Source organism: Hyphomicrobium sp. (genome assembly GCF_009026145.1).
Classification (GTDB): domain Bacteria; phylum Pseudomonadota; class Alphaproteobacteria; order Rhizobiales; family Hyphomicrobiaceae; genus Hyphomicrobium_A.
The window spans coordinates 56,299-101,685 of the sequence record NZ_WBUE01000013.1; the positions used below are offsets into that span (position 1 = coordinate 56,299).

At 65.6% G+C, this 45,387-nt stretch carries 48 protein-coding genes, 1 tRNA gene and 2 pseudogenes (1 of these 51 only partly in view); 31 read left to right on the forward strand and 20 right to left on the reverse strand.

Going from position 1 to position 45,387, the window contains the following annotated elements; all coding sequences use genetic code 11:
* The 5 genes from F9K20_RS11680 to F9K20_RS11700 all read left to right on the forward strand — a co-directional run.
* Positions 1 to 99 carry the 3' portion of a phosphatidylglycerophosphatase gene (locus F9K20_RS11680; protein ID WP_291001595.1) on the forward strand. 192 nt of this gene lie to the left of the window's left edge, so 99 of the gene's 291 nt are visible here — the last part of the coding sequence; its start codon lies beyond the left edge, outside the window; its stop codon occupies positions 97 to 99.
* A gap of 123 nt (positions 100 to 222) precedes the next feature.
* Positions 223 to 1,068 (forward strand): L,D-transpeptidase, encoded by an 846-nt coding sequence (locus tag F9K20_RS11685; protein ID WP_291001598.1) that lies wholly within the window; start codon positions 223 to 225, stop codon positions 1,066 to 1,068.
* Positions 1,069 to 1,163: 95 nt separating this feature from the next.
* Complete coding sequence (locus F9K20_RS11690; protein ID WP_291001601.1) at positions 1,164 to 1,568, forward strand: polymer-forming cytoskeletal protein; 405 nt, start codon at positions 1,164 to 1,166, stop codon at positions 1,566 to 1,568.
* A 61-nt stretch (positions 1,569 to 1,629) separates the two neighbouring features.
* On the forward strand, positions 1,630 to 3,123 hold the full coding sequence (gene gatB, locus F9K20_RS11695) for an Asp-tRNA(Asn)/Glu-tRNA(Gln) amidotransferase subunit GatB (protein WP_291001604.1): 1,494 nt from the start codon (positions 1,630 to 1,632) through the stop codon (positions 3,121 to 3,123).
* 2 nt (positions 3,124 to 3,125) lie between these two features.
* Positions 3,126 to 4,217, forward strand: a complete 1,092-nt coding sequence (locus tag F9K20_RS11700; protein ID WP_291001606.1) for a hypothetical protein — start codon at positions 3,126 to 3,128, stop codon at positions 4,215 to 4,217.
* A 46-nt stretch (positions 4,218 to 4,263) separates the two neighbouring features.
* Here the strand turns inward: F9K20_RS11700 and amrB are convergent, their stop codons facing one another.
* Positions 4,264 to 5,067: an AmmeMemoRadiSam system protein B gene (gene amrB / locus F9K20_RS11705; RefSeq protein ID WP_291001608.1), complete on the reverse strand. Its 804-nt coding sequence runs from the start codon at positions 5,065 to 5,067 to the stop codon at positions 4,264 to 4,266.
* A gap of 40 nt (positions 5,068 to 5,107) precedes the next feature.
* On the opposite strand from amrB, the gene amrS reads away from it, so the two are divergent.
* From amrS to F9K20_RS11725, 4 genes are all read left to right on the forward strand, one after another.
* The gene (gene amrS / locus F9K20_RS11710; protein ID WP_291001611.1) at positions 5,108 to 6,220 is read left to right on the forward strand and encodes an AmmeMemoRadiSam system radical SAM enzyme; all 1,113 of its coding nucleotides are present in this window, start codon (positions 5,108 to 5,110) and stop codon (positions 6,218 to 6,220) included.
* Between the two features lie 85 nt (positions 6,221 to 6,305).
* Positions 6,306 to 6,917: a DUF938 domain-containing protein gene (locus tag F9K20_RS11715; protein WP_291001614.1), complete on the forward strand. Its 612-nt coding sequence runs from the start codon at positions 6,306 to 6,308 to the stop codon at positions 6,915 to 6,917.
* A gap of 154 nt (positions 6,918 to 7,071) precedes the next feature.
* Complete coding sequence (locus F9K20_RS11720) at positions 7,072 to 7,425, forward strand: SPW repeat protein (protein ID WP_291001617.1); 354 nt, start codon at positions 7,072 to 7,074, stop codon at positions 7,423 to 7,425.
* Positions 7,426 to 7,486: 61 nt separating this feature from the next.
* Positions 7,487 to 7,798 carry a hypothetical protein gene (locus tag F9K20_RS11725; RefSeq protein ID WP_291001620.1) on the forward strand — a complete coding sequence of 104 codons (312 nt, stop codon included), beginning with the start codon at positions 7,487 to 7,489 and terminating at the stop codon, positions 7,796 to 7,798.
* Here the strand turns inward: F9K20_RS11725 and F9K20_RS11730 are convergent.
* Positions 7,795 to 8,079, reverse strand: coding sequence for a SelT/SelW/SelH family protein (locus tag F9K20_RS11730; protein ID WP_291001623.1), 285 nt, complete (start codon positions 8,077 to 8,079; stop codon positions 7,795 to 7,797). The two genes, F9K20_RS11725 and F9K20_RS11730, sit on opposite strands and share 4 nt — an antisense overlap.
* Before the next feature lie 224 nt (positions 8,080 to 8,303).
* On the opposite strand from F9K20_RS11730, the gene F9K20_RS11735 reads away from it, so the two are divergent.
* The 7 genes from F9K20_RS11735 to F9K20_RS11765 all read left to right on the forward strand — a co-directional run bounded on the left by F9K20_RS11735 (position 8,304) and on the right by F9K20_RS11765 (position 16,176).
* Positions 8,304 to 8,444, forward strand: a complete 141-nt coding sequence (locus F9K20_RS11735; RefSeq protein WP_291001626.1) for a hypothetical protein — start codon at positions 8,304 to 8,306, stop codon at positions 8,442 to 8,444.
* Between the two features lie 28 nt (positions 8,445 to 8,472).
* Positions 8,473 to 9,021: a nuclear transport factor 2 family protein gene (locus F9K20_RS11740; protein WP_291001627.1), complete on the forward strand. Its 549-nt coding sequence runs from the start codon at positions 8,473 to 8,475 to the stop codon at positions 9,019 to 9,021.
* A gap of 97 nt (positions 9,022 to 9,118) precedes the next feature.
* Positions 9,119 to 9,886, forward strand: coding sequence for an alpha/beta hydrolase (locus F9K20_RS11745; RefSeq protein ID WP_291001630.1), 768 nt, complete (start codon positions 9,119 to 9,121; stop codon positions 9,884 to 9,886).
* Positions 9,887 to 9,969: 83 nt separating this feature from the next.
* Positions 9,970 to 12,153: an adenylate/guanylate cyclase domain-containing protein gene (locus F9K20_RS11750; RefSeq protein WP_291001632.1), complete on the forward strand. Its 2,184-nt coding sequence runs from the start codon at positions 9,970 to 9,972 to the stop codon at positions 12,151 to 12,153.
* 149 nt (positions 12,154 to 12,302) lie between these two features.
* Positions 12,303 to 12,857, forward strand: a complete 555-nt coding sequence (locus tag F9K20_RS11755; protein WP_291001634.1) for a cytochrome b — start codon at positions 12,303 to 12,305, stop codon at positions 12,855 to 12,857.
* Positions 12,858 to 12,880: 23 nt separating this feature from the next.
* Positions 12,881 to 13,453 (forward strand): YceI family protein, encoded by a 573-nt coding sequence (locus tag F9K20_RS11760; RefSeq protein ID WP_291001636.1) that lies wholly within the window; start codon positions 12,881 to 12,883, stop codon positions 13,451 to 13,453.
* Between the two features lie 245 nt (positions 13,454 to 13,698).
* A complete protein-coding gene (locus tag F9K20_RS11765) occupies positions 13,699 to 16,176 on the forward strand; it encodes an EAL domain-containing protein (protein ID WP_291001638.1) in 2,478 nt (825 codons plus the stop codon).
* A 2-nt stretch (positions 16,177 to 16,178) separates the two neighbouring features.
* On the opposite strand, the gene F9K20_RS11770 is transcribed toward F9K20_RS11765, so the two are convergent.
* Positions 16,179 to 16,403: a hypothetical protein gene (locus F9K20_RS11770; RefSeq protein WP_291001641.1), complete on the reverse strand. Its 225-nt coding sequence runs from the start codon at positions 16,401 to 16,403 to the stop codon at positions 16,179 to 16,181.
* A gap of 189 nt (positions 16,404 to 16,592) precedes the next feature.
* On the opposite strand from F9K20_RS11770, the gene F9K20_RS11775 reads away from it, so the two are divergent.
* Positions 16,593 to 17,324 carry a class I SAM-dependent methyltransferase gene (locus tag F9K20_RS11775; RefSeq protein ID WP_291001644.1) on the forward strand — a complete coding sequence of 244 codons (732 nt, stop codon included), beginning with the start codon at positions 16,593 to 16,595 and terminating at the stop codon, positions 17,322 to 17,324.
* Positions 17,325 to 17,519: 195 nt separating this feature from the next.
* On the forward strand, positions 17,520 to 17,735 hold the full coding sequence (locus F9K20_RS11780; protein WP_291001647.1) for a cold-shock protein: 216 nt from the start codon (positions 17,520 to 17,522) through the stop codon (positions 17,733 to 17,735).
* A 60-nt stretch (positions 17,736 to 17,795) separates the two neighbouring features.
* Here F9K20_RS11780 and F9K20_RS11785 read toward each other — a convergent pair whose 3' ends face one another.
* From F9K20_RS11785 to F9K20_RS11800, 4 genes are all read right to left on the reverse strand, one after another.
* Positions 17,796 to 18,599: a class I SAM-dependent methyltransferase gene (locus F9K20_RS11785; protein WP_291001649.1), complete on the reverse strand. Its 804-nt coding sequence runs from the start codon at positions 18,597 to 18,599 to the stop codon at positions 17,796 to 17,798.
* 80 nt (positions 18,600 to 18,679) lie between these two features.
* Positions 18,680 to 20,776 (reverse strand): EAL domain-containing protein, encoded by a 2,097-nt coding sequence (locus tag F9K20_RS11790; protein WP_291001652.1) that lies wholly within the window; start codon positions 20,774 to 20,776, stop codon positions 18,680 to 18,682.
* A 164-nt stretch (positions 20,777 to 20,940) separates the two neighbouring features.
* Positions 20,941 to 21,195, reverse strand: a complete 255-nt coding sequence (locus F9K20_RS11795; RefSeq protein ID WP_291001655.1) for a hypothetical protein — start codon at positions 21,193 to 21,195, stop codon at positions 20,941 to 20,943.
* Between the two features lie 105 nt (positions 21,196 to 21,300).
* Complete coding sequence (locus F9K20_RS11800; protein WP_291001658.1) at positions 21,301 to 21,465, reverse strand: hypothetical protein; 165 nt, start codon at positions 21,463 to 21,465, stop codon at positions 21,301 to 21,303.
* Positions 21,466 to 21,660: 195 nt separating this feature from the next.
* Here F9K20_RS11800 and F9K20_RS11805 point away from each other — a divergent pair, with 195 nt between their 5' ends.
* The gene (locus F9K20_RS11805; RefSeq protein WP_291001661.1) at positions 21,661 to 22,923 is read left to right on the forward strand and encodes a DUF3419 family protein; all 1,263 of its coding nucleotides are present in this window, start codon (positions 21,661 to 21,663) and stop codon (positions 22,921 to 22,923) included.
* Between the two features lie 10 nt (positions 22,924 to 22,933).
* Positions 22,934 to 23,599, forward strand: a complete 666-nt coding sequence (locus F9K20_RS11810; RefSeq protein ID WP_291001664.1) for a class I SAM-dependent methyltransferase — start codon at positions 22,934 to 22,936, stop codon at positions 23,597 to 23,599.
* Between the two features lie 8 nt (positions 23,600 to 23,607).
* Here the strand turns inward: F9K20_RS11810 and F9K20_RS11815 are convergent, their stop codons facing one another.
* Both F9K20_RS11815 and F9K20_RS11820 read right to left on the reverse strand, forming a co-directional pair.
* A complete protein-coding gene (locus F9K20_RS11815) occupies positions 23,608 to 24,624 on the reverse strand; it encodes a VTT domain-containing protein (protein ID WP_291001667.1) in 1,017 nt (338 codons plus the stop codon).
* A gap of 55 nt (positions 24,625 to 24,679) precedes the next feature.
* Positions 24,680 to 25,120 carry a hypothetical protein gene (locus F9K20_RS11820; protein ID WP_291001669.1) on the reverse strand — a complete coding sequence of 147 codons (441 nt, stop codon included), beginning with the start codon at positions 25,118 to 25,120 and terminating at the stop codon, positions 24,680 to 24,682.
* A gap of 97 nt (positions 25,121 to 25,217) precedes the next feature.
* On the opposite strand from F9K20_RS11820, the gene F9K20_RS11825 reads away from it, so the two are divergent.
* Together F9K20_RS11825 and F9K20_RS11830 are read left to right on the forward strand one after the other, a co-directional pair.
* The gene (locus tag F9K20_RS11825) at positions 25,218 to 26,192 is read left to right on the forward strand and encodes a quinone oxidoreductase (RefSeq protein ID WP_291001672.1); all 975 of its coding nucleotides are present in this window, start codon (positions 25,218 to 25,220) and stop codon (positions 26,190 to 26,192) included.
* 239 nt (positions 26,193 to 26,431) lie between these two features.
* The gene (locus tag F9K20_RS11830) at positions 26,432 to 26,701 is read left to right on the forward strand and encodes a hypothetical protein (RefSeq protein WP_291001675.1); all 270 of its coding nucleotides are present in this window, start codon (positions 26,432 to 26,434) and stop codon (positions 26,699 to 26,701) included.
* Between the two features lie 14 nt (positions 26,702 to 26,715).
* Here F9K20_RS11830 and F9K20_RS11835 read toward each other — a convergent pair whose 3' ends face one another.
* Positions 26,716 to 27,297 carry a hypothetical protein gene (locus F9K20_RS11835; protein WP_291001678.1) on the reverse strand — a complete coding sequence of 194 codons (582 nt, stop codon included), beginning with the start codon at positions 27,295 to 27,297 and terminating at the stop codon, positions 26,716 to 26,718.
* A gap of 170 nt (positions 27,298 to 27,467) precedes the next feature.
* Here F9K20_RS11835 and F9K20_RS11840 point away from each other — a divergent pair.
* Positions 27,468 to 27,561 (forward strand) — tRNA-Ser (locus F9K20_RS11840).
* A 39-nt stretch (positions 27,562 to 27,600) separates the two neighbouring features.
* On the opposite strand, the gene F9K20_RS11845 is transcribed toward F9K20_RS11840, so the two are convergent.
* The 3 genes from F9K20_RS11845 to F9K20_RS11855 form a co-directional block, all read right to left on the reverse strand.
* Complete coding sequence (locus tag F9K20_RS11845; RefSeq protein WP_291001681.1) at positions 27,601 to 28,149, reverse strand: DUF4405 domain-containing protein; 549 nt, start codon at positions 28,147 to 28,149, stop codon at positions 27,601 to 27,603.
* Positions 28,150 to 28,323: 174 nt separating this feature from the next.
* Entirely contained in the window at positions 28,324 to 29,244 is a 921-nt protein-coding gene (gene ppk2 / locus F9K20_RS11850) for a polyphosphate kinase 2 (RefSeq protein ID WP_291001683.1), read from the reverse strand.
* 19 nt (positions 29,245 to 29,263) lie between these two features.
* On the reverse strand, positions 29,264 to 29,692 hold the full coding sequence (locus F9K20_RS11855) for a hypothetical protein (RefSeq protein ID WP_291001685.1): 429 nt from the start codon (positions 29,690 to 29,692) through the stop codon (positions 29,264 to 29,266).
* A gap of 216 nt (positions 29,693 to 29,908) precedes the next feature.
* On the opposite strand from F9K20_RS11855, the gene F9K20_RS11860 reads away from it, so the two are divergent.
* A complete protein-coding gene (locus tag F9K20_RS11860) occupies positions 29,909 to 31,207 on the forward strand; it encodes an ABC transporter substrate-binding protein (protein WP_291001687.1) in 1,299 nt (432 codons plus the stop codon).
* A 17-nt stretch (positions 31,208 to 31,224) separates the two neighbouring features.
* On the opposite strand, the gene F9K20_RS11865 is transcribed toward F9K20_RS11860, so the two are convergent.
* Complete coding sequence (locus F9K20_RS11865) at positions 31,225 to 32,013, reverse strand: FadR/GntR family transcriptional regulator (RefSeq protein ID WP_291001690.1); 789 nt, start codon at positions 32,011 to 32,013, stop codon at positions 31,225 to 31,227.
* Positions 32,014 to 32,016: 3 nt separating this feature from the next.
* Positions 32,017 to 32,646 carry a hypothetical protein gene (locus tag F9K20_RS11870; protein ID WP_291001693.1) on the reverse strand — a complete coding sequence of 210 codons (630 nt, stop codon included), beginning with the start codon at positions 32,644 to 32,646 and terminating at the stop codon, positions 32,017 to 32,019.
* A 421-nt stretch (positions 32,647 to 33,067) separates the two neighbouring features.
* Here F9K20_RS11870 and F9K20_RS11875 point away from each other — a divergent pair, with 421 nt between their 5' ends.
* The 5 genes and pseudogenes from F9K20_RS11875 to F9K20_RS11895 all read left to right on the forward strand — a co-directional run bounded on the left by F9K20_RS11875 (position 33,068) and on the right by F9K20_RS11895 (position 38,762).
* Positions 33,068 to 34,855, forward strand: coding sequence for an APC family permease (locus F9K20_RS11875; protein WP_291001696.1), 1,788 nt, complete (start codon positions 33,068 to 33,070; stop codon positions 34,853 to 34,855).
* 87 nt (positions 34,856 to 34,942) lie between these two features.
* Complete coding sequence (locus tag F9K20_RS11880) at positions 34,943 to 35,551, forward strand: dimethylamine monooxygenase subunit DmmA family protein (RefSeq protein WP_291001698.1); 609 nt, start codon at positions 34,943 to 34,945, stop codon at positions 35,549 to 35,551.
* Positions 35,548 to 36,513, forward strand: a complete 966-nt coding sequence (locus tag F9K20_RS11885; RefSeq protein ID WP_291001701.1) for a PDR/VanB family oxidoreductase — start codon at positions 35,548 to 35,550, stop codon at positions 36,511 to 36,513. The genes F9K20_RS11880 and F9K20_RS11885 overlap by 4 nt, the downstream gene beginning before the upstream one ends.
* Positions 36,514 to 36,548: 35 nt before the next feature.
* Positions 36,549 to 37,586 (forward strand): annotated as a pseudogene (locus tag F9K20_RS11890) (DUF3445 domain-containing protein); the annotation flags it as partial.
* Between the two features lie 57 nt (positions 37,587 to 37,643).
* Positions 37,644 to 38,762, forward strand: coding sequence for an aminomethyltransferase family protein (locus F9K20_RS11895; protein WP_291001731.1), 1,119 nt, complete (start codon positions 37,644 to 37,646; stop codon positions 38,760 to 38,762).
* Positions 38,763 to 38,823: 61 nt separating this feature from the next.
* On the opposite strand, the gene arsC is transcribed toward F9K20_RS11895, so the two are convergent.
* The 4 genes from arsC to F9K20_RS11915 all read right to left on the reverse strand — a co-directional run bounded on the left by arsC (position 38,824) and on the right by F9K20_RS11915 (position 41,286).
* Positions 38,824 to 39,243 (reverse strand): arsenate reductase (glutaredoxin), encoded by a 420-nt coding sequence (arsC, locus tag F9K20_RS11900; protein WP_291001704.1) that lies wholly within the window; start codon positions 39,241 to 39,243, stop codon positions 38,824 to 38,826.
* A gap of 36 nt (positions 39,244 to 39,279) precedes the next feature.
* Positions 39,280 to 40,338, reverse strand: a complete 1,059-nt coding sequence (gene arsB, locus F9K20_RS11905) for an ACR3 family arsenite efflux transporter (RefSeq protein ID WP_291001707.1) — start codon at positions 40,336 to 40,338, stop codon at positions 39,280 to 39,282.
* Between the two features lie 73 nt (positions 40,339 to 40,411).
* Positions 40,412 to 40,936, reverse strand: a complete 525-nt coding sequence (locus tag F9K20_RS11910) for an arsenate reductase ArsC (protein WP_291001710.1) — start codon at positions 40,934 to 40,936, stop codon at positions 40,412 to 40,414.
* Positions 40,933 to 41,286, reverse strand: coding sequence for a helix-turn-helix transcriptional regulator (locus F9K20_RS11915; protein WP_291001713.1), 354 nt, complete (start codon positions 41,284 to 41,286; stop codon positions 40,933 to 40,935). The genes F9K20_RS11910 and F9K20_RS11915 overlap by 4 nt, the downstream gene beginning before the upstream one ends.
* A gap of 521 nt (positions 41,287 to 41,807) precedes the next feature.
* Here F9K20_RS11915 and F9K20_RS11920 point away from each other — a divergent pair.
* Together F9K20_RS11920 and F9K20_RS11925 are read left to right on the forward strand one after the other, a co-directional pair.
* Positions 41,808 to 43,094, forward strand: coding sequence for a cyclopropane-fatty-acyl-phospholipid synthase family protein (locus tag F9K20_RS11920; protein WP_291001716.1), 1,287 nt, complete (start codon positions 41,808 to 41,810; stop codon positions 43,092 to 43,094).
* A 247-nt stretch (positions 43,095 to 43,341) separates the two neighbouring features.
* Entirely contained in the window at positions 43,342 to 44,850 is a 1,509-nt protein-coding gene (locus tag F9K20_RS11925) for an OmpA family protein (protein ID WP_291001719.1), read from the forward strand.
* A 353-nt stretch (positions 44,851 to 45,203) separates the two neighbouring features.
* On the opposite strand, the pseudogene F9K20_RS11930 reads toward F9K20_RS11925, so the two are convergent.
* A pseudogene (locus F9K20_RS11930) lies at positions 45,204 to 45,377 on the reverse strand (alpha-ketoacid dehydrogenase subunit beta); the annotation flags it as partial.
* Between the last annotated feature and the right edge of the window lie 10 nt (positions 45,378 to 45,387).

Sequence of the window (45,387 nt, forward strand, 5' to 3'; positions counted from 1 at the left end):
CACGCGTTGGGCGGCGAGGCCGCCATTCTGCTGATGCAATTCATCTTCGGCCTCGTGTGGGCCGGCCTCGGCTATTGGCTGGTGCCGCTGCGCCGCTGAACCGGTTCTCTGCCTCCGATCTGATGCCAAGCTGCAACGCGACGCGACACTTCGCGCCGGCATGCTTGTTCGCGCGCGCAATTCACCACACTATCCGTTGCCGGATCGAAAATCGGGGGGACGATGCTTCCGCGCGTGCAGGCATTGGCGTTCATCGCCGTGCTCGTTCTTGGGCTCGCGTCGGGGGCGGCGCGCAGCGATCCGGCGCTCGACTATCTCGAAAGTCTCAAGGGCAGCAGCGAGCGCTACAAGGCGCCGAGCGAGCTCGATCATCGCTACACCGTCGCTCTTTACGTCAACGCGGCCGGGGCCGGTCCGTGGCGCCAGCGCATGTGGGTCTTGCAGCGCGATGGGATCGGCGCGCCGTGGCGGCTCGCCATGTGGGACGCGGCGCACTGGAAGAAGGCCAAGCTCGCCGAGGGCGAAACGCCGTCCTATAGCTGGCCGGTGTCCACCGGGCGCTACTACCGCGGCGACCCGTTCTCCGGGCCGACGCCCACGGGGGTGTTCGCGCTCGATGAGCGCAAGTGGCGCTACGGTCGCGGCTACACGGCGCCCGGCATGATCCACACCATGTACATCGACTTTCACTACGATAGCGGGCGCCGCTCCGGCGTCGCCTTTCACGGCACGCTCCCCGGCCGCTATCGCCGGCTCGGTAGCATTGACTCGCACGGCTGCATCCGCATGAAGCAGAATAATGCCGCCGCGCTCTTCGACCGCATCACCGGCCGCGACAAGGTGCTCCCTGCGGAGCTGCGCTGGGGGGAGGTGCCGCGCTTCTGGCAGTCCGAAAAGGGCCAGCGCCGCCTCGGCTATACGCGCGACGGCAGCATGCATCCCGCCGAGGCGCTGGTCGCCGACCTCGGTCTGATGCAGGCTTCGGCGAGGAGCATCTCCGACGCGGAGCGTCCCGCCGTCCTGACCAAAACCGGCTTTCGCGCCATCGCCGTCATCTTCGAAAACTGAAGCCGCCCCCCTGCCGCCTGAAAAGTGCCATTTCTTTTCGGCACTCACCTTTGCGCGGGGACGAGGTTCAAGACGTCGTCCGGGGGTAATGCGTAATGACGGAGTTGAACGCGGCACAGATGCGGCCTGCGAAGGGCGCGCTCGTGATCAACCGCGGCGTGACGATCATCGGGGCCCTGTCGCTCGATGGGCCAGTGACAATAGAGGGGACCATCGACGGGGAGGTGCGCTGCTCGAACCTGCAGATCACCGAGCGCGGCGAGGTCGAGGGCCTCATCGTCGCCGACAAGGTGGTGGTGCTCGGCGAGTTCTCGGGCGCCATCTATGCCCGCGAGCTTGTTCTCGGCGCCGGCTGCGCCGTCGAGGGGCAGATCTACCATAAGAAGCTGGTGCTCGAGGAGGGCTGCTATTTCGAGGGCCAGTCGCGCCGCCACGGCGATCCGTTGAAAATCGCCCCGTTGCCGTTGGAGGTGGAGGAGGCGGGCGAAAGCGCCGCCTAGCCGCGCGGCTTGCCCCGGAGGGCGCCCTGCGATAACGAGGGCGCGCGAAGGAGCATCCCCCATGCAGGACACGGCTACGGCCAGCAAAGCTAGGAACCTGATCGAGGGCGCTACCGGCCCCTGGGAGGTCATCGTCGGCCTCGAGGTGCACGCGCAGGTCGCTTCCGCCTCCAAGCTGTTTTCGGGCGCCTCTACCGAGTTCGGCGCCGAGCCCAACAGCCACGTGTCGCTGGTCGATGCGGCGATGCCGGGCATGCTGCCGGTGATCAACGCCGAGTGCATCGCGCAGGCGGTGCGCACCGGGCTCGGGCTCAGCGCCAAGATCAACTTGAAGAGCGTCTTCGACCGCAAGAACTACTTCTACCCCGATCTGCCGCAGGGCTATCAGATCAGCCAGTACAAGCAGCCGATCGTCGGCGAGGGCGAGGTCGAGATCGACGTCGACGGCGAGACGCTCAAAGTCGGCATCGAGCGTTTGCACCTGGAGCAGGACGCCGGCAAGTCGATCCACGACCAGCACCCGGACTATTCCTACGTCGACCTCAACCGCTCCGGCGTCGCCCTGATGGAGATCGTGTCGCGGCCCGACATGCGCTCCTCCAAACAGGCGCAGGCGTACGTGTCGAAGCTGCGCACCATCCTGCGCTACCTCGGCACCTCGGACGCCGACATGGAGAAGGGTAACCTGCGGGCCGACGTCAACGTCTCGGTCCGGAAGCCCGGCGCCAAGCTCGGCACGCGCTGCGAGATCAAGAACGTCAACTCTATCCGCTTCATCGGCCAGGCCATCGAGACCGAGGCGCGCCGCCAGATCGACATTCTCGAAGCGGGCGGTGCCATCGACCAGGAAACGCGGCTGTTCGACCCGGGCAAGGGCGAGACGCGCTCCATGCGGAGTAAGGAGGAGGCGCACGACTATCGCTACTTCCCCGACCCCGACCTGCTGCCGCTCGAGCTGACGATGGAATACGTCGGCGAGCTGGAGAAGAACCTGCCCGAGCTGCCCGACGCCAAGAAGCGGCGCTTCATAAAGGACTACGAAATCACGGACTACAACGCTGGCGTTCTAGTTTCGGACAAGGCGCTCGCTGAATACTTCGAGGCTGCTTGCCAGGAAGCAGAGAAACAGAACACGGATGCCGCCGATATCATTGCGAACTGGGTTATCAATGAGGTGCTCGGCCGCCTTAACAAGGACGGGTCGTCCATCGAAAAGTCGCCGGTCTCGCCTGCTCAACTTGGGTCAATTGTTGCTTTGATCGGAAGGGGTACCATCTCGGGCAAGATCGCCAAGGATCTGTTCGAGATCGTGTGGTCGGAGGGCGGTGACCCGGCCGAGATCGTCGAAAAGCGCGGGATGAAGCAGGTGACCGACACCGCCGCCATCGAGAAGGCGGTCGACGAGATCATCGCCGCCAACCCCGACAAGGTGGAGCAGGTGAAGGCTAAGCCGACCATGCTCGGCTGGTTCGTCGGTCAGGTGATGAAGGCCTCGGGGGGCAAGGCCAACCCGCAGGCGGTCAACGAGATCCTCAAAGCGAAGCTCGGCATCTAGTGATGGCGGCCCGCACAGCGCTGACGGCGATTCGTGCGGTGGCACTCGCCGTCGTGCTTCTCAACCTTGTTGGCGCAGCACGCGCAGAGCCGCCGGCGCTCACCAAAGAGCAGGCGGAAGCGCAGGCGGCGTATGACAAGGCGCTCGCCGACTTCAAGGCGATCCTCGCTCAGCGGCGGGCGCAGATCGACGCCAAGAAGAAGCTGCCGAACCTGCCGGGGCAGGCCGTCTACCTCGCCCGCATCAAGGTGATCTCAACCTACAAGGACCTCACCGACGCGCTGCCGGAGCGCATCGGCCGGCCCAACAAGTTCGGCGTTCCCCCGGCCTACTTCGACGCCGACATCGAGCCGCTGATCGAGGAGTACGCGGCACTGTTCAAGATCATGCAGGCGCCGCCCGCCAACGCGCAGGTCTCGCAGACGCCGTTCGAGGACGTCGCCCGCCTCGGCACGGCGATCGCGCGCGCCAAAGGCCTCGATGCCAAGACGGCGGAGGTGGCGGGCCGCATCAGTCTTGGCATCTTCTTCGCCGAGACCAACGGCAACCAGAACATCGGCAATGCCCGCTCCAACACCTACAAGGGCAGCCTGCAGACGGGCACCTCGGAGGATCGCAGCGGACGCAGGAAGTGGGCGGCGATCAAGCCGAAGGTCGCGGCGCTCGATCCCGAGCTGGCCGCCCGCGACGACAAGGAGGAAGCGCGCGTCGGCAAAGGCGACCAGCGCTACAATCACTGGACGGCGGTGCGCAACGGCCTGATGAACGCCCACGCCGACCTCTTCGCGCAGCTGCCCGAGATCATGCAGATGCTGCCCAACGAGATCGACCAGATGAAGGTGTTCCAGCTCATCCAGCTCATCCCGGGGCCGACGCGGGAAGCGCTCAGGTCCGGCAACTTCGAGGCCTATCGCATCACGAGCCCGAAGATCATGGGCTATCTGCGCAACAACTCGATCTTCACCTTCGGCAAGGTGGACCGGGCGAGGAAATCGGCGACCTTCCGCGAGATCCTCGACGCCATGTGGCTGTTCGATTCCAAGTTCGAGAAGGCGCGCGCCAAGTTCACCGAGATCAAGGCCGCTCAGCGATAGTAGCGGCAGCAGGTGCCAAGCAGGTCTTGGGCCTAGCGAGTATCGTTCAGGCGAAATCCCACGCGCCATAGCCGACGACGCTGTGCTTGTCGCCGGCAGTGTCGCCCGAATTGCACAAGGCGATCCGCTGGATCGCCAGGCCGCGCCGGCCGGCTTCGATCAAGGCGCCACGGATACCAAGATGCCCGCAGGCATCGGCTGGCCCGATGGCACGCTCGTCAAAGTCCTCGATCGCCTCGGCTGTGCGCCTATCACGGTGGCGGGCTGCCTCGTAGTCCTCGTAGTGCGAGAGGTCGGAGCTTACGACCAGCAGCGTCTTGTCGTTCCAAACCTCGGCGATCGCTGCGGCAACGGCACGGGCGGACGTCAAACCGAAGAGCAAGGGAACGATCGGCACCGTGCCGAAGATCGCCTGCAGAAACGGCAGTTCAACCTCGATCGCGTGGTCCTGCTCGTGCGCGGCGTCATTGATCACGACGCGGGCTTCGCTGACCAGCGCCTGCACGGCGTCGACGTCGACGGGCAACTCGCCAAGTGGCGTCGCGAAAGAGATGTGCGATGGCGCGGCGATCCCGTTGAACGCTACGAAATGCGACGGGCCGACGATCACGCAGCGGTGGAACCGGTTCTTCGCGTTCGGCACACGGGCGAAGGCCCGCGCAGCGACGGACCCAGAGTAGACATAGCCTGCGTGTGGGACGATGATAGCCGAGAGGCCGGGCCGTTCGCCGCTCCGCGCGGATGCGAGGAGGCCCGACACTGTGCGGCTCAGGTTTGCCACCGATCCCGGGTAAAACGATCCGGCAGCAACCGCGACTCGCGAGGCCTGAGCTGTGAGCTTGTGAGGCATGCCGCGGCGCCTCCTTCAGCGCTGCGCATGTTTGAACACTATGACCGATACCGAGCAATTGAAAGGCGTCGCTGGCCGTTACTGGCACCGTCTCGAGGACGGCCGCATACAGTGCGATGTCTGCCCACGCTTCTGCAAACTCAACGAGGGCCAGCGCGGTTTGTGCTTCGTGCGCGGCCGGCAAGGCGACCAGATCGTGCTCACTACCTACGGGCGCTCCTCGGGGTTCTGCGTCGATCCGATTGAGAAAAAGCCGTTAAACCATTTCCTCCCCGGAACGCCCGTACTTTCGTTCGGCACGGCCGGCTGCAACCTCACCTGCAAGTTCTGCCAGAACTGGGACATGTCGAAGGCCCGTGCGATGGACCGGCTGCAAGACGAGGCCTCACCCGAGGATATCGTGCGCGCCGCGGTTGCCAGCGGCTCGCGCTCCATCGCTTACACGTACAACGACCCCGTCATCTTCCTCGAATACGCGGTGGATGTCGCCAAGGTGGCTCGCCAGCACGGCATCAAGAACGTCGCCGTCACAGCGGGTTATGTCAGCCCGGGGGCACGCGAGGAGCTCTTCAGTTGGATGGACGCGGCCAACGTCGACCTGAAGGCCTTTACGGAGGAGTTCTATAGGCGGCTTTGCACCGGGCATCTTGGCGCCGTCCTCGAGACGCTCGAGTATCTAAAGCGCGAGACCACCGTTTGGTTTGAGATCACAACCCTCCTCATACCTGGACACAACGACGGCGCGCAGGAGGTCAGAGAGTTGAGCGAGTGGGTGCTGGCGAAGCTAGGGCCGGACGTGCCGCTACACTTCACCGCCTTCCACCCAGACTACAAGATGCTCGACGTGCCGCGCACGCCGGCTCGCACACTCATCCGCGCGCGTGACACAGCGCTTAAGGCGGGGCTCCTCTACGTCTACACCGGCAACGTGCACGACGAGCGAGGTGGAAGCACCTACTGCCCACGCTGCGGCACGCGCGTAATCGGCCGTGACTGGTACGAAATTACCGCGTGGCGGCTCACCGCAGACGGCTGCTGCAGCGCGTGCGGCACGCCGATTCCCGGCGTCTTCGAGGCAAGCCCGGGCGACTGGGGCCAGCGGCGCATGCCAATTCAGATTGGCGATGGGTACGGCGCCGTCGCTGGGCTTTGATCCCCTCTCGTGGGCCATTCACCCCACAGGTACGATCGGGTGAGCTCTATTGGCGAGGCAACAGAAGGGGCATAGGTACCGGCAGATGAACGACGACGCACGCCAATACGCGCCGTCCGCGGCACGCAATCGCGACCCGATCTGGAATGTGCTGGCCCCGCATATGCCGCCGCGCGGGCTGGTGCTGGAGGTAGCGAGCGGCTCGGGCGAGCACACCCTGCACTTTGCGCGCGCGAGCGGGCCGGAGCTCATCTTCCAGCCGAGCGACCCCGATGCTGCGGCGCGCGCCAGCATCGATGCCTGGGCGGCGGCATCGGGGCTGGGCAACATCCGTCCGGCGGTCGTGCTCGACGCCGCCGCCGATGCCTGGCCCGTCGATCGCGCCGACGTCGTCGTCTGCATCAACATGATCCATATCTCGCCGTGGTCGTCGGCAGTTGGCCTCGTGCGCGGCGCGGCGCGGGTGCTGCCGGCCGGGGGGCTCCTCTTCCTCTACGGCCCATATCGGCGCTCCGGCGCGCACACGGCGCCGAGCAACGCGGCTTTCGACCTGGATCTGCGCCGGCGCAACCCCGCGTGGGGCGTGCGCGATCTCGAAACCGTGGCCGATCTCGCTGTCGCGGCCGGCTTTGCTGCGCCGCACATTGCGCCGATGCCGGCCAACAATTTCTCTCTCCTCTTCCACCGCCGGCCCTGAACCGTTCCAATCCATCGGCAAACGCGCGTGTGGGGCGCTAGCGATAAGTGCCCCTTTGCCCCTGGCGCGGCTTGAAGTGTGCGGGCGCATGCTTACGTGAAAGGCGAGAAAGCATGCCCTTAGGGCATGGCTGTCGACCATAGGAGGTTGGCACATGAATCGCTTCTCGACCTTCTGGCAGGATACGTTGAACCTCGTGCTCGGAGCGGCGCTGCTCGTCTCGCCCTGGGTGCTGGGCTTTGCGTCGGAAACGACGCCGACGTGGAATGCATTCATCGTTGGAGCCATCATCGCCGTTCTGGCGCTCGCCGCGCTGTTCGCCTTCCAGGTTTGGGAGGAATGGGTCAGCGGGGCCCTTGGCGCTTGGCTGATCATTGCACCCTGGGTGTTGGGTTTTGGCACCCACGCCACGGCCCTCTACACCCACGTGCTGATCGGCATCGCCACGCTCGTCCTGGCGTACTGGTCCACCAGCGAGCACGGCCATCATATGGCCGCCGGAGGCTGACGACGCAGTCGGGCGGGCGCTCGTTGCCCGCCCGACGTCTTGGTTGGTGATGCGCGGCGCCATGGCTGAACGGCCGTGGCGCGCGCGCACTCCGTCGCGCCACTCTTTCGAGGGAGGCGAGGTCATGCGCTTCGAGGAGACCAAGGGCCATTTCGGCTTCCACCTCAAGGGCGGTCGGGACGAGCCGCATCCCTGCGATCTGGCGGTACAGTTCTACGTCAGGTCGAGCGCCTTGAGCCGGCAAGCGGATCTCGCCATATCGCCGGCCCTGTGGAGCGCGGCTGAGATCGACCGCTTTATCGATGAGGCGATCGCCGACCTGCAGGCGGTGCGCATGGATGCCAAGGGCATGCTTGGCGGTGCGCAGGGCTAGCCGCGGTCCACGTGTCCCAAGGAGCGCTGCGGGGCAACACGATCGCGCACCAGCCGCTTGAGCTCCTTGATATCGGGGATGTGGCCCATTTCCTTGCGCGACCAGACGAGGTCGCCATCGACGCGAACTTCGAAGACGCCGCCGGTCACATCCGGGGTGAGCATGACGGTGCCGAGCTCCTCGGCGAAGGTCGTCATCAGCTCCTGCGCCATCCAGCCGGCCCGGAGGCCCCAGCCGCACAGTCTGCAGTAGGTGATCTCGACGGTTGGGCTTCTTGGCATGAATGCTTTCGCGTGGGCAGGGACGGCTGCGAGCAAGCCCGCTAGCGGTGCTGCTTAGGACATGCGGGTCAGCCCAACATAGACCAGCCCGACAGCGGCGCAACACGCCAGTGCGCAGAGCATGACTTGCGCCGCCCGTTCCGAGGGCCCAGCGACTCGCTTAGACTGACGGGCCCATGGAGCAAGTCTCATCGACTTTCCCGACGCTTCGCAGGTGGCGCGGGATGAGCGAAAGCGAGCAGGACGCCCTGCTCGAAAAGATCGAGTCGCGGCGGCGCTGGCGCGTCATCAGATCCCGCGCCGTCGTCGCGCTGCTGTGCCTCGCCGCTGTGGCCATCGGCTCCGCGGTCCTCTTCGCCCATTAGTTGCCGCCAGCCACGGAGGAAGCCCGGCATGGCCGCCTCGCACCCCGATCTCGCCGCCGTATTCGACGCGCATGTCGCCGCCGAGTTCACCACGCGCGACCTTAACGCCACCATGGCGACCATGACCGACGCGCCGCACCTGACCCACGTTCCCGTGCTGACCGGTGGGCAGGGGCGCGAGGAGGTGCGCAACTTCTATGGCAACTATTTCATCGGCCACTGGCCGGCCGACCTCACGATCACGCCGGTCTCGCGCACCGTGGGCACCGACTGCGTGGTGGACGAGGTTGTGCTTCAATTCACGCACGACATTGAAATGCCGGCGATCCTGCCCGGCGTCGCGCCGACGGGGCGGCGGGTCGAGGCCGCCTTCTGCGTCCTGGTGGGCTTCAAGGATGGCAAGGTCTCGCACGAACACATCTACTGGGACCAGGCGTCGATCCTGGTGCAGATCGGCCTGCTCGACCCCGGCTTGCTGCCGGTGACGGGGGCCGAGCAGGCGCGCCGCATCCTGGCGCCCGACAGGGTGCCGGCGAACGGGCTGATCCGCGCCGCCGAGGCGCGCCGCGGCGCTTGATGGGCGGCCTTGCTGACCTGGCATGGCGACGGTGCCGCGCGGCGTGAAATTGTAACGGCCCCGTGGCATGCTGCGCACCTCGTCGAGGAAGCAGCGCATGGCCAATGACGTCGTCCTCATTCACGGCGCCTTCTGCGGCGGCTGGTGCTTCGCCGACCTGATGCCGATCTTTGGCACGCGCGGTTGGAGCTGTGAGGCGCCCGACCTGCCGTTCCACGTGCCGGGGCCGACGCGCCCGCCCGACCCGCAGCTCGCGCATCAGAGCATTGCCGATTACACGCGCGACATGGCCGCGTTCGTGCGGCGCTACCCGAAGCCGCCGATTATCGTCGGACACTCGATGGGCGCCCTCATCGCCCAGCAGCTCGCGGCCCAAGGGCTGGCGCGCGCCCTCGTGCTGCTCGCCCCCGGTGCGCCGTGGGGCATTCTGCCGTCGACGCAAGCCGAGATGGCCCTCGCCAAGGGGCTGATGCAGGCCGCCCCGTTTTGGGACAAGGCGCTCAACCCCTCCTTCGAGGTGGCCAAGGGAGACTCGCTCGCCAGCCTCGCCCCCGAGGCGCAGCGGCGCGTGTTCGACATGTTCAGCGCCGAATCCGGCCGCGCGCTGTTCGAGCTGTTCTTCTGGATGTTCGATCTCAACCGCACGACGGCCGTCGATGCGGCCAAGGTCACGTGCCCGGTGCTCGTCGTCTCCGGGTCGGACGACAAAGTGATCTCCCCGGTCACCGGCCGCAAGGTCGCCGGGCTCTATGCGCATGCAACCTTCGAGGAGGCGGCGGGGCGCGGGCACTTTCTGATCATGGAGGAAGGGGCCGGGCAGTTCGCCGGCCGCTGCGCCGATTGGATGGCGGCGGTCACCAAGTGATGCAGGGTCGAGTGACTCTGGCATACCCTTAAAGGCTATGATCGCGTGCGGCGCGAAGGCTGCCGCTCACTGAGGTGACAGCCGTGCGCTCTCCATCGGTCCATGCCCTGCTCGCTGCGGCGCTGCTGTTCGTGGCGGTGCTGCTGCGCGTCGCCGACCCGGAGCCGGTTTCGCGGCTACGGCTCTCCGTTTTCGACACCTACCTCGATCTTTCCCCGCGCGCGCTCGATGCCTCGCTCCCCGTCCGCATCGTCGACATCGACGACGCCTCTTTGGCGCGCATCGGTCAGTGGCCGTGGCCGCGCACGCGCCTCGCCGAGATCGTCGACCGCCTCAAGGCCGACGGAGCGCGCACCATCACCCTCGACCTCATCCTCGCCGAGCCCGATCGCTGGTCGGCGAGTGAGTTCGCCAAGCTGTTTGCGACCGAGCCCGACTTGGCGCCGCTCATCGACAAGGCCGCCGCGCTGCCGTCGAACGACGAGCGGCTGGCGGCGGCCATCCGATCGGCCCAGTCGATCATCGGTCTCGCCGGCGAGACCGCGGGGGACGATGCCCCGCCCAAGCCGCATGCTCATTTCGCCATTGCCGGCGACGATCCGCTGCAGTTCGTGCCCCGCTTCAGGGGGACGGTACAGAGCCTCACCCTGTTGACCGACGCCGCCAAGGGCATCGGCGCCGTCAACTGGCTGCCCGAGCGCGATCAGGTCGTGCGCCGCGTGCCGCTGCTGTTGTCGATCGCCGGCACGCTCTACCCGTCGCTGCCGCTCGAGACGCTGCGCGTGGCCATGAACGAGACGACGCTGTTCGTGCGCTCGTCCGGCGGCAGCGGCGTGACGGCCTTCGGCCAGCGCACCGGCATCGAACACGTGCGGGTCGGCTCGACCGTGCTGCCCACCGACGGCGACGGCGAGCTGTGGCTGCGCTTCACGCGCCCCGACCCGCGCCGCTATATCTCGGCACATCGCATTCTCGACGGCTCGCACGATGCCATGGAGATCGCCGGGCGCGACATCCTGATCGGCACCAGCGCCGTCGGGCTGCTCGACCTGCGCGCCACACCGCTCGATCCGGCGGTGCCGGGCGTCGAGGTGCACGCACAGGCGCTCGAGCAGATGCTCTCCGGCGAGCACCTGAGCCGCCCGCCGTTCGCCACCGGCCTGGAGCTGGTCTACCTCGTCGCCGCCGGTGCGGCCCTCGCCTGGTTGATCGGGCGGCTTGGCGCGGCTGGTGCTGCGGCGATCGGCATTGCCGCGATCATCGTCGTCTTCGCGGCCTCCTGGCTCGCCTACACCAATGCCGGCTACCTGCTCGATCCCGTCTACCCCTCGATCGCCGTGCTGCTCGTCTATCTGGCGACCTCGCTCACCGGCTACATCGCGACCGAGCGCGAGCGTGCCCGCGTGCGCTCGGCCTTCGGCCACTACCTCGCCGAGCCGTTGGTCGAGGAGCTGGCGCGCAGTCCCGACAAGCTGAAGCTCGGCGGCGAGACGCGCGAGGTGACGGTGCTGTTCGCCGACGTGCGCGGCTTCACCAACATTGCCGAAGGGCTGAGCGCAGAGGCGCTGATCGCCTTCCTCAACCGGCTGTTCACGCCGCTCTCCGACATCATCCTTCAGAACCGCGGAACGATCGACAAATTCATGGGCGACGCGGTGATGGCGTTCTGGAACGCGCCACTCATCGACGAAGAGCACGCCGCCAACGCCTGCCGGGCGGCGCTGCGCATGCAAGAGCAATTGCAGCGGCTCAATGCGCTGTGGGCTGCTGAGGCCGCGGCCGGCGGCATGCCCGAGAAGCGGGTGCGGCTCGGCATCGGCCTCAACACCGGCGACTGCTGCGTCGGCAATGTCGGCTCGCCGCAGCGCTTCGACTACTCCATCCTCGGCGATGTGGTGAACGTCGCCTCGAGGCTCGAAGAGGAGACGAAGAGCTACGGTGTGCCGATCATCGCCGGCGAGAAGACGATGCTCTCGGCGCCAGCGCTCGCCTTTCTGGAGCTCGGCTCGGCGACCGTGCGCGGGAAGGAGCGGCCCGAGCGCCTCTTCGCGCTCATCGGTGATGAGAGCGTGGCACGCTCGGAGGCTTTCGCGTCCTTGAGCGCGCTGCACGCCCGGCTGCTGGCGGCGCTGGCAACCGGTGACATTGCATCGGCGCGGGTGGCGCTGCACGAGTGCCGGGAGCGGGATGGCACGGCGCTTTCACAGCTCTACGCGCATTACGCGCATGAGCTCGAGGGGCGCCCCGCCCGGGCCGGCGGCGGCTGACGCATGTCAGCGCCGGCCGTGCGCAGGACGACGGAATTTCGCATCCGGAACGTTTTTGGCGCATGCGGCAGAGTCTAAGCCGCGGCGCCGGGTTGAAGTCGTCTCGCGGCTGACTACATCGCCGGCAGGGGAACGAGGGGTCACAGCGCATGCATATCCGCGATACCACGGCCGGCTATGGGCTGCCGACGCGGATCGTGCACTGGCTCATGGCGGTGGCCATCGTCGGCATGTACGTGCTCGGGTTGTGGATGGTCGAGCTCGACTACTACAGCCCCTACTACCGCACCGCCCCCGACATCCATCGCAGTGTCGGCATGCTGCTCCTTTTCCTGCTCGTCCCCCGCTTCATCTGGCGGCTCGCCAACGTCATGCCGAGCGACGATGAGCTGTCACCAATCGAGCGGCGCGCGGCCCAGATCGTGCACTGGGGCTTCTACCCGCTGCTGCTCGCGTTGATGGTAAGCGGCTATCTCATGTCGACGGCCGACGGCCGCCCGATCGAGGTTTTCGACTGGTTCAGCGTGCCGGCACTGGTGCACGACAAGGCGATGGAAAAGGCCGCCGGTGAGGTGCACGAGGTTCTCGCCAACATCACGATGATCGTCGTGCTGCTGCACGCTGCCGCATCGCTCAAGCATCACTTCCTCGACCGCAGCCGCATCCTTGCGCGCATGTGGTCGGGTCCCGCCAACAACCAATAATACATCTTCGAGGAGTTCTCCGCATGAAGCTAATGCCTGCCTCGCTCGCTCTCATCGCTGCGCTGCTTTCGACTGGCCCTGCAGCCGCAGCCGACTATGTCATCGATACCGACAAGGCGCATGCCTCGATCAACTTCCGCATCAAGCACCTCGGCTTCAGCTGGCTCACCGGCCGCTTCGACACCTTCAAGGGCACGTTCGCGTTCGACGAGGCCAAGCCGGAAACCTCCAAGGTGAAGGTCGAGATCGACGCCAACAGCGTCAACTCCAACCACGCGGAGCGCGACAAGCACCTGCGCGGCAAGGACTTCCTCGATACGGGGAGCTTCCCCACCGCGACCTTCGAGAGCACGGCGGTGAAGCTCGACGGCGACAACGCGAAAATCACCGGCAACCTGACCCTGCACGGCGTGACCAAGGAAATCACCATCAACGCCAAGCGCGTCGGCGGCGGCGAGGACCCATGGGGCGGCTACCGCCAGGGCTTCACCGGCACGACGACGCTGCCGCTCAAGGATTTCGGCATCAACTACAACCTCGGCCCCTCGGCGCAGGCGGTGGAGCTGGCGCTCGAAATCGAGGGTGTCCGGCAATAGGACAGCCGAGCCGCGAACGTCACTCGGCGTTAACCGAGCTTGCGTTCGCGGCTCGTCGAGCCGCTAAATTGGCGAGCGAGCCAAAGGGATATGTAACGCGGCCGTGGCAAGGTCCCCGGCCGTGCGATTGCGGTAGCACTGGGGATTGAACGGTCTCTAGCGCCGGGCTGCGAGCGCACGATCGTACGACGGGCGGGCAGCAGCCCCAGGAGCGACCGTTGTCAGCCACGCCGACGCCGCCAGCAATGAAATGGCGCCCTGCGCGCGAGAAGATCCGCGGCCGCAGCACGCCGTCGCGGCGCTTGGCACAGAGCCTCCGAGAACAGGAGGTTCGCGGCGAAAAGGCGATCGCGCTGGCGCAGGCAGGCATCGCGGTATTCGTGCTAGCGCTGCATGCCTTCGGCTTTCGCCAAGGCATCCCGGGTTTTGACAGTTGGCTGTTCCTCGCCCTTGCGGCGCTGATCGGCAGCTCGGCCGTGCGCTGGTGGCTGGCGAGCGAGGAGCCGCTTCCGGAGCGCCGGCTCGACGCATTGAGCGTCATCGACGTCGGCATCGTCATATCGCTGATCTGGAGCTACCAGTTTGCCTTCAACCATCCGGCCGGCGGTGTGCTGAAGGCGCCCGCCTTCCTCATGCTGTTGCTGATCGTCGGCGTGCGTGCGCTGCGCTTTCATCCGCGTCCGATCGTCGTGGCAGGCATCGCGGCCGTGGCCGGCTGGTGCACGCTCGTCTGCGGTGCGGTGATCACGGACGGGGTTGCGGCAATTACCGATGACTATCGTCAGTATCTTACCTCGTTTCACATTCTGCCGGCGGCCGAAGCGGAACGGCTCGTCGCCTTGGGCGCGTTGGTCCTAGTGCTGGCCGTCGGCACGTATAGCGCCCGCCGGTTGCTGGGGCGCACGGCTCACCTATCTGATTACGGGGAAGCACTGGAGGCGGCGCGCCAGCACCTGCAAGAGTCGGTGCATGCGCGCTGGCGGGCAGAAGCGGCTCTGGCGGCACTCGACCGGCGCGAGGCGGAGCTGAGCGAGCAGAACCGATTGTTCAATGCGGCGCTGGCGAAGATGTCGCAAGGCCTGTGCATGTTCGACCAGGACCAGAATCTGCTCGTCTGCAACGATCGCTATATCGAGATGTACGGTCTCTCCAAGGACCTTGCAAAGCGAGGCACGCCGTTTCGCAAGATCATAGAAAGCCGCATCGAAAAGGGCCTCTATGGCGTCGGCGATGCCGCTGCCTACCTCGAGGAGCGCCTCGCCTCCGCGCGTGAGGCGGTGCACAACACCAAGCTGCACGAGCTTGGTGACGGCCGTATCATCGCCATCACTCACGAGCCCATGGAAGGCGGGGGATGGGTGGCCACCCACGACGACGTTACGCGACTGCGCCGTATCGAGGCGAAGCTGTCGCACATGGCGCGCCACGATGCGCTGACCGATCTTCCTAATCGCATCCAGTTGCGCGAGCGCATGCAGCAGGTGCTCTCCGGCGATGCCATGGAGGGGCGGCACCTGGTGGTGTTGGTGTTCGAGATCGATCGCTTCAAAGAAATCAACGAGACCTTCGGGCCATCGATCGGCGACGCGCTGTTGCAGGGTGTTGCGCAGCATCTCCGCCGGCGTCTCGACGGCGTCGACATGATGGCGCGCGTCGGCGGCGACGAGTTCGTCGTGCTTCAGGTCGCGGACGAAGCAGCCGTGGCGGCGGCTGCGCTCGTCAAACGCGTGCACGCGGTGCTCGGCACCTCCTTCGACATCGACGATCAATCGCTGTCCATCACCGTCAGCGTCGGCGTGGCCATGGGGCCCGCCGATGGCGACGACGGTGACGAGCTGTTGAAGAACGCCGACCTAGCGCTGGGCCGCGCCAAGAAGGACGGTCCGGGCAACTCGCGCTTCTTCGAGCGCGGGTTGGACGAACGCATGCGGGCTCGCCATAAGCTCGAGCACGATATGCGGGTGGCGTTGCGTGAGGGTCAGTTCGAGCTCTACTACCAGCCGCAGTTGAACCTGGCGCGCAACGAGATTGCCGCCTTCGAGGCGCTGCTGCGCTGGAATCATCCCGAGCGTGGCGTCATCTCGCCCTCCGAGTTCGTGGCGCTCGCAGAGGACACGGGCTTCATCGTGCAACTCGGCGATTGGGCGCTGCGACAGGCGTGCGAGGAGGCTTCTCACTGGCCGAGGGGGCTGCGCGTCGCCGTCAACCTTTCGGTGGCGCAATTCCGCTCTGGGCATGTGCGCCAGTCGGTAATCTCCGCGCTGGGGGCCTCGGCGCTATCGCCCGACCGGCTCGAGCTCGAGATCACCGAGTCGGTCTTGATGCAGGAAGGAACCGAGGTTGCAGAGGTGCTCGGCAAGCTGCAGGAGCTGGGTATCGGCATTGCGCTCGACGATTTCGGCACCGGCTTCTCCTCGCTCAGCTACTTGACGCGCATCCGCTTCGACAAGATCAAGATCGACAAGCACTTCATCCGCGAGTTGCGCGACGAGCCCAACAGCGCGCTCGCCGTGTTGCGGTCTGTGGTCGCGCTCTCCAAGAGCCTCGGGATCACGACGGTAGCGGAGGGCATCGAGAGCAAGGAGCAGCTGCAGCGCGTGCGCGCCGAGGGGTGCACGGAGGCCCAGGGCTTCTATGTGGGCAGGCCGATGGCCGCCAGCGGAGTCCCGGCGCTTCTGGCGCGCCGGAAGCGAAAGCCGCAGCGCGAATCACGCGCTTCTTGAGGTCAGTTGTCCGTGGAGGCCGGCGGCCACGGCCAGGCTTCCTCAAGGCTGCTTTCGGGCTCGAACAGATCGAGGCCGATCGGCGCTACATCCGGGTCGCCGACCGGTCGTGGTGGAGGACCGTCCGGCTGCTGGGAGGGCAGTGCGAGCTGGATGGTGGTGGCTGCTTTTGCGTGTGAGACGAGCGCCGACATGATTAGCAACGTGATTAGGCTCGAGCGCCCCATGCCACTTCCTCCGCCAAATAAGCTCTGGCTAGGTACAATGGGCCCGTTTAATGAAGCATCGCGCGCATGCTCGACAGTTGAGCTAATTGCCGATGGTGCAGCAGAGCCGGCGGGAGGACTGTTTGCGCATGCTATGATCAGCGGCGCCCGGCAAGCGGAGACTCGACGCCGAGCCATAATGAGGAAGTGATGGCCGAAGCTGCCCAATCGACCCTGACGGCCCCCGATGCGACGGCGCTGGAGATCTTTCAGAACCAATGGGAGATCTACCGCAAGTTCCTACAGCACGACTACCTGTCGAACGGTGAGGCCTGCGTCGCCCTGCATCGCTTTCTCACCGACGGGGTGGGGCGTCCGTACCGCTTTCTCGACCTTGCTTGTGGCGACGCCAGCGGCATCGTGACTGCACTGCGTGCGACGCCCATCGAGCACTACCGCGGCGTCGATCTTTCGGCGCCGGCGCTGGCGCTGGCAAAACGCAATCTCGCCGCTCTGCCTTGCAGGGTGGACCTCGAGGAAGCCGACTTCTCGACGGCGCTGCGTAACCTGCCGGCACTCGAGGACATCGTCTGGATCAGCCTCTCGCTGCATCATCTGGACAGCGCGGCCAAGCGCACTTTCATGCGCGAGGTGCGCGCGGCGATCGCCGCCAACGGCGCCTTCCTCATCTACGAGCCGACGCGCCGCGACGGCGAGGATCGCCCCGCCTATCTCGACCGCTTCGAGGATATCGGCCGGCGCGATTGGTGCGAGCTCACCGCTGCCGAGTTCGCCGAGGCCATCAAGCATGTGCGCACGTGCGACCTGCCGGAGACGGTGTCAGGCTGGGAGGAGCTCGGCCGCGACGCCGGCTTCGCGTCAATGAGCGAGCTGTACAGGTCGCCGACGGATCTCTTCCGTCTTTTCCTCTATCGCCCCTAGCGGCCTTGCTTTTGGCACAGACAACAGCCATATAGCCGGTGCCGGTGCGATCCGAGGTGGACCGCGCCCTCACGTTTTGGATTGAGATTAAGCGCGCCACCGGCCGTTTTCCCTTACCCAATGACTGAGACCCCGCGCGATGGCGTACCGCGCGGTGATTGGCTTTATGAGTGCGCCGGTTGGAAGCTACATCGTATGAATCGTATCACTGGCACTGTGAAGTTCTTCAATTTCTCGAAGGGCTTTGGCTTCGTGCAGCCGGCCGACGGCTCCAAGGACGTGTTCATTCACGTCAGCGCGCTCGAGCGCGCGGGCATCAATGGCCTCAACGAGGGCGACAAGATCACCTTCGTCGTCGAGGACGACCGCCGCGGGCGCGGCAAGCAGGCGGCTCAGATCGAGCTGGCCTGACGTCTTTCCCGACCCGATCTCACGAGCGATGCCGCCGGGTCTTCCTGGCGGCATCGTCGTTCAGGGCGCGGGTCGCCGGGCGATGATGGCAACGCTTTCGACGATCTCCGGGAACGAGCCCGACGGCGAGATGGCGAGCATGCGCTGGCGCACGTCCGCCTCGTAGGCGGCACAGCCGTCCTCGCCGAGCGCCGCCGGTGAGTTGGCCGAGAACGACAGTGCCCGGGCCACCACCTCCTCGAGGCTCGTCGTCCGCGGCTCGAAGACGGAGATACTCTCGACGTCGCTGAACGGGCTGCGCAGCAAAACGCTGGTGTGCTCCTCCCACGCTTCGCTTTTGCGCCAGCGGTAGAAGTCATCGAAGCGGCCGTGTCCCTTGCGCAGCTCTTCAAATGCCGCATGCCAGCCCGTGGGGCCTAAGTCGTGCAGCTCGGTGTTGACGAGCGCCACCGCGCCCCCTGGGGAGATCAATTCGTCGAGGCGGCTGAGCGTTGCTTCGCGGTCCATCCAGTGGAAGGCGCGTGCAATGGTCACGAGGTGCAGCGGCGCGAGCGCGGCATCGAGGTCGAACGAGGACCCGATATGCCAATCGATGTCTACGCCGGCGATCTCGGCTGCTCGGCGCGCGGCGGCGATCATCTCCGCATCGGCATCGATACCGATCATGGTTCCGCAGTAGCGGGACAGCGGCAGCGTCAATGTCCCGGGTCCACAGCCGAGGTCGAGCGCCCGCGATTGCGCATCGAGCCTCGTCTCGGCGGCCAGCTTGGCGACGAGGCGACCGGCGTACGGCGGCCGCCCGTTGATGTAATGGGGGATGACCGACCGGAAGCGGTTGGGATCGAGCGGTGCTACGCGGACCATGCGGTGCCGAGCCAATTGGGATGCGACGCCAACGATACGTATGGCACAGCCGCGCATTGGGCAACGCCGCCGGAAGACCCTCAAGCCGCCGACGAGCTGCGGGGGCCATCGGTCGCGGGCCGCTCGATGACGGCATTGCGCAACAGGAGGGTAGCTTCCATCGCCGACAGGAGAGGCCCGAAGAACGGACCCTGCGCCTGCTCGCAGCCGGCGGCGAGCAGAAATACCGCCTGCGCCTGCGTTTCGACGCCATCGGCGATGGTGTCGGCACCGAGTTCGCGCGCGATTTGCACGGTGGCACGTACCGCGCGTGCGCAGGCTGGGCTGCGCAAGGCGTCGGCGACAAGCGACCGCGGGATTCTCAAGCGCTGCACCGGCGCGCTCGCCAGATAGCCGATCGACGAGTAGCCACTGCCGAAGTCCGCGATCGACATGCGGAAGCCCTGATCGCGCAGCGCCTGCAGCGTTGATGCACCGCGCTGGGCGGCCTGCATCAGCACCGGCTCGGCAAATTCGAGCTCAATTCTGTCCGCTTCGACCCGGTGCCGCTCCAGGCATGCCTTGAAGTCGGCGGCGAGCTGCGCGGCCGCCTTCAACTGGCCGCTGCACAGTTGGACGGCGAGGACGGGCGGCGCCAGATCATGGTCCTGCCACTGGCGCATCTGCCGGCAAGCCTCCTCCATCACCCAATCTCCGACGGCGAGGATCGTGCCCGCCCGCTCGGCAATGGGTATGAAGACTGAAGGCTTGATGATGCCGCGCGATGGGTGGTTCCATCGCACGCAAGTTTCGAGGCCCACGATGCGCCCGGTGGCGATCTGCACCTGCGGCTGGTAGAGCAGCTCCAGCTCGCCGCGCGCGATGGCCGTTTGCAGCTCGCGCGCGAGCAGCACGCGGGTATGGACCTTGTGGTCGAGATCGGATTCGTGAAAGCGGTAGCAATTGCGCCCATCGCCCTTGGCACGATAGAGCGCGAGGTCAGCTTGCACCAGGATATCGGGCGGCGCGCCGGTCGCATCCGTCACCTGCGCGACGCCGATGCTACAAGTGACGGCGACGTCGTCGTGGCCGATGGTGTAGCGCCGTGCGAGTGCCGCACCGATTTTCTCGGCCAGCGTGCCGGCATCCGAGGGGCTCGAGATGTTTCGCTGCAGGATGGCGAACTCGTCGCCGCCAAAGCGGGCGACGAGATCATCCTGGCGTACCGTATTCCGCAGGCGGTCGGCGACCTCGACGATCAATGCGTCTCCAGCCGCGTGCCCGAGCGTGTCGTTGACATCCTTGAACCCGTCGAGGTCGAGGAACAACACGGCAAAATCCGACTTGTTCCGGGTGCGCTCGCGAAAGGCCGCATTGAGATGCTCCATGAAGGTACGGCGGTTGGCGAGGCCGGTCAGCGGATCCTCGCGCGCCAGCGCGGCGATGCGGGCGTTGGCCGCGTCGAGCTGGTGGGCGAGGCGCACGTCTATGGTCAGGATCAGCATGGTGGCGCCGAGGAACATGAAGGTCGAGGTGGCGACGGCAACTGCCAGCCAGTACTGGTCGATCTCCATGCGCGGCGCGGTGCATATCGTCCCGGGCGCGAACTGAGCGGCGGCCATGCCGGTGTAGTGCATGGCGCAAATGCCGACGCCCATGGCCAGCGCGCCGAGCAGCCGCTTGCCGATGACGTCTGCCGTAGTGCTGCGGCGCAGCCTGAAGGCGAGGGACAGGGCCAGCGCCGAGGCGGCGATGGCCAGCACGACCGATCCGATGGCGATTGTCGTGTCGTAGGTGACCGGCGGGGCGATATTCATCGCCGCCATGCCCGTGTAGTGCATCGAGGCTATGCCGATGCCCATCGTCACCGCGCCAACGGCGAGATTGGTCAGGTCGAGTGCGCGGCTGCTGACGATGTAGAGGGCAAACCCCGAAACGACGATGGCGATGAGCAGTGAGACGACGGTGCCCTCGAGGTCGTAAGACATGGGGATCGGCAACTTGAAGGCCAGCATGCCGACGAAGTGCATGGACCAGATACCCGTACCCATGGCGATAGCGCCGCCGGCGAGCCAATAGGCGGCGGCCCAGCCCCTGGTCGTCGAGATGTGAGCCGCGAGCGCAAATGCAACATAGGAGGCGGCAACGGCGACGAGGAGTGAGAGCCCGACAAGCTCAAGCGAATAGGTTCCAGTCATCTCTTCTTGGGCTACGCGAAGGAGAAAAGCTTAATAGTCTTTAACGAAGCCGCGCTGACGTCGGCCAAACGCGGCACACGGACTATCAGTCTCACGTAACGATTTACGTTGGCTTATGCTCGCGGCCGAAAGCGCTGCGCAAGGTCAGCGCCCCGACCTCCCGGCTACCTATGGACGGGGCGCACCGCGGCCATGATGTTGGTCTGCACGACACCCTCGACCGGGGATATCTTCTCTAATATGGCCGTGCTCGCCTCGCTGCTCGTCCTGCAGTCGAGCTGGGCGACGAGCTTATCGTCGGCGAGAACTACAACGTTGGCGAACTTGCAGTCACCAAGTTCGAGAGACTTGAGCTTATCGGCGACATCCGCGGCGTTGGCCGCGCGCAAGAGCTCGATGAAGAGGTAGACGTTGACCATGGGGCGGCTCCCGGTAGCCCTGCAATAGCTTTGCACGGCAAACGTGTACGGAGCCGGAACCGATCCGTGTGATTGAACGCAAAAGTCGACGTTTAGGGAGAGGGCTCAGGCCTTGGCCTTGGCGCCGCGGCGCAGGCCGGCCAGCTTCTTCAGCCGCTTGCGACCAGCGGCCGTGTTGCCCTGGTTGCGCGAGATCTTGGCGCGCGGAATGGCGCGCCGTGCCTTCTTCTTGCGGGTTTCGACGTTGCGGAGGCTGCGTGTGCTGCTCATGGCCTTCACCAAAATAAGTTGACGCTTGCAGCCGCGACGGCCTTCGAAGCGCGAGCGGCTCCTCTAGGTCATCTTCGCCTGCGGCGCAAGTGCCGGCGCCTGCGGCTGACATAAAACCGTAACAAGACTCCCTTAGCCGAGCCTGTCGGACTGCCAAAAGTGACGGAACGGTCACGAAAACACGGACAGGGATGCATGGCCTCAACTCAGGATGCCATTGCCGCCGAGGAAGCTCCTCTGCGGCGGGAACGCAACAGGCGCTTACGTCAGGCCGTGCATCGCCACAGGGCAACGACGCGCCAGGGCATTCAAGAGCGGCTGTTCACGCTCGCTTTCAGCGGTCTCGTCTATCCCCAGATCTGGGAGGATCCGCTCGTCGATCTCGAGGCGCTGAGCGTCAAGGAGGGCGAGCGTCTCGTTGCCATCGCTTCTGGCGGGTGCAACGTGCTGAGCTACCTCGCGGCGGCGCCAATCAACGTAACCGCCGTGGACCTCAATCCGGCGCACGTGGCGCTCAACAAGCTGAAGCTCGCCGCGCTGGCGCACCTGCCTGACTATGAGTCCTTCCGCACCTTTTTCGCCGACGCTAACCGGCGTCAGAACATCGACGCCTATTTCGACTATCTGCGCCCGCATCTCGATGCGGCGACGTGCAAATACTGGGAATCGCGCGACCGCCTGGGCCGGCGGCGCATTGGCTATTTCGCCTCCAATTTCTATCGCCACGGGCTGCTCGGCAATTTCATCACCGCGGGGCATCTCTTGGCCCGCGCGCATGGAAAGAACCCGCGCCGCCTGCTCGATGCCAGAACGCTTGACGAGCAGCGCCATATCTTCACGAGCGAGTTGGCGCCCCTGTTCACCAAGCGCCACATTCGTTGGCTCCTGGACAAGCCATCGGCGCTGTTCGGGCTCGGCATTCCGCCCTCGCAGTTCACCGCCCTCAAGGGCGACGAAGCCAGCATGGCGGACGTGCTGCTCGGACGTCTTCATCGCCTCGCCTGCGATTTCGACCTCAAGGACAACTACTTCGCCTGGCAGGCCTTTGGTCGCCGCTACGCGACCAATGCCCGCGCGCCGCTGCCCCCCTATCTGCAGCGCGAGAGCTTCGAGCGGCTGCGCAAGCGCGTCGGCGACATGTCGGTCGTGCACGCCTCGTTCACCGAGCATCTCGCGGCACAGCCGGCGGGCTCGCTCGACGCCTACGTGCTGCTCGACGCGCAAGACTGGATGACGGATGTGCAGCTCGGGGCACTGTGGAGCGAGATCGTGCGCACGGCGAAGCCCGGCGCTCGCGTCATCTTCCGCACTGCCGGAGAGGCGACGATCCTGCCTGGGCGCGTGCCGGACGCGATCCTGTCACGCTTCAGCTACGATCGGCAGCGCTGCCGCGAGCTCACCGCCAAGGACCGCTCGTCGATCTACGGCGGCTTCCACCTCTACACGTTCATGGCCTGAGGTCGGCGCAGTGGCCCATTCCGAGGTTTCGGCCGCGCAGCATATGGACGCCATCTACCGCTATCAGCGGTACGTCTACGATGCGACGCGCAAGTTCTACCTGCTCGGCCGCGACCGGCTGATCGGCGAGCTGGCGCCGGCTCCAGGCGATCGTGTGCTCGAGGTCGCCTGCGGAACGGGACGCAACCTCATCGCCGCCGCACGGCGCTATCCCGAGGCGCGCTTCTATGGCTTCGACATCTCGACGGCGATGCTCGACACGGCCCGCGGCTCGATCCGCCACGCCGACCTTGAAGATCGCATTCGCATCGCTGCCGGCGACGCCACTGAATTCTCCGGCGAGCGGCTGTTCGGCGTTTCCGCCTTCGACCGCATCTTCATCTCGTACGCGCTGTCGATGATACCGCCTTGGCGTTCGGCCCTGCAGCAGGCGCTCGCCGCGCTCGCTCCGGGCGGCCGCTTGCTGATCGTTGACTTCGGCGGGCAAGGGCAGCTGCCAGGCTGGTTCAAGCGCGGCTTGCGCAGCTGGCTGGCTCGGTTCTCGGTTACCCCGCGCGATGAGCTGGCGGTCGAGCTTGACCGCATCGCTAACATGCCCGGCTTGAGGGTGAGCCACACTCAGCTCTATCGCGGGTACGCCGTCTATGCGGTGGTGACGAAGCTCGCCGGCAACTGACCGGCACCTCACGCCGCGAAGGCGCGTACCGCCAAGCCCGGCAAGAGGAGCGCCGCCGACCATAGCAGTGCCGACACGGCGCTGGCGGCGGCGAAAGGCCCAATGGGAAATTCCTCGGCGCCGGCAGCTATGGGCACCACGGCCCGGCGCATGCCGAGGAACTTGCTGGTGATGACGCTGAGCGCGCCGTTCTCCCGCACGAGCTTGCGCGCTCCGGGCACGGCGCGGCCCTTGTCGTTTATGAACCACACGTCCGAAAAGCTCTGCTTCGCGCGCCGGCCCGCCCCATAGAAGAACAGATCGCCAAAGAAGGCGCCCGCGGCGCCGGCGAGAAAGATGATCCAGAAATCTCCGCCGGCGTACAGGTGCACGCCGCTGACAAAGGCGAACAGCACCATCACCGGCACGAACAAGAGCGGCAGCGCAATGGCGTTGGCAAACGCCAAAGCGAACATGATGAGCGCCACGATCAGCTCGTGGCCGCGCATGAACGCGAAGATCGGCTCCTGATAGGTGACGAACAGCACCGGCCACAGGATCACCCAAACCGCCCAAACGAAGGCGCTCGCGACGTTGGCGATCTGGAAGGGAACCTGGGGCATCGAGAACATGCCGGCGACGACGGGGATGACCGCCCGCACCGGCCCGACGAAGTGACCGAGAAACACGCTCCACAGGCCGTGCTCGTCGAAGAATTCCTCGCCCCTCGGTATGAGGTTGGGATGCGTCGTGAACGGCCAAATGTTGCCAATGCTGTCCTTGAAGTAGTGCCCGACCCAGTACGAGATCGAGTAGCCGACCACGCCGCCGAGGCCGGCCGCCAATATGGTGGCGATAAGGATCGGCATGCCGACGCCGCTGGCTGCCAGCAGGAAGGCGAGCCCGGTGAGGATGGCCCAGCCCGGCCATACGATGGACAGGAAGCAGAGTGATTCCCCGAAGGCCACGAGGAAGGCGATGGGGATCGCCCAACTCTCTCTCTGCCGCACCAAGGAGAGGACCGTCTCGACGAGGCTGTCGGTCATGAACGGGCTCTCAACAATGGGGGCCGAGGACAATGAAAGTGTGCGGCATCGAGCCTCAACCTCGCTGGCACCGGCGCTTCATCTCGGCGGCCAGCTCGCGCGATACCTCGCTCGCCAGCATGATGCCGCGCGAGACTTGCGCCGGCGTCAGATTGCCGGCCGAACGCAGCACGGCGGGCGCGCGGTCGGCCTCGTTGCGGCCGTGTGCGAGCTCATCGCACGTGAGTTCTTTCTTCTTGCTCTTCAAGGCGAACAGGCGGACGCCGGAGGCATAGGCCTCGGGCGGGGCGTGCGCCTTCACCCAGGCGCGATCGCTGTCGTCGACGAGATAGCGCAAGGTGCGCTGGCGCTTGGCGACGCAGTCGCTCGAATCATCGACACAGGTGAGCCCCGAACTGGCTCCGGTGGTGACGTTGGGACCGGTACAACCGACAGGGGCGACGGGGGCAAAAAGCAAAAGCAGGACCGGAAGGTTCCGGCGGCGGTAGAGAATCATTCTCGCTCCCTTGTCGGCGCGCCGCTTAAGCCCGTAGAAGGCCTCAATGGCGCCGTCAAGGCGAAACGGCCAAGCTGCCGCGAGGAAGGGTCGGGATATGGCGCACGCAATCCGCATCCACGCCAACGGTGGCCCCGAAGTGCTGCAATGGGAGACGGTGGAGGTCGGTGCCCCGGGGCCCGGCGAGGTGCGCCTGCGCCAGAGCGCCGTGGGCCTCAACTACATCGACGTCTATCACCGCAGCGGGCTCTACAAGCTCGCCGCTTTTCCGGCCGTCATCGGCATGGAGGGTGCCGGCACGGTGGAGGCGGTCGGGCCGGGCGTATCGGAGCTCGAGGTCGGGGACCGGGTCGCCTATCCCGCCGTCCTCGGCGCCTATGCCGATGAGCGGCTGATTGCAGCCGACCGCGTCGTGAAGCTTCCCGGCGGCATCGATGACGTGACCGCCGCGTCGATGATGATGCAGGGCATGACCGCCCGCTACCTGCTGCGTGAGACGTACCGTGTGACGCGCGACACCGTGCTGTTGTGGCATGCGGCCGCGGGCGGCGTTGGGCTCATCGCGTGCCAATGGGCCAAGGCGCTCGGCGCCACCATGATAGGCACCGTCGGGTCGGAGGAGAAGGCGCAGCTCGCCAAAGCCGCCGGCTGCACGCATGTCATCAACTACCGCACGGGGGACTACGTTGAGCGCGTGCGCGAGATCACCTGCGGCGCAGGCTGTGATGTCGTCTACGACGGCGTCGGCAAGGACACCTTTCCTTCTTCGCTCGATTGTCTCAGGCCGAAGGGGCTGTGGGTGAGCTTCGGTAACGCTTCGGGTCCCGTGCCGCCGTTCGATCTGCAGATCCTTTCCGCCAAAGGCTCGCTCTATGCGACGCGTCCGACCATCATGGCCTACACGGCGCGGCGCGAGGACCTTCTCGCCAACGCGCACGAGCTGTTCGACATGGTCGGCAAGGGCGCCATCAGGATCGCCGCTTCCCGCACGTACCCGTTGCGCGACGCCGCGCAGGCGCACCGCGCTTTGGAAGCGCGCAAGACGACGGGATCGATCGTGCTCATCCCCTGATACTTCACCGGCGCGTGGCTTCTGCCGGTATGGTTAGCCGCCGGTAACCATGAGCGTGAAGAGCTGATTTCGGCTTGCGCAGAAGCGAGCCGAATGCGCCGATTTGAGGCGCCCTTTGCGCGGCGCGTTCATACCTCGAGCCCGGCGTGATTTACCAGTTTTCATCGCCTCGCTGACATCCTTGATGCAGAGCTCGAGCGGCAACAGTCCGCGGCGTATCGGGTACGGGCGGGACGTAGATGGCACGGCTGGAACTGGCTTCACACGGAATCGAGGAGAGCACCGATTACGGCTCGACGCCGGACGCTCTCTTCCAACTCGGCCTTATGTATTGCGTAGGCCGGGATGTGGAGATCGATCTCGTCGAGGCGCACAAGTGGTTCAATCTGGCAGCCATGCGCGGCAATGACGACGCCAAGCACTACCGGTTCGAGATTTCCCGCGAGATGTCGAAGCTGCAGATCTCGCGTGCCCAGCGTCTCGCCCGCGAGTGGATGGCCAAGCACTAGATCGGTGCTCGCCCTCAGCAGTTGCCGAACAGCGACGTGACGCAATCCCAAGACTTCTTGACGGCCTTGCCGACCGCCTTGCCGGTATCGCTGACCGCTTTGCCCGTCTTGTCGGCAAACTCCTCCACCGCGTTTGGCTTCGCCTGCTGGGGCGGCATGGCTCCAGTATCTCCGGTATCGGGAGGTGGCGCGGGCTGCGCCTGTTGCTGTTCGGGTGGCGGCGCGACAGGCGGCAGATGATTGCTGGACGGCACGGGGACGAACAGCGGTGTTCCGGCAGGCGGTGGCGTGCCATCGGGCGGCGCAGCCCCCGGATCGGCGAGTGAGAACATCACCGTGCGCGTTTCCCCGGGACACGGCGTCGCCTGGCCACGCGCGGCGCTGCAGCTCGCATGGCCGCCCGCCTTGGCCAGCTCGGTGATGCACAGGAACTGCCCGCGTGACGAGCGGGCCGAAGGCGATGCCTCTCCGCCGATGAGACAGCGGTAGGTCGCATCGGGGCCGGTGCAGGTCACGCAGTATTCCTGCGCCAACGCGTCTGGAGAGACCGCCCAGAGCAGCAGTGCCGCCGCGATGGGAGGAAGCCGCCGGTGCATGTTTGGTCCGCCCTAAGGGTCCGGCCGCTTTTTCGGCCTTGTTTTTCCACTCGATACGCGAACGATGCGGCGCCCAGCGGAATGCGTCAAGGCCTGGTAGAGGTAGCGGGTATTGCGGGCTCGCGCGACTTGCAATCGGGCGACCCCGCCTCTATTAGGGCTCCTCCGGAGGAGACGTGGCCGAGAGGCTGAAGGCGGCGGTTTGCTAAACCGTTATACGCTTGTAAAGGCGTATCGAGGGTTCGAATCCCTCCGTCTCCGCCACCCTTCCCAACCGTCTCGCCTTTTCCCGGCGAAGCCGCGTTATCCCCCGTTCTTGCGGAAGAGGACGGCCATCGCTCTGCCGAGCTTTGCGCGGTCGCCGCCCGCGACGCTGTCGATGCTCGCGTAGGCACTTGCGAGCGTAATGCCCGCCTTCGCCAGATCCTCCATGACCTGCGTGACCGGTTTGCCCGTGAGCGGCGCGACAGTAGCAATCGGCGCCTTGGTGATGGCGTCCATCGCCAGCACGGGCGGTGACGCGCCGCCCCTGGAGCCGCCAAGCGGCAGGAAGGACAGGGCCAGGACGATCACGCCCAGGCCGATGATCGAGCGCCCCAGCAGGCCCGAGACAAGATAGTGCAGGAATGCTTTCCAATTGACGGCGACATGCAAAGCGACGCCGCCGACCATCACCAGCCCGGCCCACTCGTGGACGACTTTGTTCAGCCCCGTGTTGAGGTGGAAGAACATGAGGATCCCGGTGACGCTTACGATGGCGAAGACGCCGATTGTGACGGGTGTCGCCCATTCCCGAGAGAGTCTCATGTAGTGCTCCAGTTCTGGATTGGTCTTGCGCAGGTACCACGCCAACGCCCCGCGCGGAGGGTTCCGTCGCAAAACGGAATTCCATATGCGCGCAGTGTGGCTGACCTGGAGCAGTCCGCCGGGACGTGCTTCGCCTCGCGTCCACGAGCAACGACGCAGGGCCCGTGCGCCCGGCAACGTGCGAGGAGCACGAAGCCAGGTGCGGAGCCCGCTGCAGCGCTAGTAGACGGCCGGGACGTACATCTCCCGCGGCACCGGATTGCGCTGATAATCGGGATGATGCGTGCGCTGAGGCAGCACGATTGGCGGCCGCTTCACCTCGCCATAGGGGATCTGGCCGAGCAGATGGTGGATGCAGTTCAGGCGCGCGCGCTTTTTGTCGACCGCTTCGACGACCCACCAGGGCGCTTCTGGGATGTTGGTGCGCTGGAGCATAGCCTCCTTCGCCTGCGTATAGGCCTCCCAGCGGACGCGCGACTGCAGATCCATGGGGCTGAGCTTCCACTGCTTGAGTGGATCGTGAATGCGCATAGAGAAGCGGAAGTGCTGCTCCTCGTCGGTGATCGAGAACCAGTACTTGATGAGGATGATGCCGGAGCGCACCAGCATGCGCTCGAACTCCGGCACCGTGCGCAGGAACTCGTCGCACTCGTCCTCGGTGCAGAAGCCCATGACGCGCTCGACGCCGGCGCGGTTGTACCAGGAGCGGTCGAAAAGGACGATCTCGCCGCCAGCCGGCAGGTGGCTGACGTAGCGCTGGAAGTACCACTGCGTGCGTTCGCGCTCGCTGGGTGCGGGTAGCGCCGCGACGCGGCAGACGCGCGGGTTGAGGCGCTGCGTGATGCGTTTGATCACTCCGCCCTTGCCGGCAGCGTCGCGCCCCTCGAAGATCACCACGACCTTGAGCTTTTCGGCAACGACCCAGTCCTGCAGCTTGACGAGCTCTCCCTGCAGTCTGAACAGCTCCTTGAAATAGAGCTTGCGCTCCATTCCCTCGGGCTCGGGAAGCTCGGACATCCCGTCGAGCAGCTTGTCGAGGCGCTCGTCGTCGATCTCCATCTCCAGCTCTTCATCGAAGCTGTCGACGAGATCGGCGCGAAGGCGCGTGTCGAGATCCTTGGCGCGCGAATCGGTACCCACTGCATCCTCCTGGTCGAGGTTACTGGCTTTGCACGGCGCCGAGGCGCCGAGCACCCTCGGCGGGCAGCATGCGGACGGCGGCGATGTCGGTGCGCCGGTCGACGCGCAGCGGCGCATCCCCCTTGGCGCGCTCGCGCACCGGTCCCGGCGCGTCCCCATACGGGAAGCGCTGCACGTGCGGTAGGAAGCTCACGAACTCTCGGTAGTGCCGTTCCTGGAACGCGTCGCCCTTGATGCCGAATTCGTCATCCACCAGCGCCCAGCTTCCGCCGCCGAGACGCTCGAACGAGGCATCGGCGCTCGCCCGCCGATGGCCGGGCTTGTCGGCGATGAGCTGGATGGGCCAGAGCACGATCTGGAGAAAATCGCGGACGACTTTGCGCTGAACCTCACCAAACCCCTGCCGCGCGTGCAGCTCCGCGGCTGAGATACTCTCGTCGTTGGCCATGCCTCCCCTTCCGCGGCGAGGTTCGCCGCGGTTCCAACCGTCCCGGCTCCTAGCCTATCGATCGCAGATGACAGTCTTCCGACTGCCTAAGTTGATGCGGCGCGGCCGGTTGCTGGTCCGACGTACTGCCGAGCCGCTCACGCAGCTATTGGGGAACAACTTGACAGGGTGGGGCCGGCACGTTTCCGCTGTGACGAGGCGCAATCAGGCTGAACCATGGCAGGACGCACCAAAAGCTCGCTGGCTTCGGCACTTTCCATCGCCATGGCCGATCACGGCCTCGAATCCCCGACCATCCTCAAGGTCGGCTTCCTGGCGCCGCTGACCGGCAAGCTGAAATCCTGGGCCGAGCCTGGCCTCAACGGCAGCCTCATCTGGCGCGACCGCGTCAATGCTGCGGGGGGCATCAAGGTCGGCATGCGCCGCTTCATGGTCGATCTGGTGCCGTTCGACACCAAGTTCCAGCCGCATCTGGCGCTGGCCGGCGTCAAGAAGCTGATCAACGAGGACGGCGTGAAGCTTATCCTCATGGTCGGCGGCAACGACTTCACCGACCAGGTGCGCAATGTCGTCAACCAGCACCGCATGCTGGTTGCCACGCTGCTGCCCAGCGACCTGACGCCCGATGCACCGACGCTGATTGCCCCCAGCGAGGTGCACCCGATCTACAATGTTACGGGCGTCGACTGGCTGCACCGGCAGGACCCAGGACTGAAGACCGTCGCCATGTGCGCGCAGGACGACCTCCACGGCCTGCCTTCAATCGCCACCTACCGGGCGGCCTTCGAGGTGGCCGGCTGGAACCTCGTAGCCGAGCACCTGTTCCCCATAGAGACCACCGACTTCGGCGCCATCGTCGACAAGCTGATGGCCAACAACCCGGACGTGCTTTGCTGGGACACCGTCTATGAGCCGTTCCTGCACGCCCTCACCAAGGAGGCCTACAAGCGCGGCTTCAAGGGTCGCATGATCTCGTGCACGTGTGACAACTATCGCGACCTCATCGCGCATACGAGCCCCGAGTTTATGGAAGGCTTCGTCTTTCAGTTCCCGGATTTCGACGACCCGCGCCTCAACGACTCGCAGGTCAATTTCGCCAATCCCAACGAGTTCTACGCCGAGTTCTGCATCCGTTATCCCGGCACCTGGAGCGCCGTTTCCTGGGAGTACGTCTCGACGCTCGAGCTGTGGAAGAACGCCGTGCAACGCGCCCGCACGTACGAGCCGTTCTCCGTGCTCGCCATGATGAAGTTCGGCGGGGTGGGTCACCACGCCTTCGGCGAGGCCGTGTGGTGGGGGCGCGAGCTGTTCGGGATCGACAACGCCCTGGTCGGCGACTGGCCTGTCGTCACCATCGAGGCGGGGCGCGCGCGCATCCAGGAGTTCTCCTCGATCGTGCGTTGGTGGTCGAAGCACAAGGCGGTGCTGATCCGCCATATGCGCGACATGAAGCTCATGTGGGACCAGCGCGAGGAGGCGCATCTTGCGTCGACGCTGGCCGGCGAGCGCACCTGAGCTGGAGTGCAGACGCGTCAGGGCGAGGCGTAGATCATGTCCTCCTGCGTGCTCGAGATGTAAAGCCGCATGCATTCGACGGCGGTGTCGACGTCGCGCCGCTCGAGCGCCGTGTACAGCGAGCGCAGTGCCCGCTGCGCCTCGCGGATGCGCATGGGTGTAAGCGTACGCTTCTTGTTGGCGCACCACTGCGGTTGCCGGCGCACCTCGTGCATGATGCGATACATTGCCACGATGAGGGAATTGTGCGTGCCTTCGCAGATCGTCATCATGAACTGCTTCTCGAGCTCGGCGAACTCGGCCGCATCGGTGACGATGGCCTCGAGCTGCGCCAGATGCTGCTCGAGCTTCGTCAGGTCGCGGACCGACATGTAGATCGTCGCCAGCCTGACGATCTCGGGCTCGAGAATCGATTCGGCGACATTCATCTCGAACGGCGAGATCGTCTCGGCGATGGCGGAAATGTTGAGATAGCCGTGCGGCTCGGCGCCAACCTGGCTTGTCGCCTCGGTCCTGCGATAAGCGACGAACGTTCCGCTGCCTGCACGCCGGGCGACAGCGCCGTATGTTTCCAGGAAATCGAGAGCCTGGCGGATGGTGGCGCGCGATTCACCGAAGGTGTCGGCGAGCTCGCGCTCGGCCGGAATGCGCGTGCCGAAGGAATATTCTCCCGAGACGATACGGTTGAAGATCTGTGTCGCGATGCTCTTGACGCTCTGCTTGACGAGGGGGTGCGAAGCGGGATCGGTCTCCCAGGGGGGGATCACGGAGCTGGACCGCTCGATTGCCCGTTCAGTCGTGTCCATTCATCAAAGCTCCCTCAAAGTCTGAGCGCTCATGCGAGCGTTCGGCAGAAGGCCGGGATGCACGAGCGCGGTGAGATGCGCTGCAGCGTGCACGTCGGCGCCCAAGCCACGTTCGTTGCGGGGTTGCCGGGCGTTCGGGTACGCACTCTTGGCTTGGTAGGCGGCATAGGCGCGAGAGGCGGCAGTGCCGCCGGTCGCGTCATCGAAGGCGTCCTGCAATATCGCGATCTCGGCGCATCGCTCCCCGAATGCCTCCGACAATGCGGCGATCGCACCGTGATCCGCCGCATCGAGTTTGCGTCTTCCGCCGCTGGCGCGAAGCGCCAGATGTGCGTTGAGCTTCGTGATCGTGAGGGCCGCCGCACACATGCGCGCGTACCGCTGGCGCGGCAGCGCTGCGAAGGCCTCTTGGTGGTGCATGGCGAGGTGAAGGTGGAACGCCGAGCTGCGCCCCGCGAGCGGTAAATCTGCAGCCTCTATGTGCGCTGCTGTCTTCGCCCACAACCTCTCGGCCGCGGTAAATTTCTCCCGCGCCTGGCCGATGCGGGAAGTGAGTAGATAGGCGACGCCGGCATTGTTTTGCGCCGCCGCGCGCAGGGGATCGGGCGCGCCATCGCGTTCCGTCTCGCTCAAGGCGCGGAGCCAATGCCGGGAGGCAAGCGCGGGCCGGCCTGCGGCCAGAGCTGCAAAGCCTAGAACCGTCCTCCCTATCCAATCCTCGCGCATGGAGCCGTCCCACCGGCCGCAAGCGTGCCCACAGGGCGCCTGCAATCTAGGCAAATACCCAATCACAACCACGCACAACCAATAAACACTTATTGCAATTGCAGTCAAATTGGTAGCGGCAGAAGGACCAAGGTATTGGGGCCAAAATTTGTGCAACTATGAAGCATATTACTTTCCTGTAAGGCAATATTGTCTATTGCGCGCCAGTTTTCTCAGTCTAATATCAACCAGCCCAGCGCCTATTGGTTCCAAATAGGTTGCAAATGGTTGTAATCGGTGTGGGGCGCAGGGTCGCATGGCAACAGGGGAAACGTCGGGGAGTAACGGGATGAGCACGGGGATAATGGAATCGGCCGCCCTAGGCCGATCGTCGACGGGGGAACTCATCAGGGCAATCGATTGGAGAGGCGCGTTCTGGGTCGCCAGTGGCGTCCCGGCCCTTGTCCTGTTCTCCATCGGCGGCATCGCCGGCACGGCCGGAAAGGTAGCCTTCCTCGTCTGGATCGTTTCGATGCTGATGGGGTTCATTCAAGCTTTCACCTATGCTGAGATCGCAGGTCTCTTTCCCAGCAAGTCCGGCGGCGCGTCGGTATACGGCGCCGCGGCGTGGGTCCGCTACTCCAAGCTCATCGCGCCCCTCTCGGTGTGGTGCAATTGGCTGGCCTGGTCGCCGGTTCTGTCGCTCGGCTGCTCGATCGCCGCCGCCTACATCCTCAATGCGCTGGCCCCGGTGCCGGGCGCGGACAACCCCGCGGTGCTGGCCTGGGTGCAGAGCCACGCGGGATCGATCGCTGCCGACAGCCCGCGCGTCGTAGAGTGGCTGGCCGCTAACTCCGGCAAGACGGCAGCCGACGCCACTGCGGCGCTGTTGTCGGCAGATGCCGTTACGGCGCTGACGCCGGCCGTGCGTACGTGGACACTCTATGCGGGCACCTTGGGGCCGGTTTCCTACTCTCTCAACGCCGCGTTCTTCATTGGCGCCCTGCTGATGCTGATCACCTTCGCCATTCAGCATCGCGGCATCCTCGGCACGGCGAACGTGCAGAAGTTTCTCGGCCTGATCGTGATCATACCGATGCTGATCGTTGGCGTCGTACCCATCATCACCGGTCAGATCGATTGGTCGAACTACACGCCCTTGGCGCCGCTCAAGGCAGCTTACGCGCCCGAGATGGGCACCTGGGACATTGGCGGCTGGACGCTGGTGCTCGGCGGCATGTTCATCGCCGCGTGGTCCACCTACGCGTTCGAGACCGCCATCTGCTACACCAGCGAGTTCAAGAACCCGAAGACCGACACCGTCAGGGCAATCCTCTTCTCGGGGCTGCTCTGCCTCGTGCTGTTCTCGCTCGTCCCGTTCACGTTCCAGGGCGTGCTCGGCCTCGAGGGCATGCTGGCGACGCCCATCGTCGACGGCTCGGGTGTGGCCGAAGCGATGGGCAACATGGTGAGCGGCGGCGGCTGGGTGACCAACGCCTTCGTCATGGTGATGATCTTCGCCTTGATGCTGTCGATTATGACGGCGATGGCCGGCTCGTCGCGCACGCTGTACCAGGGCTCCTATGACGGCTGGTTGCCGCGCTACTTGAGCCACGTCAATGAGCACGGCGCCCCGACGCGGGCGATGTGGACCGACCTCGTCGTCAACCTCATCGTGCTCGCCATCGCCTGCGCCGACGCCACCAGCTTCTTCTTCATCCTGGCGGTTTCCAACGTCGGCTACATCATCTTCAACTTCCTCAACCTCAACGCCGGCTGGATCCACCGCGTCGACAACGGCAACGCCGTGCGGCCGTGGCGGGCGCCGACCTTGCTTCTCGGCCTCGGCGTCATCTTCGCCTACGTCAACGCAGTGTTTCTCGGCGCCGGTGCCAAGGTGTGGAACCCGCAGGCGCTGTGGGCCGGCCTGATCGCCGCGGGTCTCATCGTGCCGGTCTTCTGGTTCCGCCACTACGTGCAGGACCGCGGCAAGTTCCCCGATCACATGCTGGCCGACTTGGGGCTGACGACGGCGGACCTCGCCAAGAAGAAGGCCGGCATCCTTCCCTATGTCGCGCTGGTCGTCGGCGCAACGATCGTGTTGGCGGCCAACTGGTTCTTCCAGCTGCCCGGCTAGGTCCTTCGGTCGGAGCGGCGCATCGCTCGCTCCGACCTTTCATCCATGGGCGGCGGTATTGACGCCACCGGACAAGGAGGGAGCACATTGCTGACGAGCGAAGTCAAAAGCAGGCCCGTGTACGCAGGGCTCGAGCCCGATCTCTGTGCCAGCAGCAATATCGTCATCTGCGATCGCGCCGGGGCCACTGCGATGGCCGAGATGCTGCGTCGCGCCGGGGACGCGTTTGCGGCCAAGACGACCGTCCTGTTGTGCGCCGACGAGTTCGTCTCCGCGCAGGCGCTCGAAGCTCAGACAGCAGCACTGAGACCGGCGTCGACCATCGCCCTGCCCAATCTCAACGCTGCCGTCGCGGCGCTGGGCGAGCGGCTTTTCCGCGCCAAGATGGGAACCCGCGTCTACGCAGCGGGTAGCGAGCCGTTGATCGGCTCGACCGTGCAGCGGGCGATGCGCTTCGGCATCGATCATCGCTCGGTGCGCTGCGAGCACCGCGGCTCCCTCAAGCGCCGCGTCCAGTGCATTCACTGCAAGGGCATGACCGAAAACGTCACCGTCAATCCGGTGCTGTGTGCGCATTGTGGGCTCGTCCTGACGGTGCGCGATCACTACTCGCGGCGACTGGCCGCCTTCATGGGCGTGCGCGTCGACGCCGAGGTTCCCGGTGAAGTTCCGCAACAGCAGGTTCAGTTCCCATGACCGCATCCACCCTGCGCCGCGTGCGCGTCGCCGAGATCGAGCGCGTCGCCGACGAGATCAAGCGCTTCCGCCTCATCGACGCGGGCGGCGCCGCATTACCCGCATTCTCGGCCGGGTCGCACGTCGTCGTGACCATGCACGGCGAGAACGGCCATGTATGGAAGAACCCCTATTCGCTGATCAGCGCTCCCTACGACGGGAGCAGCTACGAGATCGGTGTCTTGCGCGCGGCGGGCTCGCGCGGCGGCTCGATGTTCATGCACGACCACGTGCAACCGGGCTCCGAGCTGCACATCAGCGAGCCGGTGAACCTCTTCCCCCTCGTGGGGCAAGGCAGCAAGCACATCCTCGTTGCCGGCGGGATCGGCATCACCCCCTTCCTGGCCATGATGCGCGAGCTCGCCGCGCGCAACAGCGATTTCGAGCTGCACTACAAGGTGCGCAGCGCCGAGCGCGGCGCATTCTGCGATCGCCTCGCCGCCCAATACGGCGCGCGCGTGCACATCTATCGCTCCGATCGCGGCATGTCGTTGCCGCTGGAGCGCATCCTCGCCGAGCAGCCGCTCGGCACGCACATGTACGTGTGCGGTCCCGCCGCGATGATCAACTGGGCCATGCACACCGGCCGCGCCGCCGGCTGGCCGCAGGAGAATCTACACTGCGAGCGCTTTACCGCGCCGTCGCCGGGGAAGCCTTTCACCGTCAAGCTCGCGCGCTCGGGTCGCGACATCGTCGTCGGGCCGCAACAGAGCATCCTCGAAGCGCTGGAGAACAACGGCATCGATGCTCCCTATCTCTGTCGGGGCGGCGCTTGCGGGCAATGCGAAACGCGCGTCGTGGCCAGCGGCGGGGCGCTGCAACACAACGACCACTATCTCACCGAAGTAGAAAAGGCGTCGGGGGAGAAAATCATGATCTGCGTGTCGCGCGCTGCAGGCAGCGGCCTGACGCTCGATCTCTGATCGCATCGCTTCGGTAGCTGGAGGAGCAAACAATAATGGGCCTGGTCTTCAAGAACGAGACGTTCCGCGACGACTTCACGTTCGCCAACAGTCCCGCTGCCGTGCGCCGCTTTCCGTTCCCCTTCCACGAAGACAAATACATGTACTCGGTCAACATCGAACCGCACCTAGCGGGCCCGAAGAGATCGGTGTACGAGTTCCCCATCGACATCGACGAGCACTACGTTTCCGAGATGCGCGATCGCGCGCTGGTGCTCGATAAAGACCCGCTGCGCTGCCAGGCGCTGCCGCACATGATGCCGGCGCAGTGGGACATGCTCGAGCTGCTCATGACGTCGATGGCGGCGCACTATCCCGAGCACTTCACGCTCAATCGGGACGGCAATCGCTGGCACTGGATCAACCGGCCGCTGAATATCGAGCAGCGCTTCGTGTTCGGCGACGAGGCGACGCTTCCCTACGGCCCGATGGAATACATCGGGCGCCAATGCCAGGGCGACTTCTCGCTGCAGGACCAGCGCGACGGTCAGCTGTGGATGGACGCCGGCATCATCACCACGCAGGCGGACTGGTCGCTCGATTTCGACGTCGGCATGAATTTCACCGAATGGCACGGGCCGGTGCCGCTGGCGCACCGGGCGCGCGTCTTCGAGCGGGCGCTGAAGTTCCTGTTGAACCTGCAGAACGGTCACCCGGTGCGCCGGCTCAACTGGACGATGACCATCAACCCGCGTCTCGATACCAGCCCCGAGAACTACGACAAGTGGGGCACCGACCGCACCACGGTCACGCTGGAGAACGTCGGCGACAAGGTGCACCTGCGCGTCGAGCTGCAGGGCCTGTGGCGGCTGCCGCGCTCGAACGCCATCCTGTTCTCGATCCGCTGCTACCTGATCAAGATGCGCGAGCTCGTCACCGTGCCGAAGTGGGGGCGGCGCTTCCACCGCGTGTTGAAAACGCTGCCGCCCGAGCTCGTCGATTACAAGGGCCTGACGCGCTACCGCGACACAACGGTCGAGTGGCTGTCGAAATTCGACGACGGCGCGCCGACGAGCCCCGGCTGCTGGCCCGACGATCTTCCATCGTCCCCGCAAACCTCAACCTCACAAGACAATCGGAGCGAGACGCCCATGACGGCAAACAAGTTCCCCAGGCAGTCGGTCCTCAATGATCGCCACAGAGCGCTCGGCGCGGATCTGTCCACGGGCTGGAACGACATGCCCGTCCCGCAGAATTACAAGACCGACCCTTACGAGGAGACGGCCGCCGTGCGCTACCACGCCGGCCTGTTCGACGTGTCGATGCTGAAGATGCTCAATGTAACCGGCAGCGGGGCGCTGGCGTTCCTCAATCATCTTCTGACCTCTGACGTATCGAAGGCGAAGTCGGGCGACTCCCACATCAGCAATATCGTCAACGAGATGGGCGCGCTCATCGACGACGTGATCGTCTATGTCGATGGGCCCGAGGAGTTCCGCATCTCGCACGGCGGAGGATCGCTCGAGGAGGCCATGCTTCCCGTTGCCGAGAGGTTCGACGTCAAGATCGAGCGCGACAACGACGTCCACATCCTGTCGCTGCAGGGGCCCTTAGCGCTCGCCACTCTCGCCCCGCACACGCCGATGGATCTCGCCGGCCTCGGCTACTTCCGCCATGAGCCGACGACTCTGTTCGGCAAGAAAGTACGCATTGCGCGCGGCGGGTACTCGGCGGAGCGGGGCTATGAGGTGTTCTGCTCGGCCGCCGATGCCCATTACCTGTGGGATACGATCCTCGAGATCGGCAAGCCCAAGGGCATCATTCCCGTTTCCTGGTCCTGCCTCGACATCGTGCGCGTGGAAGGCAGCCTCTTGTTCTTCCCGTTCGATATGCCGCACGGCGACACGACGCCGTGGGAGGTGCGCGCCGACTGGACGGTCGATCTCGGCAAGCCGGACTTCATCGGCAAGCAGGCGCTGATCGAGAAGAAGGGCCAGGAGCGCTCGTTCATTACCGGCCTCGAAGTCGCCGTCGATCGCGCCATCGAGCCGGGCGCCAAGATCACGGTGGGCGGCAAGCAGGTCGGCGTGGTGACGAGCACCACCTACAGCCAGCACCTCATGAAGTCGCTGGCCATGGCGCAAATCGAGCCCGGGTTCACCGGCCTCGGCACCGAGGTCGTGGTGCACGACAACGGCGAGCACCCAGGCGCCGTCGTGCGGATGCCGTTCTACGATCCGCTGCGTCTGCGCACGCATCCCAAGCAGTGATCACGCACACTTGCCTCCCCTAGTGTGCCAACTGGGGCGGAAGCTCTGCTCCCGGCCTTTTTTATCGGGAACGTTGGCTGTGCGAAGAGACCACCTCTCCGTCCTCTTTGGTGAACTCGCCGATCTCGGGGTTCGGCAGCATGTCGAGCACGCGCTCGGAGGGGCGGCACAGCCGAGCACCCTTGGGCGTGACGACGATCGGGCGGTTGATGAGGATGGGGTGGGCGATCATGAAGTCGATGATCTCCTCGTCGCTCCATTTGGGATCGTCGAGTCCGAGATCTTCATAGGGTGTTCCCTTGCGCCGCAAGAGCTCGCGCGGCGTCATTCCCATCGCCTTGATGAGCTGCTTCAGCGTGGCCCGGCTCGGCGGCGTCTTGAGATACTCGATGATGACCGGCTCCTCGCCGCTCTGGCGGATCATGGCAAGGGTGTTGCGCGAGGTGCCGCAGGCGGGGTTGTGATAGATGGTGACGGTCATGGACTCTTCCGATGCGGACACGGGATGGCGGCAGTATTAAAGTTGGGAGCCTACCGCCGCACGCCGGTCTTTCGCGATCCCCGACTCATACCAGTCGCGCGTCGAATTCACGATCCTTACCACCGAGAGCATGACGGGAACCTCGATCAGCACGCCGACGACGGTCGCCAGCGCGGCGCCAGAATCGAAGCCGAACAGGCTGATGGCTGCCGCGACGGCGAGCTCGAAGAAGTTGCTGGCCCCGATGAGCGCTGAAGGTGCCGCCACGCAGTGGGCCTCTCCCGCCGCCCTATTGAGTAGATAGGCGAGCCCGGAGTTGAAGTACACCTGGATGACGATGGGCACCGCCAGCATGGCGATGATGAGCGGCTGGGCGAGGATTTGCTCGCCCTGGAAGCCGAACAAAAGGACGAGCGTGGTGAGCAACGCGACCAGCGATATGGGCTGCAGCCTGGCGAGCAGCGCCTTCAGGGCGCCCTCGCCGCTGCCGAGCGCGGCGCGGCGAACGACCTGCGCGATGACCACCGGCACAACGATGTAAAGGACGACCGACAGCAGCAGCGTCTCCCAGGGTACCGTGATGGCCGAAAGCCCGAGGAGCAATCCGACGATCGGCGCGAAGGCGAACACCATAATCACATCGTTGAGCGCCACCTGACTGAGCGTGAAGTGCGGCTCGCCGTCGGCGAGATTGCTCCACACGAACACCATGGCCGTGCACGGTGCCGCCGCCAGCAGGATCAGGCCGGCGATGTAGCTGTTGATCTGGTCGGCCGGCAGGTAGGGTTCAAACAGCCAGCCGACGAACAGCCAGCCGAGAAGCGCCATCGAGAACGGCTTGACCGCCCAGTTGATGAGCAGCGTCACGCCGATGCCGCGCCAGTGCTGCTTGACGCCGGCAAGCGCCGCGAAGTCGATCTTCGCCAGCATGGGAATGATCATCAACCAGATCAGCACCGCGACGGGGAGGTTGACCTTGGCTATCTCCGCCGACCCGACGGCGTGGAAAAAGCCCGGAAAGAAGTGTCCAAGGGCGATGCCAAGCACGATGCAGAGGCCAACCCACAGGGTGAGATAGCGTTCGAAAGTGGACATGATCACCTCAGATGCGGCGGATAGTGGCCGCGGCCTTCTCCCGTAGCGCAACTCATCGAAAGTAGCTGCTGTCCTATGCCCGCTGAGGCTCTGCGACCGATTTCACGCGGCCGATGTCGTCGAGCCGCTTCTGCAGCGACAGCTTGTCGAGCGATGCCAGCGGCAGGTTGGTGAAGATGCTGATGCGCTGATAGAGCATGCGGTGCGTGTCGGCGAAGGCGTAGTGCTGCTCGCTCTCGGTGCCCTTCACTGCGGATGGATCGGGCAGGCCCCAATGCGCGGTCATCGGCTGCCCCGGCCACACCGGACAGACCTCGTTGGCGGCGTCATCGCAGACCGTGAAGACGAAATCGAGCTCTGGCGCACCCGGGGCGGCGAACTCCTCCCAGGACTTGGAGCGCAGCTTGGTCGTGTCGTAGTTGAGCTGGCGCAACAGATCCAAGGCATAGGGGTGCACGCGGCCGCTGGGCTGGCTCCCGGCGCTGTAGCCTTTGAATTTGCCTACGCCCAGCCGGTTGATCACGCACTCGGCGATGATCGAGCGTGCCGAGTTGTGCGTGCAGAGGAACAGGACGTTGAGTGGACGTTCGTTGGTCATCTGGAGCCTCCCTTGGGCTTACACAGCGAGCGCGTCTTGGCGACGCTTGACCCGCACAACTCCGGCTGTCCGCGGCAGCAGTCCTCGGTGAGGTAGGTCAGCAGCTTCCGCATGCCGTCGACGTGGATGGCGTAGCGCACGAAGCGCCCTTCGCGCGTCGCGTGGATGAGCCCGGCACGGTCGAGCTCCTTGAGGTGGAACGAGGCGGCCGTCGGGCTCGCCTCGATGGCGTCGGCGATCTCGAAGGCGGCAAGGCCGCTCGGGCCTCGTTGCACGAGCAGGCGGAAGATGCGCAGGCGCTGCGGGTGGGCCAAGGCGGCGAGCGAGGTGACGGCGTGCTTCTCATCCATGCCGGCACAATACAAGAATTATTGAATTATGCAATTATTGCGGGCCGGATGAGCCGCGGGCGGGTGGCCGTGCAGGCGCGGCGAACGGCGTTCCGCCCATGGACGGTGTCGTAGCAGAACATGAAGAAAATCAACCGCGTGGGCCGGCGGCCGTCACCGATCCCGCGAGTGTTCAACGCGCCACTAAGAAACCGCACCCGGGGCGCTTACGTACTAATCCTCGCGCGGTTGCCAAAGTCAGCGGGCGGAAGGCGCGTAGGCAAGACCTACGATTCCGGCAACGTGGTCGCCGGCTGCGCGGGCATCTCTTGGGGCTGGTGAGGTCGACCGCGCATCGACGCATCGAGTGGGTCGATGCAACGCGGGCCGGAAGGCCCGCGTTGTTGCCCATAGTTTGAGCACGGCACTACCGTTTAGCGTCTCCTAAGACTATCTGCGTACGTTGGAGTGGGGGTGATGCCCGCCGCTTGCGCCTGGCGCCGGCGCCGCGTTACGCTGGCTGGCTTGCCGGTAGTCGTGACATGGAAAAGGTGCTGACGGCAGTATTGTCGAGGCTCGTCAAGCGCGGGGCGCTGACGATCGTCACTGCGCGCGGCAAGGAATTCACTTTCGGCGACGGATCGGGGGAAGAGGTCCGCGTCCGCTTCCTGGACCGTGCCGCCGAACGCGCCACGGTGCTCAATCCCGAGCTGCGCCTGGGCGAGTTGTTCATGGACGGCCGCATCGTCGTCGAGTGCGGCACGATTTACGATTTTCTCGCCCTCTTGCTGCGCGACGCCAAGACGGGGGAACGGTCGCTGCCGATGCGGCTGCTGGGCAAGCTCCGCTTCCTGACCCGGAGCAAGGTCAGCCGCAACAATCGCTGGCGCGCGCGCCGCAACGTCGCCCATCACTACGACCTCGACCGCCGCCTTTACGAGCTGTTTCTCGACGCCGACGAGCAATACAGCTGCGCCTATTTCGAGCGGCCCGACTGCACGCTCGAGGAAGCCCAGCTCGCCAAGAAGCGGTTGCTCACCGCCAAGCTTCTCGTCGAGCCCGACAGCCGCGTGCTCGACATCGGCAGCGGATGGGGCGGGCTCGCGCTCTACCTCAAGCAGATCGGCGGTGCGCGCCAGGTGCAGGGAATCACGCTGTCGACCGAGCAGCTGCAGGTGGCACGCGATCGCGCGGCCAAGGCGGGGCTGTCTGACAGCGTGCGCTTCGTGCTGCAGGACTACCGCGAGGTGGAAGGCAGCTTTGACCGCATCGTCTCGGTCGGCATGTTCGAGCACGTCGGCCCGCGCTTCTATCCGACCTACTTCAGCAAGTGCCGGCAGCTCCTGAAGCCCGATGGGGTCATGGTGTTGCATACCATCGGCCATATGGACGGCCCGTGGTACCCGAACCCGTGGCTCGACAAGTACATCTTCCCCGGCGGCCAGCTTCCGGCGCTGTCGGAGATGGTACCCGCCATCGAACGGGCGGGCCTCTTGATCACCGACGTTGAATGCCTGCGCATGCACTATGCCGAGACGCTTCTCAACTGGCGCCGGCGCTTCATGGCGCGCCGCGAGGAGGCGGCGGCGCTTTACGATGAGCGCTTCTGCCGCATGTGGGAATACTACCTCGCCTGCTGCGAGGCGGCGTTCCGCTTCCAGAACGTCGCCGTGTTCCAGGTCCAGTGCGCACGCCGCGCCGATGCCGTGCCGCTGACCCGCGACTGCATCGCCGAGCGCTACGAGGACCTGCGCCTGCGCGAGGCCGAAGCAAGCATCGCGCAAGTCAGCGCAATAGAGCCAGTCCCGCTCCGCAAGCAGCGGCTTTGATTGCACTTTTTCGCCTCCTCGCGCTTTTCCCGCCGCTTGGAAACGGGGAGGCCATTGTCTATAGTCCGCGCGTCGGGGGAATGGGGCCGCGGCAGCTTAGTTGCCGGCCGGGCCAGCGCCGCGAGCGGTGCACAGATGGCGGGACACGGGGTCTCGGCAGCGCTGCGTCAACTGCGCCGAATGCGGAGGCACGGTTCGCATGAGATGCCATCCGGCACGGTGGCTATGGGGACTCATCCCGATTGCGATGTTGAGCTGGCTGGCCGTCCACGTCGAGTCCGACCTCATCGAGCGCGACCTCGAGCAGCGCAGCGCCGCCGTCCTTGCCGCGGCCGGCCACGATTGGGCGTCGGTGGCCTTCTCCGGGCGCGACGGACTGCTGGTCGGGCATCCGGTCAACGAGCGCCAGCGCGCCGAGGCCGTTGCCCTGGTGAGGGGCGTTTGGGGCGTACGTGTCGTCGAGATGCGAGACGCAACTGCGGACACCGCCGAGCTGCGCTTTGCCCGCATAACGGAAGAGGCGCCACCGCGGCAGGCATTGCGCGACGTCGCTCCACCAGCCGTGGCAATTGAGGCTGCTGACCGCCTGCCCCTCGCGGCGGCAGATGGCGCCGCCGTGCTCGTCGCCGCCGAACCACCGCAGATGGCGGTTCGGGCGCGTGAGCAACACACGACCGACATCGCCGCCAGCGGGCCAGCGACCGTCCTGCTTGACGACAACAGTGCTGCGCCTGCGCAACAGGCACCCGAGCAGGTGCCTCCGGCTGGGGCGCAGGGCACGCTGGAAATACCCCCGCAGAAGATGACCGCCGCACCGCCGGTTCCTCTGCCGCGCGATAAGGCCGCCGTCCCGCAGACCGTATCTCCGGTGCCTGAGCGGAAGCTCGCCGCAGAGCCCGCATTGCCGGCGCCCCAGGCAGCGCCGGGCCAGCCTGTGCCGCTGCTGCCAGAGCCGAAGTCGACGACAGCCCAGCCCATACCGCTGCCCCAGCCGAAGGCGCCCGCGGCGGCAGCGCCGGCATCGTCAAACCCGGATACCAGAGCCGCAGCGCGGGCCCCACCTACGTCCGAGCCGAAGACGGCCGCGGCGCCGGTTCTCCCATCGCCCAGGCCGGACGCCAAAGCCGCAGCTCTGGCTCCGCCTGTGCCCGAGCCGAAGTCGAGCGCGGCGCAGCCGACGCCGCCGACGGAGAAGGTAGTCGCTGGGCAGGCGCCCCCACCGCTCCCCACGCCGAGCAAGGCCGCCGCCAAGGCAGATGTGCCGGCGCCCACCCCCGCGCCGCGCTTTGAGACGGCAGCGTTACCTCAGAGCAACATTGCCCCCGACGCCGCCTGCGTGGGTGATGTCCGAGGCGCCGCCCGGCAGGTCGAGGTGCATTTCGCTCGTGGTCGCGCCGGGCTCGACAGCTCCGGTAAAGCGCTGATCGACCGGCTTATCGGCAGCCTGAACGGCTGCCCCGAGGCGGCGCTGAACATTTCCGGACATGCCGACGCCTCGGGTAACCCACGCCGCAATCTCGCTCTGTCGCGGCGCCGCGCGCGCGGCGTCGCCGCCTATATGATCGATAAGGGCATTGACGCGGGGCGGCTCGCCGCCGTTGGGTACGGCGAGACGCGGCCGGTGGCGCCCAACGATACCCGGGCGAACCGGGCCAAGAACCGTCGCATCGAGGTGTCCATCACGGCGCGCAACGCGCCGCCACCGCCGATGCCCATACGAAAGCAGGGGACGCGCAATGGACTATCTAATCGCTAATCTTGCCTGGTACACCGCCGCGGCATTCGCCGCCGGCTTCGTCGTGGCGTGGATTGCATGTGCCAAGGTGGAAGACTGACGCGCGGGTGAACGCGCGCGGGAAGTTTGTGGGGAGTTGAGACGATGACGGAGCTGCTTTGGCAGTCGACGCTGCTATTGGCGTTGGCGTTCTTTTTCGGTGCGGTTCTCGCTTGTGGTCTGAAGCGGCGGTTCTACTACGGACGCTCGACCAAGTCCGCGGCTGTCGCTGTTTCAGGCGTTTCGCATACGCCGGCGCCGAGCGAGCCGAAGATCGAGGTGGCGCCGCGCGCGAGCGCGGAGGGCGAGCGCTTCAACCGCGCCATCAGCGGGCAGGCGGCGCCGACCGCGGCGCCGATGAAGCCGGTTTCCGAAATCGGCGTATCGCGCACGCGCTCGGGCCCGAACTCATCGATCAGGCCGCGGGTGTTGCCGAAGACGCCGCCGAGCGCTCCGACGTCTTCGCCCATCACGAACACGCGAGGGTCGGTGCGCATTTCGTGCGCGATCGCATCGGCC

Bases quoted from the DNA above. Each gene is read 5' to 3' on its own strand.
- F9K20_RS11685 (WP_291001598.1), top strand. From the start codon at position 223: ATGCTTCCGCGCGTGCAGGCATTGGCGTTCATCGCCGTGCTCGTTCTT.
- F9K20_RS11690 (WP_291001601.1), top strand. From the start codon at position 1,164: ATGACGGAGTTGAACGCGGCACAGATGCGGCCTGCGAAGGGCGCGCTC.
- gatB (WP_291001604.1), top strand. From the start codon at position 1,630: ATGCAGGACACGGCTACGGCCAGCAAAGCTAGGAACCTGATCGAGGGC.
- F9K20_RS11700 (WP_291001606.1), top strand. From the start codon at position 3,126: ATGGCGGCCCGCACAGCGCTGACGGCGATTCGTGCGGTGGCACTCGCC.
- amrB (WP_291001608.1), bottom strand. From the start codon at position 5,067: ATGCCTCACAAGCTCACAGCTCAGGCCTCGCGAGTCGCGGTTGCTGCC.
- amrS (WP_291001611.1), top strand. From the start codon at position 5,108: ATGACCGATACCGAGCAATTGAAAGGCGTCGCTGGCCGTTACTGGCAC.
- F9K20_RS11715 (WP_291001614.1), top strand. From the start codon at position 6,306: ATGAACGACGACGCACGCCAATACGCGCCGTCCGCGGCACGCAATCGC.
- F9K20_RS11720 (WP_291001617.1), top strand. From the start codon at position 7,072: ATGAATCGCTTCTCGACCTTCTGGCAGGATACGTTGAACCTCGTGCTC.
- F9K20_RS11725 (WP_291001620.1), top strand. From the start codon at position 7,487: ATGGCTGAACGGCCGTGGCGCGCGCGCACTCCGTCGCGCCACTCTTTC.
- F9K20_RS11730 (WP_291001623.1), bottom strand. From the start codon at position 8,079: ATGCCAAGAAGCCCAACCGTCGAGATCACCTACTGCAGACTGTGCGGC.
- F9K20_RS11735 (WP_291001626.1), top strand. From the start codon at position 8,304: ATGAGCGAAAGCGAGCAGGACGCCCTGCTCGAAAAGATCGAGTCGCGG.
- F9K20_RS11740 (WP_291001627.1), top strand. From the start codon at position 8,473: ATGGCCGCCTCGCACCCCGATCTCGCCGCCGTATTCGACGCGCATGTC.
- F9K20_RS11745 (WP_291001630.1), top strand. From the start codon at position 9,119: ATGGCCAATGACGTCGTCCTCATTCACGGCGCCTTCTGCGGCGGCTGG.
- F9K20_RS11755 (WP_291001634.1), top strand. From the start codon at position 12,303: ATGCATATCCGCGATACCACGGCCGGCTATGGGCTGCCGACGCGGATC.
- F9K20_RS11760 (WP_291001636.1), top strand. From the start codon at position 12,881: ATGAAGCTAATGCCTGCCTCGCTCGCTCTCATCGCTGCGCTGCTTTCG.
- F9K20_RS11765 (WP_291001638.1), top strand. From the start codon at position 13,699: ATGAAATGGCGCCCTGCGCGCGAGAAGATCCGCGGCCGCAGCACGCCG.
- F9K20_RS11770 (WP_291001641.1), bottom strand. From the start codon at position 16,403: ATGGGGCGCTCGAGCCTAATCACGTTGCTAATCATGTCGGCGCTCGTC.
- F9K20_RS11775 (WP_291001644.1), top strand. From the start codon at position 16,593: ATGGCCGAAGCTGCCCAATCGACCCTGACGGCCCCCGATGCGACGGCG.
- F9K20_RS11780 (WP_291001647.1), top strand. From the start codon at position 17,520: ATGAATCGTATCACTGGCACTGTGAAGTTCTTCAATTTCTCGAAGGGC.
- F9K20_RS11785 (WP_291001649.1), bottom strand. From the start codon at position 18,599: ATGGTCCGCGTAGCACCGCTCGATCCCAACCGCTTCCGGTCGGTCATC.
- F9K20_RS11790 (WP_291001652.1), bottom strand. From the start codon at position 20,776: ATGACTGGAACCTATTCGCTTGAGCTTGTCGGGCTCTCACTCCTCGTC.
- F9K20_RS11795 (WP_291001655.1), bottom strand. From the start codon at position 21,195: ATGGTCAACGTCTACCTCTTCATCGAGCTCTTGCGCGCGGCCAACGCC.
- F9K20_RS11800 (WP_291001658.1), bottom strand. From the start codon at position 21,465: ATGAGCAGCACACGCAGCCTCCGCAACGTCGAAACCCGCAAGAAGAAG.
- F9K20_RS11805 (WP_291001661.1), top strand. From the start codon at position 21,661: ATGGCCTCAACTCAGGATGCCATTGCCGCCGAGGAAGCTCCTCTGCGG.
- F9K20_RS11815 (WP_291001667.1), bottom strand. From the start codon at position 24,624: ATGACCGACAGCCTCGTCGAGACGGTCCTCTCCTTGGTGCGGCAGAGA.
- F9K20_RS11820 (WP_291001669.1), bottom strand. From the start codon at position 25,120: ATGATTCTCTACCGCCGCCGGAACCTTCCGGTCCTGCTTTTGCTTTTT.
- F9K20_RS11825 (WP_291001672.1), top strand. From the start codon at position 25,218: ATGGCGCACGCAATCCGCATCCACGCCAACGGTGGCCCCGAAGTGCTG.
- F9K20_RS11830 (WP_291001675.1), top strand. From the start codon at position 26,432: ATGGCACGGCTGGAACTGGCTTCACACGGAATCGAGGAGAGCACCGAT.
- F9K20_RS11835 (WP_291001678.1), bottom strand. From the start codon at position 27,297: ATGCACCGGCGGCTTCCTCCCATCGCGGCGGCACTGCTGCTCTGGGCG.
- F9K20_RS11855 (WP_291001685.1), bottom strand. From the start codon at position 29,692: ATGGCCAACGACGAGAGTATCTCAGCCGCGGAGCTGCACGCGCGGCAG.
- F9K20_RS11860 (WP_291001687.1), top strand. From the start codon at position 29,909: ATGGCAGGACGCACCAAAAGCTCGCTGGCTTCGGCACTTTCCATCGCC.
- F9K20_RS11865 (WP_291001690.1), bottom strand. From the start codon at position 32,013: ATGGACACGACTGAACGGGCAATCGAGCGGTCCAGCTCCGTGATCCCC.
- F9K20_RS11875 (WP_291001696.1), top strand. From the start codon at position 33,068: ATGAGCACGGGGATAATGGAATCGGCCGCCCTAGGCCGATCGTCGACG.
- F9K20_RS11885 (WP_291001701.1), top strand. From the start codon at position 35,548: ATGACCGCATCCACCCTGCGCCGCGTGCGCGTCGCCGAGATCGAGCGC.
- F9K20_RS11895 (WP_291001731.1), top strand. From the start codon at position 37,644: ATGACGGCAAACAAGTTCCCCAGGCAGTCGGTCCTCAATGATCGCCAC.
- arsC (WP_291001704.1), bottom strand. From the start codon at position 39,243: ATGACCGTCACCATCTATCACAACCCCGCCTGCGGCACCTCGCGCAAC.
- arsB (WP_291001707.1), bottom strand. From the start codon at position 40,338: ATGTCCACTTTCGAACGCTATCTCACCCTGTGGGTTGGCCTCTGCATC.
- F9K20_RS11910 (WP_291001710.1), bottom strand. From the start codon at position 40,936: ATGACCAACGAACGTCCACTCAACGTCCTGTTCCTCTGCACGCACAAC.
- F9K20_RS11915 (WP_291001713.1), bottom strand. From the start codon at position 41,286: ATGGATGAGAAGCACGCCGTCACCTCGCTCGCCGCCTTGGCCCACCCG.
- F9K20_RS11920 (WP_291001716.1), top strand. From the start codon at position 41,808: ATGGAAAAGGTGCTGACGGCAGTATTGTCGAGGCTCGTCAAGCGCGGG.
- F9K20_RS11925 (WP_291001719.1), top strand. From the start codon at position 43,342: ATGTTGAGCTGGCTGGCCGTCCACGTCGAGTCCGACCTCATCGAGCGC.